Source organism: Blastocatellia bacterium, from assembly GCA_025054955.1.
Lineage (GTDB): Bacteria > Acidobacteriota > Blastocatellia > HR10 > J050 > JANWZE01.
The window spans coordinates 1-57,671 of sequence record JANWZE010000103.1 but is presented as its reverse complement, the minus strand read 5'-3'; the positions used below and the strand labels follow the sequence as shown (position 1 = coordinate 57,671).

General features: G+C 56.1%; 49 protein-coding genes (1 of these 49 running past the window's edge). 7 read left to right on the top strand and 42 right to left on the bottom strand.

Annotation, left to right across the window (positions count from 1 at the left end; translation table 11 throughout):
• The 42 genes from NZ823_13225 to NZ823_13020 all read right to left on the bottom strand — a co-directional run.
• Positions 1 to 24, bottom strand: the 5' portion of a protein-coding gene (locus tag NZ823_13225; GenBank protein ID MCS6806086.1) for a hypothetical protein. Its footprint begins 1,290 nt before the window's first position; the window shows 24 of its 1,314 coding nt (coding positions 1-24); its start codon is at positions 22 to 24; its stop codon lies beyond the left edge, outside the window.
• Between the two features lie 44 nt (positions 25 to 68).
• Positions 69 to 1,100 carry an SLBB domain-containing protein gene (locus NZ823_13220; GenBank protein ID MCS6806085.1) on the bottom strand — a complete coding sequence of 344 codons (1,032 nt, stop codon included), beginning with the start codon at positions 1,098 to 1,100 and terminating at the stop codon, positions 69 to 71.
• A gap of 95 nt (positions 1,101 to 1,195) precedes the next feature.
• On the bottom strand, positions 1,196 to 2,482 hold the full coding sequence (locus NZ823_13215) for a hypothetical protein (protein MCS6806084.1): 1,287 nt from the start codon (positions 2,480 to 2,482) through the stop codon (positions 1,196 to 1,198).
• A 20-nt stretch (positions 2,483 to 2,502) separates the two neighbouring features.
• Positions 2,503 to 3,366, bottom strand: coding sequence for a hypothetical protein (locus NZ823_13210; protein MCS6806083.1), 864 nt, complete (start codon positions 3,364 to 3,366; stop codon positions 2,503 to 2,505).
• Positions 3,367 to 3,574: 208 nt separating this feature from the next.
• Positions 3,575 to 5,860: a polysaccharide biosynthesis tyrosine autokinase gene (locus NZ823_13205; protein ID MCS6806082.1), complete on the bottom strand. Its 2,286-nt coding sequence runs from the start codon at positions 5,858 to 5,860 to the stop codon at positions 3,575 to 3,577.
• A gap of 123 nt (positions 5,861 to 5,983) precedes the next feature.
• Positions 5,984 to 7,225, bottom strand: coding sequence for an O-antigen ligase family protein (locus NZ823_13200; protein MCS6806081.1), 1,242 nt, complete (start codon positions 7,223 to 7,225; stop codon positions 5,984 to 5,986).
• 625 nt (positions 7,226 to 7,850) lie between these two features.
• A complete protein-coding gene (locus NZ823_13195; protein ID MCS6806080.1) occupies positions 7,851 to 8,189 on the bottom strand; it encodes a four helix bundle protein in 339 nt (112 codons plus the stop codon).
• A gap of 257 nt (positions 8,190 to 8,446) precedes the next feature.
• A complete protein-coding gene (locus tag NZ823_13190; GenBank protein ID MCS6806079.1) occupies positions 8,447 to 10,216 on the bottom strand; it encodes a hypothetical protein in 1,770 nt (589 codons plus the stop codon).
• Positions 10,217 to 10,299: 83 nt separating this feature from the next.
• Entirely contained in the window at positions 10,300 to 11,307 is a 1,008-nt protein-coding gene (locus tag NZ823_13185) for a GDP-mannose 4,6-dehydratase (protein MCS6806078.1), read from the bottom strand.
• Positions 11,304 to 12,671, bottom strand: a complete 1,368-nt coding sequence (locus NZ823_13180) for a glycosyltransferase (GenBank protein ID MCS6806077.1) — start codon at positions 12,669 to 12,671, stop codon at positions 11,304 to 11,306. Before NZ823_13180 ends, NZ823_13185 begins: the two co-directional genes overlap by 4 nt.
• A gap of 34 nt (positions 12,672 to 12,705) precedes the next feature.
• On the bottom strand, positions 12,706 to 14,601 hold the full coding sequence (gene asnB / locus NZ823_13175; protein MCS6806076.1) for an asparagine synthase (glutamine-hydrolyzing): 1,896 nt from the start codon (positions 14,599 to 14,601) through the stop codon (positions 12,706 to 12,708).
• A 115-nt stretch (positions 14,602 to 14,716) separates the two neighbouring features.
• Positions 14,717 to 15,292 carry a hypothetical protein gene (locus NZ823_13170; protein ID MCS6806075.1) on the bottom strand — a complete coding sequence of 192 codons (576 nt, stop codon included), beginning with the start codon at positions 15,290 to 15,292 and terminating at the stop codon, positions 14,717 to 14,719.
• Between the two features lie 26 nt (positions 15,293 to 15,318).
• Positions 15,319 to 15,918, bottom strand: coding sequence for a YdcF family protein (locus tag NZ823_13165; protein MCS6806074.1), 600 nt, complete (start codon positions 15,916 to 15,918; stop codon positions 15,319 to 15,321).
• Positions 15,919 to 16,023: 105 nt separating this feature from the next.
• The gene (locus NZ823_13160) at positions 16,024 to 17,376 is read right to left on the bottom strand and encodes a hypothetical protein (GenBank protein ID MCS6806073.1); all 1,353 of its coding nucleotides are present in this window, start codon (positions 17,374 to 17,376) and stop codon (positions 16,024 to 16,026) included.
• 10 nt (positions 17,377 to 17,386) lie between these two features.
• A complete protein-coding gene (locus NZ823_13155) occupies positions 17,387 to 18,382 on the bottom strand; it encodes a hypothetical protein (GenBank protein MCS6806072.1) in 996 nt (331 codons plus the stop codon).
• 195 nt (positions 18,383 to 18,577) lie between these two features.
• A complete protein-coding gene (locus NZ823_13150; GenBank protein MCS6806071.1) occupies positions 18,578 to 19,372 on the bottom strand; it encodes a class I SAM-dependent methyltransferase in 795 nt (264 codons plus the stop codon).
• Between the two features lie 776 nt (positions 19,373 to 20,148).
• Entirely contained in the window at positions 20,149 to 20,991 is an 843-nt protein-coding gene (locus NZ823_13145) for a class I SAM-dependent methyltransferase (GenBank protein MCS6806070.1), read from the bottom strand.
• A 93-nt stretch (positions 20,992 to 21,084) separates the two neighbouring features.
• Entirely contained in the window at positions 21,085 to 22,233 is a 1,149-nt protein-coding gene (locus NZ823_13140) for a glycosyltransferase family 4 protein (GenBank protein ID MCS6806069.1), read from the bottom strand.
• Between the two features lie 10 nt (positions 22,234 to 22,243).
• Entirely contained in the window at positions 22,244 to 23,137 is an 894-nt protein-coding gene (locus NZ823_13135; GenBank protein ID MCS6806068.1) for an FkbM family methyltransferase, read from the bottom strand.
• Complete coding sequence (locus NZ823_13130) at positions 23,134 to 24,084, bottom strand: class I SAM-dependent methyltransferase (GenBank protein MCS6806067.1); 951 nt, start codon at positions 24,082 to 24,084, stop codon at positions 23,134 to 23,136. Before NZ823_13130 ends, NZ823_13135 begins: the two co-directional genes overlap by 4 nt.
• The gene (locus NZ823_13125) at positions 24,084 to 25,457 is read right to left on the bottom strand and encodes a glycosyltransferase family 39 protein (protein ID MCS6806066.1); all 1,374 of its coding nucleotides are present in this window, start codon (positions 25,455 to 25,457) and stop codon (positions 24,084 to 24,086) included. The genes NZ823_13130 and NZ823_13125 overlap by 1 nt, the downstream gene beginning before the upstream one ends.
• A gap of 708 nt (positions 25,458 to 26,165) precedes the next feature.
• Positions 26,166 to 27,311 carry a dTDP-4-amino-4,6-dideoxygalactose transaminase gene (rffA, locus tag NZ823_13120; protein ID MCS6806065.1) on the bottom strand — a complete coding sequence of 382 codons (1,146 nt, stop codon included), beginning with the start codon at positions 27,309 to 27,311 and terminating at the stop codon, positions 26,166 to 26,168.
• On the bottom strand, positions 27,308 to 28,006 hold the full coding sequence (locus NZ823_13115) for a WbqC family protein (protein MCS6806064.1): 699 nt from the start codon (positions 28,004 to 28,006) through the stop codon (positions 27,308 to 27,310). Before NZ823_13115 ends, rffA begins: the two co-directional genes overlap by 4 nt.
• On the bottom strand, positions 28,007 to 28,558 hold the full coding sequence (locus tag NZ823_13110) for a GNAT family N-acetyltransferase (protein MCS6806063.1): 552 nt from the start codon (positions 28,556 to 28,558) through the stop codon (positions 28,007 to 28,009).
• Positions 28,539 to 29,522: a glycosyltransferase family 2 protein gene (locus NZ823_13105; GenBank protein ID MCS6806062.1), complete on the bottom strand. Its 984-nt coding sequence runs from the start codon at positions 29,520 to 29,522 to the stop codon at positions 28,539 to 28,541. Before NZ823_13105 ends, NZ823_13110 begins: the two co-directional genes overlap by 20 nt.
• Positions 29,523 to 29,544: 22 nt before the next feature.
• Positions 29,545 to 31,299 carry a hypothetical protein gene (locus NZ823_13100; GenBank protein MCS6806061.1) on the bottom strand — a complete coding sequence of 585 codons (1,755 nt, stop codon included), beginning with the start codon at positions 31,297 to 31,299 and terminating at the stop codon, positions 29,545 to 29,547.
• Positions 31,300 to 31,399: 100 nt separating this feature from the next.
• Positions 31,400 to 31,759, bottom strand: a complete 360-nt coding sequence (locus tag NZ823_13095) for a DUF2304 domain-containing protein (GenBank protein ID MCS6806060.1) — start codon at positions 31,757 to 31,759, stop codon at positions 31,400 to 31,402.
• Complete coding sequence (locus NZ823_13090) at positions 31,756 to 32,484, bottom strand: glycosyltransferase family 2 protein (GenBank protein MCS6806059.1); 729 nt, start codon at positions 32,482 to 32,484, stop codon at positions 31,756 to 31,758. The genes NZ823_13095 and NZ823_13090 overlap by 4 nt, the downstream gene beginning before the upstream one ends.
• 157 nt (positions 32,485 to 32,641) lie before the next feature.
• Positions 32,642 to 33,919 carry a glycosyltransferase gene (locus tag NZ823_13085; protein MCS6806058.1) on the bottom strand — a complete coding sequence of 426 codons (1,278 nt, stop codon included), beginning with the start codon at positions 33,917 to 33,919 and terminating at the stop codon, positions 32,642 to 32,644.
• A 38-nt stretch (positions 33,920 to 33,957) separates the two neighbouring features.
• Positions 33,958 to 34,872, bottom strand: coding sequence for a glycosyltransferase (locus NZ823_13080; GenBank protein ID MCS6806057.1), 915 nt, complete (start codon positions 34,870 to 34,872; stop codon positions 33,958 to 33,960).
• 64 nt (positions 34,873 to 34,936) lie between these two features.
• The gene (locus NZ823_13075) at positions 34,937 to 36,016 is read right to left on the bottom strand and encodes an NAD-dependent epimerase/dehydratase family protein (GenBank protein MCS6806056.1); all 1,080 of its coding nucleotides are present in this window, start codon (positions 36,014 to 36,016) and stop codon (positions 34,937 to 34,939) included.
• Positions 36,017 to 36,025: 9 nt separating this feature from the next.
• The gene (locus NZ823_13070; protein MCS6806055.1) at positions 36,026 to 36,871 is read right to left on the bottom strand and encodes an FkbM family methyltransferase; all 846 of its coding nucleotides are present in this window, start codon (positions 36,869 to 36,871) and stop codon (positions 36,026 to 36,028) included.
• Between the two features lie 126 nt (positions 36,872 to 36,997).
• Positions 36,998 to 37,825 (bottom strand): hypothetical protein, encoded by an 828-nt coding sequence (locus tag NZ823_13065; GenBank protein MCS6806054.1) that lies wholly within the window; start codon positions 37,823 to 37,825, stop codon positions 36,998 to 37,000.
• Positions 37,818 to 38,981 carry a glycosyltransferase family 4 protein gene (locus NZ823_13060; GenBank protein MCS6806053.1) on the bottom strand — a complete coding sequence of 388 codons (1,164 nt, stop codon included), beginning with the start codon at positions 38,979 to 38,981 and terminating at the stop codon, positions 37,818 to 37,820. The genes NZ823_13065 and NZ823_13060 overlap by 8 nt, the downstream gene beginning before the upstream one ends.
• Positions 38,982 to 39,435: 454 nt before the next feature.
• Positions 39,436 to 40,437, bottom strand: coding sequence for a glycosyltransferase family 2 protein (locus tag NZ823_13055; GenBank protein MCS6806052.1), 1,002 nt, complete (start codon positions 40,435 to 40,437; stop codon positions 39,436 to 39,438).
• A gap of 14 nt (positions 40,438 to 40,451) precedes the next feature.
• Positions 40,452 to 40,592: a hypothetical protein gene (locus NZ823_13050; protein ID MCS6806051.1), complete on the bottom strand. Its 141-nt coding sequence runs from the start codon at positions 40,590 to 40,592 to the stop codon at positions 40,452 to 40,454.
• Between the two features lie 54 nt (positions 40,593 to 40,646).
• Positions 40,647 to 41,639 carry a GDP-L-fucose synthase gene (locus NZ823_13045; GenBank protein ID MCS6806050.1) on the bottom strand — a complete coding sequence of 331 codons (993 nt, stop codon included), beginning with the start codon at positions 41,637 to 41,639 and terminating at the stop codon, positions 40,647 to 40,649.
• A gap of 334 nt (positions 41,640 to 41,973) precedes the next feature.
• Entirely contained in the window at positions 41,974 to 43,281 is a 1,308-nt protein-coding gene (locus NZ823_13040) for a hypothetical protein (protein MCS6806049.1), read from the bottom strand.
• Positions 43,282 to 43,432: 151 nt separating this feature from the next.
• On the bottom strand, positions 43,433 to 44,437 hold the full coding sequence (locus tag NZ823_13035; GenBank protein MCS6806048.1) for a GNAT family N-acetyltransferase: 1,005 nt from the start codon (positions 44,435 to 44,437) through the stop codon (positions 43,433 to 43,435).
• Between the two features lie 28 nt (positions 44,438 to 44,465).
• Complete coding sequence (locus NZ823_13030; GenBank protein MCS6806047.1) at positions 44,466 to 45,584, bottom strand: DegT/DnrJ/EryC1/StrS family aminotransferase; 1,119 nt, start codon at positions 45,582 to 45,584, stop codon at positions 44,466 to 44,468.
• Between the two features lie 74 nt (positions 45,585 to 45,658).
• Positions 45,659 to 46,552, bottom strand: a complete 894-nt coding sequence (locus tag NZ823_13025) for a class I SAM-dependent methyltransferase (protein ID MCS6806046.1) — start codon at positions 46,550 to 46,552, stop codon at positions 45,659 to 45,661.
• Positions 46,553 to 46,561: 9 nt separating this feature from the next.
• On the bottom strand, positions 46,562 to 47,998 hold the full coding sequence (locus NZ823_13020) for an oligosaccharide flippase family protein (protein MCS6806045.1): 1,437 nt from the start codon (positions 47,996 to 47,998) through the stop codon (positions 46,562 to 46,564).
• Between the two features lie 1,320 nt (positions 47,999 to 49,318).
• Between NZ823_13020 and NZ823_13015 the strand changes: the two genes are divergently transcribed.
• The 7 genes from NZ823_13015 to NZ823_12985 all read left to right on the top strand — a co-directional run.
• Positions 49,319 to 50,725, top strand: coding sequence for a hypothetical protein (locus NZ823_13015; protein ID MCS6806044.1), 1,407 nt, complete (start codon positions 49,319 to 49,321; stop codon positions 50,723 to 50,725).
• 346 nt (positions 50,726 to 51,071) lie between these two features.
• Complete coding sequence (locus NZ823_13010; GenBank protein ID MCS6806043.1) at positions 51,072 to 51,476, top strand: pilus assembly protein; 405 nt, start codon at positions 51,072 to 51,074, stop codon at positions 51,474 to 51,476.
• 20 nt (positions 51,477 to 51,496) lie between these two features.
• Positions 51,497 to 51,934, top strand: a complete 438-nt coding sequence (locus tag NZ823_13005; protein ID MCS6806042.1) for a pilus assembly protein — start codon at positions 51,497 to 51,499, stop codon at positions 51,932 to 51,934.
• Positions 51,935 to 51,962: 28 nt separating this feature from the next.
• Positions 51,963 to 53,201, top strand: coding sequence for a pilus assembly protein TadG-related protein (locus NZ823_13000; GenBank protein ID MCS6806041.1), 1,239 nt, complete (start codon positions 51,963 to 51,965; stop codon positions 53,199 to 53,201).
• 192 nt (positions 53,202 to 53,393) lie between these two features.
• Positions 53,394 to 54,029, top strand: a complete 636-nt coding sequence (locus NZ823_12995; GenBank protein MCS6806040.1) for a sigma-70 family RNA polymerase sigma factor — start codon at positions 53,394 to 53,396, stop codon at positions 54,027 to 54,029.
• 76 nt (positions 54,030 to 54,105) lie between these two features.
• On the top strand, positions 54,106 to 54,750 hold the full coding sequence (locus NZ823_12990) for a hypothetical protein (GenBank protein ID MCS6806039.1): 645 nt from the start codon (positions 54,106 to 54,108) through the stop codon (positions 54,748 to 54,750).
• A gap of 81 nt (positions 54,751 to 54,831) precedes the next feature.
• A partial coding sequence (locus NZ823_12985) for a CHAT domain-containing protein (protein MCS6806038.1) occupies positions 54,832 to 57,671 on the top strand: 2,840 nt, incomplete at its 3' end.

Genomic DNA, 57,671 nt, shown 5'->3' with positions numbered 1-57,671 from the left:
CGGCGTCAGCTTAATAGATTGCACGTTGACCCACATCATCGAAACCGGCTGTTAGCCACCGCACCGACTCATCGGCGGAAAATCAGATAGACCGGCACGCCCACAACTGACTGCAAAAGAAATGCGCTCAACATGGTTGAGACAACCGTCTTGGCGCGGGAGACAGGCACAAAGACAATGTCATTGGCTTGTAGACGAATGTCTTTGCTGGCGTCCTTTTCGATAGCGTCCAAGTTGACCAGTTGCTCGGAAACGCTCGCCCCGTCAGGTCCAGGACGCACTAATCGGATTTCCTTCTTCCGCGAATCGGGTTTTGGGCCGCCGGCCAGCATCAGCGCCTGCGTCAGTGTTAAGGCGCCGCGCAGCTCGAAGGCCCCCGGTGTATGCACATTGCCGCCCACAAACACGCGGTCGGCTTCGGGAATGCTGATGACGTCGCCCGGATAAATGGGCCGATTGAATCGCTCCAGCGAAGCCAGCTCCACATGGCCGCGCAATAGGCCGCGTATATCCACAATTTCCAGCACTGATGTCAGCCTCACCTCAGGCTCGGCTGTTTGCTCTGGGTTGCTCTTCTGTTCATCAGGTGGTCGCATTTGGTCGCGAAGAATATAAGCGACGTTTCCGGCATTCTTGGAGAGTCCACCGGCAGCCACCAAGACATTGAGCAACCGGGTACCAACACGCACCGGCACTGGGCCTGCTCGGTTGACTTCGCCCAATACATAGGCGACATCCTGCTGCCCGTGCTTCACCTGTACGTCAACCTGCGGCTCCCAGAGAATCTCCTCAACCTGCTGACGGATGACATCAGCCAGTTGCCAAGCCGTTCGACCAGCCGCCAGAATCGGCTCGCGCAAAAACGGAATCCGAATGTAGCCCTTGGCCGACACTTGCATATCGCCGCTCATATCCGGTTCACGCAACACCCGCACACTGACCACGTCACCCGGTCGAATGATGTAATCATCCGGCGCATAAACCGGCTGCTCGGCAGTCTGTGTCGTCACCGGTTGGGCGCTTTCCTGTGACGTAGCTTGAGCCAAGCTCAGCGTCTGCACGTTCAACACAAGCAGTAAGACGACGCTCAACACACGCATGATAAATCACCTCGCAAAGTGGTCGTGGTCTGTCTTACACTGCGCAAAGCAACGCAAGACAGACCAGCAACAGCCGAGAGAATCCTTGAGAAGCTTCAGTTCACGTCCACCAGCGAGACGCTCTTGACCGGCGCCGGGATGATCGGCAGATTGGTTCGCACCCGCGTAGGTTCCGGCGCGTCGGCGTGTTTGCCGGGCCGCGGATTGATCGTCAACGCGGTTTCGATCACGGCATTCCCGACCAACGGAATCAGCTTGTCAAACGAAATCAAACTGATGTAGCGGTAGGTCCGGCCGCCATCTACGGACACAAAGCTGCGGCCATAGCCGGCCTTATCCAGATCAAACGGCAGATGCAAACCAAGGCCTGTTTCGGGAACTTCAAATCCGGCATAGATGTCGCCCGACTGAACCACGATATTGGCATCTCGCACCGAATAGCTATTGAGCGCGTTGAGCGCTTGGATGCGCACGCGACGCGTCAAGACTGGCCTGGCGGCGGCCGGGTTTCCCGTCCCTTGTGGGTCCACCAGGACGATCAGGTCCAATGACTCGTTGAGCACTTGCTGTCCTTCGATGTCAAACTGAACCAGACCGACCTCATCCAATCGCGCCGGATATTCAGTCGGCGTCAGTCGTTGCACAACGCGCATGCGGTTTGCGCCGACGTCAGCCGGCACCACCGGATTGGCGACCGTCGGCCCACGCACAGCATCCAACACCGTGCGGGTCGTCCCACGACGGGGACTGGTGAGCACCAGCCGATAACTGACCGGTTGCTGACTCCCCGTGCCTGTATTGGAGACAGTCACGTAATAGCGTGACGTCGCAGGAATGGTCAGTCGTCCTCCCTGAACTTCGCTCCGGCGGTCATCATAGGTGTAGTAAATTCGATTCGGCTCAATTTCCGGCCGTCCCGTTGGCGTTGACGCAACGTGAATGCTGACCAGTTGGTCCGAATAAATCTGGGCAGCAATGTCACCCAAGGTCCAATTGCTCAAGTTCGCCGTGCCATCAGGCCACTGAAGTTCAACCGAATACTCAAGCGAACCTCGCACGTCGATGGCAAACCAATCTTCGATCGGGTCGCGTGGCAGAATCTCTGTTGGCGGCGTGAATAGAGGATTGCCAAACGGCGTCTCTAATCGCAGCAACTCGCTCACGAGCGAACCGCCATCATTAGGACCGACACGTCCTTCGACAACGACGGTTTCTCCAGCAGCCAATCGGAGGAGTTGAGCTTGCGCCTTGTTGTTGTTGGGTTCGATCTCCGTCACCGTGGCTTGCGCCGATACCGTATTGACTGAATCAGCCGGTTGGCCAAGCAGCGGCAACAGCGCTAAACACAAACCGACGACTAGGGCAAATGTTCTCGTCTTCATACGTGTCTCCTCCTTCAACGCTAGAACTGGCACGAACCAGCAGCCGTCCCGCAAGCCGGGATATTGGTGACGGCCGAGATGCGGGCTGTGCCGCCTCTTGATAGGGCATCGTTTGTAAATGTCGTCCTAAAGCGGCCAGCCTCGTCTGCGGTTACCGTTTGGCGCAGAATCACTGGAGGTAACCCTTTTGTTGTTACCTGCACCGTGACCGACGCACCGGCAACCGCGATACCGTTACAAGCCACCGCGCCTGATACGATCAGCGTGTTGCCTGTCAACGTACAATTTGCCACAACAAACGGGCCGCGAACCGGCGTGATCGGTTCCGGCTCGCCAACGCCAGCCTGCAACGGCGTAGTCGTCCGCCCACCCGTGACAGGAGCCTTCGGAGCCACGGTCCTCACAACGCCATCGGCAGCCCTTACGGCCACTTCCTTGAGAAAGCTTTCTACCACTGAGCCGGCGCTGGACGTGGAAACAGTATACAGGTTATTTGGCTCTGAACGAACTGTCTGGTCAGGCGCTACTACCACGCTGGCTAACGGACTGCGCATGGTCACAGAGCCTTTACTGACTTCAGCAATGATCGTGTCCTTTTCGCGCACAAGCTTCACCAGAGATTCCGGCGCGATAGAGACAAGGCCACCGCCGCCGGTTAAATGGACGGCCGCCGCCGTTGCTCCCGTGCGAATTTCGCTACCGCTAAAGACTGTCGTCCCGCGCTCAGCAGCAACACCATTGATCAACACCGACTGGCTCTCACCGGCAAGAGCGCCAACCGGTTGCTTCTGCAATTTGGGAGGCGACTCAGCCCACGCGGCCCCCATCAAACACGAGCCTACCACTAACCAAATGAGTATGGTTGTGTTCATCTCTCTCTTCATAGTGTCCTCCTGAAACCTGTTGCAGCCCTCCTTACACTTTACTGAACTGCTGAATGTACATATTGATCCTGATAGATCGCGATGAGTTGTCGCGTATCAGTCAAGATCGCCTAAGCCCAATATTTGCCACCTTACTTTACTGCGCCACCACTATAACCCAACATGAACAAATTAAGCAACCACGAAGACAGCATGATCGAGCATCATGCTAAGCAGCTCGATCATCGCCGCCCGTTATTTCTTCACCAGCAGAACGCCTGTGGTAGTAGTAATAATAGCTGCCATAGTAGCCGTTGTGATGTCGGCGAGTATCCACGGCGTTGAGCACGACACCTAAAATCCTCGCGTTCACGCTATACAATGACTCCTTGATCCGCAACAGCCCGCGCCGTGAATTCCGTTCGGCCTTGGTGACAATGATCACACCGTCAACAATAGCGGCCAGCATCAGCGCATCGGAGACCAGGCCCAACGGCGGCGTGTCAATGATAATTTGATCGTACTTAGCCGTGAATGAATCGAGCAGGACACGCATTTTGCCCGAACTAAGCAGCTCGGAGGGATTTGGTGGTATCGGTCCTGCCGGCAACAAGTCTAAGCGCGAGACGCCACAGTCATGATAGATCGTGACCGGCTTCTCATCCGAAGCCAGCAATGTACTCAACCCATCAGCCGCATGGACGCCCAGCGATTTGGCGCAACTGGGATGGCGCATATCGGCATCCACCAGCAGCACGCGCTTGCCCGCCTGTGCCATCGCCAAGGCGACGTTGATAGCTGTGGTTGTCTTGCCTGCTTGGGCTTCATGACTGGTAACGACAATGGTACGGGGCGGGTGCGTCGCCGAGGAGAGCAACACACCTGTCCGCAATGTACGATAGGCCTCTGCAAACGCCGGGTTCTCTGCTTCGCCAGCTCTCAGGATCAATGGCCTGGCCTCACTGGGCGACTTACGCGGCAGCAGGGACCGCCCATTACTACTGATTGCTAACGGAATTAAACCCAAACTGGGCAACTTCAACATTGTTTCGACATCCTCTACGGTCTTCAAGCTGTCATCCAGCAAGTCCAACAACAGGGCTAATCCAACGGCCAGTACCAAGGCAATGATTCCACCCCGGAGGAACATGATGCTGTTAGACCCAGAGGGAGCCAATGGGATTTCGGCTCGATCAACAATGCGGATGTTGGTATTGGGTGTCAGCGATTTCATCAAATCGGTTCCACGCAACCGCTCCGAGAGTACCTGAAAGAGCTTTTCGTCAACTTCAGCTTCGCGTTTGAGCAAACTCAGTTGCAGGGCAGCGCGGTTTTGTTCAATGATCTCGGCTCGTTGTTTTTCAACCGCGTCGCGTAGCGCGCGCCACCGCCGGTCGGCGATTTCAAATTCGTTTCTGAGATTTTCCAGGATCGCTTCTTGCGAGAGCAGGCGATTTTTTTCGATCTGCTCGTTCAGTAGGGCCAGGCGACTTTTCAATCGCCGGATGGCCGGCGCGCCGTCTTTGTATGTGGCGCCCAGTTGCGCTAGTTCTGCTTCGACTCGCTTGCGCTCGTCTTCCAAGGCGGCCAGGCTATCGCCTTTAACTGACGAGGGCAACGCCTCAGCGCCCTCTTTGAGCGCCCGTTGGTAGAGAATCTCAGCGTTGAGTCGGGCCAGCTCTGCTTCGGCCAGTTGCTGTTTGACTTGACTGAATTGCTCCAACACAGGATTGGCTTCCGTGTCGCTGCCCATATAGAGCAGCTCAGTGCCCTGCTGGAATTTGAGCAGCTCTTCTCTGGATTTTTTCAGCTTGCTTTCGATTTGCGCCAATTGCTCTGTCAGCCATTCTTGGGCAAATTCCAACGCCTCGGTATTGGATTCACGGTTATAAGCAATGAATTCCTCAAACAGGGTATTCAGGATTTGAGCGGCCAAGCGGGGATTGGTCGAGCGGTAATGCAAGCGAATCACGCCCTGATTCCACGCCTGTTCGGCGTCAACACTCAGTTGAGCCAAAAACGTATTGATCAACAAGGACCGCTGCCGTTCACGCTCCTCGTGGGTCGAGCCCGGCGCAATGGCGAATTCCGGTTGTTCCCAAAGTTTTAATTTGTCAATCACACGGCTGGCCAGCATTCGGCTTTGCAAAATGTCTATTTGTAACTGCACAATGCCTTGCGTTTGATTGGTCGGGGTAAACTCGCCAAGCACCTGTTGCTGGACTGCTTCGACAGCAATGGTTCCGGTCGCCGTGTAAACCGGTGGCGTGCGGTATGCCTCAACAGCAAACCCGGCAAACACGAGAGCGAACACGCTCAACATTAACCAGCGCCGATTCCATAGCACGCGCCAATAGCGCCACCAAATGTCCCTCAAGCGTTGCTCACCAGGACCTGAAAATGGACTTAACGGCGAGAATTGACCGGCAGGGATATTGCTCTGATTGCCCAGACGCGCGATTTCGTTTCCCCCGATTGGAGCAAGTCCGCCAGCCTGATTTGAATGTTCGCTCACAGCATCCTCCTGACGCGCCCCCCTAGGAAAAGCGCTTACGTTTTAATCCACCATGCGAGGAAAGTCAAGGGAAGTTCAACCTCGACAGCTTTCACATCGCCCCTCTCTGTTCGCTCGCTGAACTCAATTTGGCATCCCATCACCGGACGCGTTCGCCCCATGAGCTTGTAGCCGATACACGCCGATCAGCACGGCGATCAACAGCAAAAACAGCAACCCTGCGCCCGGCGCCTGCAAATGAAAATCGCCCAGACTGTGCGCTAGTATCCCTAAGCATCCCACCGTCGCTCCGACCGCGACTGCTGAACCAAACGGGTTCTCATCATTCATTGCCCGCTGACAGAGCCTCACCAAAGACCAGAGAAATAGCATCAGGATGAGTGCGCCGATCAGTCCGGTTTCACAAACGAGTTGTAGATAGTCGTTGTGAGCCGCGTTAACCAGAAACAAGCCGGAGGCCGGATCATAGCGGGTGTAGGCAGTGGGATAACTGCCCAGGCCCACGCCCATCACGGGATAATCGGCGATCATCGGCAATGAAGCCTTCCAGATGCCTGCCCGCCCATAATAACGAGAGAAATAATCAGCCTGTGACGCATCTTGCCGCGCCCGGTCTAGCTCAGGGAAATTGATCTGCACATCGGACAGGATAGCTCTCGGCACCGACCGCGTGCCAAACCAGACAGCACCGCCGATTATCATCCCGACGATCAGCGTTGCGCCGACGCCGATCCACACGACGTGCCTCTTTCGGGCTGACGCTTCGGTCAAACGAATATGCCGTTTCCTGAGCAACAGCACGAGCGCCACCAGTTGAATAACCAACACAAATACACCACCGGTCGCATCTGCTAAAACAATTCCAACGCCCAGTGTGATCGCTGCCAGTCCATACCACGCCCATTCATCCCGCTGCGCCACTGCTGTGAGCATCATCGCCAACGGCAGAGGCATGATCATCTCCATATAGCCCACCAGTCGGCCCATCGAATAATAATACAGGCCAAACGCGCCGCTGCCGCGCAGCAGTGGATCACTTGGGTCCGACAAACGATCCAACACGGCCACCAACGCCATGGCAAATCCGATGATCGTGAGCCCCTTCACCAGTTGCCGAATCTGCCGAGCCGATTGTAGCAGGTTCGTGGCGACGAAAAACAAAACACTCAATGCAGCCAACACAGCTGCAGCCGCAGCCGTTGCGTGCCGATCCTGGCTGATCGCCGTCCAGCGATCCAACTGCACCGGTAAGCCTTCAAATGAATATCCAAACGAAACCGGATGCAACTCTACGGGCAGAGGCAACCATTGCACCAACGCCACGCCGAGCAATCCAAGCAACGTCCAATGGATGGGTGTCCACACAATCACTGCTCTTTTACAGACGGCCGCGTGCAGAAGCCACAACGAAAGTATCACGCTTGCTATCGCCACAGTCGCTGGCCCGCTGAACGTTTGCAAGGCCAACAACGGCACCCCCACGATGAGGCCGCCAAGGATCAGATGATTTAGTAGCCTCGCCAGCGTGGGAGCAGAAGATGGTGCGCCAGCGGCAGACGGCGTACCGGGCGCCGGAGATGAGGAACTGGGGTTTAAGGTTTTCATTGGTCGTTGCTCGCTCAAACGAGTGCGCTCTCAGAAAGTTGAAAAAATCCAAGGCCCTCCTTGAGGGAAATTCCAAATCCCAAGCACGAAATCCGAAACAAATTCAAAATCCAAAGCCCCCTTCGAGGGAAATTCCAAATCCCAAGCCCTCTCCGAGGGAAACTCCAAATCCCAAGCCCTCTTCGAGGGAAATTCCAAATCCGAAACTCGAAACCCGAAACAAATTCAAAATCCAAAGCCCTCTTCGAGGGAAATTCCAAATCCCAAGCCCTCTTCGAGGGAAATTCCAAATCCCAAGCCCTCTTCGAGGGAAACTCCAAATCCCAAGCTCGAAATCCGAAACAGGTTCAAATTCCAAAATTCAAAATGCGAAAGGCTTCAGAACTTAATCTCCCGCGCTCTTTTGCACAATGGCGCCAAAAATAGCTGTCAATTCTCTTGCCTCCTGTAACAACCCGTTTCTTTCGTCCACCAGCCCGACATCTTCACCGGTATTGATCAGCCGTAGCCAATAGTGGCTCTCTTTCGCCTCCTTCCGACATATTTTGATCCTCATGACAAAATCCTTCCTGCTCAAGGCCTCATTGGCTTCAATATAGTTGGCCCCAACCGAACCAGATGCTCGAACGAGCTGTTTGACATCCTCGATGTTGCTCAATGTTTTGGGAAGCCGTTTGACAAACTCTCGCACTCTTTGAGCAAACTCGTAAGTGCGCTCCTCCAGATCATAGGGTTTGGAATTGGTTTTTCGGTCATTCGGGCTCGTTTCGGATTTCGGACTTCGTGCTCAGGATTTTTTGGAGTTTGGTCACCGGTATCTGTTTCGAATTTCGGATTTCGTGCTTCGCATCTCCCCGTAGCGGCTTCGTGCTTCGCATCTTTCAGGGTTTGGTCATTGGCATTTATTTCGAATTTCGGATTTCGTGCTTCGGATTTCCCCGCAGGGGCTTCGGATTTCCCGCCCCGCAGGCGGCGGTCTCTCTACTCAATCTGAATACGCAGGCGTTTTGGCGACAACCCCATGCGACGCAGCTCATCCAGGCGCGCCTCAGGGATTTTTGAGCTTGAGACCAGGACCTCGCGCACGTCATACTTCTGAACTAATTTTGGCACCTCGCGGCTATCAAAAATCCTCAGTCCGTGAATAAAATGACCGATCTTGCGCGCGTCATCTTCGATGAAGCCGACCGGCGCATAATCATATTCGTCATTGTTGAGAATTTCGCGGATCAACAGATCGCCGCTGTTGCCGGCGCCGTAGATGAGCACAGGTTTTCCACCGTTCAGCTTACTGCTCTCCACGCCTAGCAGGCGCGGCAGTAAACGGAATGACAACCGGCTGGCGCTCACCAACAGTAACAGGACAAGTCCTGTTAAAATCAGCACAGCGCGTGACGGTCCACGAAACTGGTAGAGCGCCAGGATCACCATTGCATTGACAGAGGATCCGACCGCCACCGATTTAGCGATCTGAATCAGATCACCAACGCCGGTGAAGTGCCATAGCCCACCATAAATGCCGAACACGGAGAAGAAGAGAATATGCACACCGATGACCAATGGCAGCGTTCTGACGAAAATTGCCCATTGCTGATCTGGGATCGTTCCTTCCCATCGCAGCAGATAAGCGCCATAATAGGCGAGCGTCACCAGCGCAACATCCAGCAGAATCTCCAACACGCGCCGCTTATGGGCAAAGCCGACCAACTTGGTAATGACGGTTTGATCGGTTGGCTGTGCGCCTTCTTCATAGATGCGTATTTGTCCGAGATAGAATCCGATCAACAGAATGGCAATGGCGAATGCCGGAATCAGCCACAATGCAACTTCCGAGCGCAACAGTCGAAGCAGCACCACCAGCAAGCCTGAAACGGCTCCCAGTGCATAAAGCGTCAGCACGGCCCGACGCTCCGACATGCCAAGCGCAACCAATCGGTGCGAGGCATGATCGCGCCCGCCTTGCGAAATGGGACGCCCCGACAGCCGGCGTGTGATGGTCACCAGCGTGGTATCCAAAATCGGAATTAACGCGACTAACACCGGCGTCAGCAAAACAGATATGACGTTCCGCGTGCGCCCATAATGTGACAACACCGCTGTTCCGCCCAGCACGAAGCCAAGAAACATCGAACCGCAATCGCCCATGAAAATCGAGGCCGGATGAAAATTGAAGAAGAGAAATCCCAGAACGGCGCCAGCCAGCAGAGCAGGCAGATATGCTTCAGCCGTTTGTCCGCCCAGCAGGAACGAGGCCACCAACACGGCGCAGGCAATCACCGTCAAACCGCCGGCCAGGCCGTCCATGTTATCTATCAAATTAACGGCATTGGTGATGGCCACCAACCAGAAAATCGTGATGAACGCATCGAGCGCCTCAGACCCTGTCCACCACAACCAGGGCAAGCGTAATCCTAGATAAACTGCCACGGCAGCGACTACGACTTGAACCGAGAGTTTGGTATACGGCTTCAAGCCGACCAGGTCGTCAATCACGCCAAGCACAAATAACCAGGTCCCTCCCAGGAGAATCGCTGAGACCTGTGGCAACGGCGGCGCAAAGAGCAGATAGCCGATGATGAACGCTGCATAGATGGCCACGCCGCCCAGCAAAGCCGTCGGTTTCGTATGCCAGCGGTCCGGGCGGGGAACTGCAATCAGGTTGAACCGCCGAGCCAGCGCGCGGACACTCCAGGTCAAGCCCCATCCCAAGACCAACGTGCATCCAAACGCGACCGCCAGTTGCTTATCCATAGAGTCCCTTCGATCTCAAGTGCAATGGCCGATCAACAATTGCCCATCGGCGAAAGCTCATTCAAGAGGCAAGAAGCCGCTCATTACTGGTGCGCCGTCGGAGCGGCGTGCATGTATGAGCGCTCGGCCATCCGCATTCGTTGATACTCGATGACGCTGATGAGTATCTCATCCAAAGAGAAGGTCGGCGTGTAACCGATCAGAGCGCGTATCTTGGACAGGTCGGGCACGCGCCGGCGCATATCCTCGAAGCCTTGCTCATAGGCTTGATCATACGGGATCATCACAATGCGCGAGGGGGAGCCAGTCAGAGCCTTGATGCGCTCAGCCAATTCTAAGATGGTAATCTCACGGTCGCTGCCGACGTTGTAAACCTGACCCACAGCATCAGGATGTTCGATCAACCCCATCAACGCGCGCACCGTGTCGTTCACATGGGTGAAACAGCGCGTTTGCCGACCGTCGCCAAACACGGTGATGTCGCGTCCGTGCAATGCTTGTTCGATGAAATTGGGAATGACCATGCCGTAGCGGCCGGTCTGCCGCGGCCCGACTGTATTAAATAGCCGCGCGATCACCGTCGGCACGCGCTTCTCTTTCCAGTAGGCAAGCGCCAGAAATTCATCAATCGCCTTGGAGCAGGCATAGCTCCATCGGCTTTTGCTGGTCGGCCCCATCACCAGATCATCGTCTTCACGAAAGGGCACGTGATCGCGCTTGCCGTAGACTTCTGACGTGGAAGCAATCAGCACGCGCTTGCGTTTTTTGGCGGCTAATGTCAGCACGATCTCCGTGCCACGCACATTGGTCTCAATTGTTTTGACCGGACTTTCCACAATCAACCGCACGCCGACGGCCGCAGCCAGATGAAAGATGACGTCACACAGATCAACCAACTCGGCGGTTAGGTACTGCTGGCTGATTGATTCGATATAATAGTGGAAATTCGGGTGAGACTTCAGGTGTCGGATATTTTCAATGGAACCGGTCGAGAGGTCATCAATGATATAGACCTCATCGCCCTGCTCCAGGTATCGTTCGGCAAGATGTGAGCCAATGAAGCCGGCCCCACCAGTAATCAGCACTCTCATACGTTCTCTCCTCCAACGGTGGATCGAGCCGCCCGTCTGGCTTGGCTTAACGCTTCTGCCGAGAGCCCGACCAGCTCGCTATAAAATGCTTGCATATCGCTTAGCAATCGTTCTTTTGTCAAATGGCTCATGACGTAGGCGCGGCCGCGTTGGCCCATCTGCCGGCGCATCGCCGGTTGCTCGATGAGAAATCGCAACGCGCGCGCCATCCCTTCAGCATCTTGACTGCGCGCGGTGACGCCATGCTCCCACACCGAGAAACGCTCCTGCTCTGTCTGGCGTGCGCCCATCAGATCAATCACCCCACCCACTTCGGTAGCAGCCACGGCGCACCCACTGGCCATCGCTTCGATTAGCGTCAGGGGCGTTCCTTCGTTCAACGAGGTCAGCGCAACGATGTCCAAGTCGGCATAGAGCCGGAGCGCGTCCCGGCGAAAGCCGGCAAACATCACCCGCTCAGCGATGCCCAAACGCTGCGCATGCGCTTGGAGTCGGTCGCGCAAGTGTCCATCGCCCACCAGCACAAAGCGCAAGTTGTTATTGGCCACCGACTGGTCGGCCAACAACCGAGCGGCAGCATCCAAAAACAGCGCATGATTCTTCACCTCGCAGAGCCGGCCAACGATCCCGATCAACACCTCATCGGGCGCTTGGCGGAGCCGATCGGTTGTTGCGCAAGGCGGCTGCAACAGCTCGTCAAGATCAAGTCCCAACGGAATGACGACAAATTGACGAGGCTGACCGATACGAAATTGCTCAAGGATTTCGCGACGCTGCTGCTGGCTGATGACGATGATCCGGTCGGTGCAGAACCGAGCCAGCGCCCGCTCAATCATCTGAAACACCCATTGTCGCGCCGGACCAAAATAGCTGTGGAAGGTGTGACCATGATAGGTATGCACGACCCAACAAGGACGTGGTTGCAACCAAAGCGCCGATGGCGTCAGCCACCGATAGAGCAAAGCGGCCAAACGACCTGTCGCGCCGGCTTTCGATTTATGCGTATGGACGATGTCAGGTCGAATCCTCCACATCTGACGCAGCAGCTTGAGCACCACGAGCGCGTCGCGCCAGCTCAATTCCCGACTCATTTCGGGAATGACAATCGGCTTGACGCCCAGCGCATCGGCAAAATAACTCATATCGCCTTCGCCGTCGGGCACGATGCCGGTGATCAACACGCTTTGAAATCGTTCATTGTTCAACCCAGCGGTCAACCAACTGACGTGTTTCGCCGGACCGCCGATGTTCAACCGGTCAATAATGCGCATCACACGGATGTGTGAGCCGCGCACACGTAACGGATCGCCTGTTGTTGGAAGCCCACGCTGCGCCACGCAGCTCTCGGTGAGTTGATTCCTCATGTTCTGACCGCCGGCTCCCGTCTATGCTCTCCCGTCACTTTATAAACTCGCGATGCCACAACTCCAGCATCAACAGGTTCCATAGCAAAAAACTATGATCGGCGCGTTGCTCCAGATGCTCGCTCACCATGCGGTGCACAGCTTCAGGACGAAAATAGCCGCGCCGACGCGATTGCTCCGACAGCAACGCCTCTTCCAACATGGGACGCAACGCGCCGCGAAACCAGGCGCCGACCGGCACGCCAAAACCCATCTTGCGACGATTCACATTCTCTGGCGGCAGCATCTGACGAAAGGCGCGTTTGAGTAGGTATTTTGATTCTCTTCCCCGCCATTTCAATTCGGCTGGCAATCGCGCGACCAACTCCATCACCTCATGATCGAGGAACGGCGAGCGCGCCTCCAATCCGTTGGCCATCGCCGTGATGTCCACCTTGACCAGCAAATCGTAGGGTAGATATGAGCGCACATCTACCGACATGGCCGCTTCGACCGGCGTCAGATGTCTGGCCTGCTCAAACAATCCTTCGAGCCATTCATCAGCGCCATGACGGCCGTTGAGCGAGGCCTGAAAGGCGGCACTGTACAGGTGCGCTTTCATCTGCTGATCGAAATAGCCGACCCACGAGCCGTAGCGTCGCGCCATCGGCTGCGTGGCTGCTGAGAGGAATCGTTTCAGATACCGCAGGCGATGCTTCGGCGCCAATCCGGCAGGCAAAATCCTATTGACAGCTCGCCCAACCATGGCGCTACCTGGCACAGCTTGCATCCATTCCGCCGCTTGATTGGCGAAATAACGTTCATAGCCGGCGAAATTTTCATCCCCTCCATCGCCGTTGAGCGCAACGGTCACAGACGAACGCGTCAGCTTGCAGACGTAGAACGTCGGGATGGCCGAGGAATCGGCAAACGGTTCCCCGTAGTGGCGCACCAACAATGGCAAAATCTCCAGCGCATCGGGCTGAACGATAAATTCATGGTGATCCGTCTGCCAGCGCTCGGCAATCCGACGCGCGTGATCCAGCTCGTTGTAGGCTGCTTCTTCAAAACCGATCGAGAACGTCTTGACAGGCTGATCCAGCAGGCTGGCCATCACGCCCACGATAATGCTCGAATCAATCCCGCCGGAAAGAAATGCCCCGACCGGCACATCGCTGATCAGGCGCAGCCGCACCGCTTCAGTGAGTTTTTCACGCAGCGCCTCGATGGCTTCCTCTTCTGTCAGGTTGAGCTTGGGAAGATACTCCAGATGCCAGTACTGCTCGATGCGCACCGTTGGCCCGGTCGAGCTCAGTTCCAGCGTCAGCCAATGCGCCGGCGGCAATTTCTGAATATCGCGAAAGGCCGTCTGCGGCGCCGGCACGTAGCCAAGCGACAGATATGCGTCCAGCGCCTGAGGGTCTACTTGACGAGGCACAGCCGGATCGGCCAGCAGCCCTTGCAGTTCCGACGCGAACAAAAAACGTCCACCCACACGCGCGTAAAAGAGCGGTTTCTTGCCCACCCGGTCACGCGCCAGAAACAAGCGACGCCGCTTCTCGTCCCACACGCCAAAGGCAAACATCCCGCGCAATCGCTTGACGCACTCCGTTCCCCATTGCTCATAGGCATGAACGATCACTTCTGTGTCCGTGCGGCTACGAAACTGATGGCCGAGCGCTTCCAGCTCCTGCCGCAGCGATTGAAAGTTATAAATCTCGCCATTGTAGGTGATCCACACCGTGCCGTCTTCATTACTGAGCGGCTGTCGCCCTGCCTCGGACAGATCAATGATAGCCAGTCGCTGATGACCAAGCCGCACGCGCCGATCAGCCGAGACCCACTGGCCCTGATCATCGGGACCGCGATGCCGCAACGCCTGCAGCATCGCCGCGATGTCACCCTCGTGAGGCTCACCTGTTTCAAAAACGATTCCGACAATGCCACACATGGCGTATTCAAAAATGTCGCGGTCCAGACATCTCAGGTCTGGCTACCATCTTGCGAGCGTTTGCCAACGCAACCGCGCGGCTTGGTCGTTGCCATACCAGGAAACTTCGGAGAAGTTAGCGACACTGCGGATAGACCAGATCAAGCGCCACCCGAACAGCGTTGCCGATCATGCGCTGAGCTTTGGCATGTGTGCGCCACCACCCTTGTACGCTTGCCTGACGATCGCCAGGCGAATAGGTTATTGCTAACTGTAACCCAGCTCGATCGAAATGTCGTCGGGCGATCCACCCGTCAAACCGGCTCCCAATCGGATCCATGACCAGCAGAACACGGCTCCAGCGTTGATCGCGGAGATACTCGATGATCTCAGGAAGGCTCTCGGCCCAACACGTTGCGCCGGACAAGCGCAGCGTTATCACATCTTCTTCACGCACGCCCAGCGTCACCAGATGCCGCGCTACGTAATCGGCTGGATAGACATCGCAGCCCACTTGCGAGCTGACGCAAACGATCTTTCTGGCCACCGATTGGTGGTAAAGCTGAGCCACATAAGCATCGGCATCCGAGCCAGCATCCATATACTGGTGAACAATCACGTCCGCCGACACGGTTTCTGCCGGCGCAATCAGGATCACCGGTAAAGCCATCAACGCCCCTACCAACACAGCCAGCCACGCCGTGAGCCACATGACTCGTCGCCGTCGAAGCGTTCCACTCACTCCAATCCTCTGATCAATGTGTTCCCCCAGGCCAACCATTCGCGAATCGTCAACCACGCAGTGTTGCGCCGTGTCCACCATCGTTCCGGCTGCCACTCGGATAAATGCCCCGGAAGTGGACTTGCGTAAAACGTGATGCCGGCCACATCGCGCTCGAACGTATAGGCGGCGCGGCGCGAGTGATAAGCGGCTGTGACCAGGATCGCCGAGCGCCACCCCTGCTCTGCGGCCAACTGGCCAAACTGCATTGCCTCCCGACGTGTGTTCCATGCATCCGGCAACACCACAATATCGTCATCTGGAACGCCGTGACGCACCAAGTACTGCCGCGCTGCTTCACCCGTGTGCAATCCCCACACAATCGGAATGCCGCTGACCACAATCTTGCGTGCAATGCCCTGTTGATACAGTTCCATCGCTCGATGTTCGCGTTGACACCGCTGGCTTCCGCCCAGTGCGATGATGACATCCGCCGGCACATGCCCATCATCGCGGATTAACCACCGAGCCGCCGGCGTCAGTATCAACGGCAGCGCGAACCAAATGCCAATCAGCGCCACGCTGCCGAACAAGAGCGTTTTCCACCACTCCTTCATCTCTAGAGAATCTCACCCGATGCTATGGCACGCTTCGTACGATGAAAATGAAGCACAGGCAGGAATGCCTGTGCCACATTCTCAGATGAGCAAACGTCGGGGTCCTCAACGTCTCAGTTGCGTCGAGTAAACTGTCCCGGGTAAAACCTGGCGGCCGGCGAGGGCCTGCTGCTGCGCGGCTAGCCGACGTCGCGCTCGCTGCTCTAAACCAACCATGGCGAAAATCAACAGCCACGGCAACAGTTGCGCTCGTTGCCGATAAGCCAGCCCAATGTTGCCGAAGGCAATGCTACAGAGCAGACCCAGTCCCGCCACAAAAATCAGCAGCGGCAAGACCTCAGGCCACCGATGGCGCACGACGTACCATAGCCCTGGCAAGACGCCGACAAAAAATAGCCACCACCACACAACCATCTCCGGCGCAGTCAACATCATCCGCACACTGCCTCCGCCGAATTGCCACGGAAACGGAGCAAGCAGCAGATGCACACCGCCAAACGCAGCTCCCATCACGAACCCTGTGGGCGTTTCCAAATCAAAATCGCTCTTGACACCGGAGCCTGTCCCCAGTCTGCCAGCAGAGGCGTGATATCGGAATTTTTCGACATAACGCAGGTCATAGCCGCGCCGTTGCAGCTCTGCTTCTTGCAACGAGAGGATGCCGGTTACACTGACCAGACCGCCCAACAACACAGCCAGTATTAACCCTGTTGAAATCGTGAGCTTCCCCTCGTTGATGCGTGGCAACAGCAGCGTAACGAGGACGGCCACAATCACCACGTAAGCGGCGTAAAAACGAAACGGAATGAGTAAAACGCCTGCCGCAATACATAGCCCGATATATGTCGGCGAAATGTGCTCTCGCTTCAACTGTACGCACGCATAAAGGGCCAATGTCTGAAGAAAAATAATGACCGGTTCTTTGATCGTCTGCGCTGACCAGATAATCAGCGAAGGGAAGAAACAACTCCACCAGCCGACACGCACGGCGACCCAGTCGGATGCGAGCGACCGCGCAATGCGATACACCAACACGACTGTGAGCGCGCCGAAGAAGCCGTTGAGCGCCGCCGCCGCCATGCGGGTGGCGATGCCGGTCAAATAAAAGAAGCCGCCCAGCATATAAAAGTAGCCTCTGTTGCGCCCGACTCCAAAATCAAATGCTTGCGCCATCGCCGCCGGCAAATCGAACAAGCCCAGGCCTTGCGCCGTCCAAGCGCGATACAGGTCATGGCCACGCCACCACCCGCTGGCGTCTTCATCTTTCAAGACTTCGACAAGGCCAAATTGATAAATCATGAGCGACATGGCAAAGCGCAAAACAAAGGCCACGAAAAACAGCCGCAGCTCAAACTCGAATGCCTGATAGCTGAGCTGGCGAGCCGCTAATGCCACACTGCCCAGCAGCAGCAATCCAAGGAAGACCAATAAACCGCCCAACAGACTTGTCTCTTCCATGATGGTTGCCTCACAGGGCCGCGTCAGTTGCGACCGACGTGGACGCCGAATACTCGGCCAGCGCGCGCATGGGCAAGACCTCTAGCTCATGGCGCGACCTGAGCTGATCGGCGTGTTCGAGAATGTGGCGTAACCCTTCAAACATTTTTTCCAACTGGTCAGCCATATTCGTCGGATGAAACCAGAGGTGGAAAACACGACGTTGCCGAGCTGCTGCATTCAGTCCCTTAATGGCGCGTCCAACGCGCAATCGGAGCGGCAGGTAGCGTCGTAGCCCGTGCATCGGGAAATACATCATCGAGGCTGGGATATTCCAAAGCCCCGATGCGGCTCGTTCAGGCAGCACCACCGGCGGTTGCGCTGCTGTCAGAAAAGTCCACAGGTGACCAAGTCGTTTCACCGGCCCCGGTATCCTCTCCCTGTTATACCAGTGCGGTTCCGGACCGCGATAACAGGTGAACCCATGCTTGGCCAGCACGTCCAGATAGCCGACCCGATCGCGCGGGAAGACAAATGAGCGCATCTGAATGCCCAACTGAGCGGCCAGTTGCACACAAGCGGCCACCTCGCTTTCGGCGGTTGCCGGAGAACAGCCGGCATCATCGAAAATGACGTGAGAAAACGAGTGACACCCAATCTCCTGAACGACCGGACAGGCGCGAATCTTCTCCACCAAGCGACGGCCATAGAAAATTGGGTCACGCGCTTCGTCGCTGCACGGGTCATGGGCGAACCAATCACGAGACCAGCGATGCTGCGGTGGAACAATTTCCGGATGCTTGACGCCGTTGTCGGCGCGGCAACGATCCAGAAACAGATGCCCAACGATACACCAGGTGGCAGCAATCTTGTACTGCGCAAACAGCTCGAGCAACCGGTCAATGACAATCTCTCGCTCGATGAGGCAAGCGCGACGGAACCGTTCAGGCCCGAACAAATCCAGCGTGCCCCAGATCAGTTCTAGGTCAAGGCTGATGGTGAAGACGCCGCGCTCAAGTGTGATCATGCGACTCGACTCCATACCTGTTCGCATGCTTCACGTCACCAAATGGACTTCCAACGAATCGCCCTTATGCTCCGCGCTCGCCGCACACAATAAAGAGGACTCACACAGAGACACGGAGGGCACGGAGAGGCTCAGTTGGCCGGTCTTTGTGTTCTTAGTGTCTCCGTGAGGAAATGATTTTCACAGGAATCGCCCTTATGCTCCGCGCTCGCCACGAACTGCGTGTACCAAAAACATGTTGGAGAACTCGCGCCACAGCGCGTGATCAGCCAACGTTGCATCATGTGGCTCCCACGCCCTGAGCAGCCGCGGCAACAACCTCGGCGCCAATCGCTGCACCCAATTGATCGGTCCCAGATAGACGCCATGCACGTTGACCGTTTGGAAGCCGGCCTCAAGGAATTGGCGGCGCAACTGCACGGACGTGGTGAAGAATTGTTTGAGTCGCACCAGGTTCCCTACAGGGATAAGCTGGACAACTCGATTGACCACCCAGTAAGCATTCAAGCTGAAGCGCGGCGCGGCTGTTACCAAGCAGATGCCGCCCGGCTTCAAGACTCGTGCCATTTCCCCAATGCAGCCGGAGGCATCGGGTAGGTAGCGAAGCACCTCAATGCAGAGAATCAGATCAAAGCAGCCATCAGGGAATGGCAGCCGGTCAACGTCAGCCAACCGAAGATCCGCGCCCGGATTGTTCATGCGGGCATATCGCAACATTTCCTCAGAGCCATCTATGCCGGCTATCTCATATCCGCGTTGTCGAAGCCGTGCCAGATGATGCCCTGTGCCACAGCCCACATCGAGCAGGCGCAGTCCATCGCCGCGCTCAGGCAAGTAACGCCGCAGCAGCGCGTCGAGCCGATGACGACTATACAAAAAACAATCTTTGTAGACATCCTGCGCCGCTTCAGCGTATCGCGCGGCAAACATATCAGCCTGCGCTGAGTGTAACTCGATGGCTTGTTGTTTTTGCGATTCGATGTTGCTCATGACAACCTCTCAAGAATCGCCTTTATGCGCCGCGCACGCCACGAAGCATGAAAATGTTTATTTTCAGGGGAATCGCCCTTATGCTCCGCGCACGCCATGAAGGATGAAAACTTGCGAGCGCCCGCATCTTGCCTGCTCCGGCACGCTGGAAGCGTGCGCTCCCAGCGATTTTCAGCGGAGCGATCTTGGGAAACGGCGTCGTTAGACGCCGCCAGAGGGTAGCCAGACGTGAAACGTCTGGGTCCAACATCATCCCCCAATTCCCAGGGCGCCTTGGAGAGGCGCCAGAAGTTCTCCCATTGGCTCATTCATGCAGTTGAACCACTCGCCGTGAAGACCCATGTCTCGGCGCGTCTCCAACGCGCCATCCTTGTTTGAACCGCCGTTCCAGACGTTTCACGTCTGGCTACCTTCTCTTGGCCACTTCCGCGGCCTCCCGTTGTTGCCCCACCATATCCCGACCGGGGACATCACTCCACTACCTTCTCTTTGGCGCGTCTCCAACGCGCCACTCTGGTTTGATCGGCTGTTCCAGACGTTTCACATCTGGCTACCTTCTCTTGGCCGCGTCCGCGGCCTCTCGCTGTTGCCCCACCCTATTACGACCGCGGGCATCGGTCCACTAGCTCCTCTTGGCCGCGTCCGCGGCCTCTCGTTGTTCACCTACCATATATAGGATCGAGCACGGGTGGATTAACTTCGCGTGGGCACTGACCGCGGCCGCAAATGAGAACAGCCATAAATCGGAGAAAAACGACAGGTCGTCTACACGATGTTTAACCCACACTCGATCTAATCCCCACGACATACCAGTAAGGTTGATGCTCAGAGAAGCTCACATCGGTAAAGCCAGCCGATTCCAGCATGGCCTGAATCTGGCGCCGTGTGAACCGTTTCTCAAGCCGGGTACCAAAGCGATCCAAGGCGTCCGTCCGCATCACGTAAAAAGATTTATCCCGATAATAGGCCAGCGGCCAAGCATCCGGTAAGCACTGAACCTTTTCCAGAATTCGTCCGACTCTGGCCAAGGGCCAGTAGATGACGGCAGCGATGAGCTGACTGACATAATACCGCAGGCCGTTCGGAAGCCGGCAAATGCAGCGACGTGCAATGTCGCTTAGCTTCCAGAGCAGGCGAAACCACATTGGACGATTGTCCAAGGCGTAGTAAACATAAGCCAGAAAGGGTGCGCCTGGTTTGAGTTTCCGGGCAATGGCGGCGACCGCTCGTTGCGGGTCCGGCACATGATGTAAAACGCCGAGCGCAAAGGCAAAATCCAATGACTGCTCTGGGAAAGGTAAGTCATCAATGGTCGCGCAGTGGAAGCTGACATTGGGATGATGAGACAGGTTCTGCTTGGCTATTTGCAGCGCGTGAGCGCTGGCTTCCACCATGTGGAGGTGGGACACGCGAGGAGCCACAAGCGTTGACCAGCGTCCATTACCACACCCGATGTCTGCGCCAACTCCGCCATCGCTTGGCAGAAGATGCCAGGGAAATATCCGAAAGTAGTCCATAAAAGCCCGCTGCTTTTCCTCCGGGTCCAATTCAGCATGGGTGAAGCGAGACCATTGGTAGCCGAAGCCCGAAACAGTTTGAAGATCAATGTTCCTTGACATATCAGACGAGCCCGCCGACGCTTGTGCCAGGATGATGCGCTTAGGATTAGATTGCTTGTCCATCCGTTTGTATGCGTCGTTTGAGATGAGGCATCATGAATGATGAGTGGTCCAGTGGCGGCTCACTGCCTCTCTAACCACTCGCGCAAAGAGTGTCGCACACTGCTGCATTGAGTAGCGTTGCTCAACCGTTCGGCGACCAGATGCTCCTAATTTTTTTCTGAGCGCCGGATTGTCTATCAACGCCTCCAGGTAGGCCAGCCATGCTTCCGGCGTGGAGGCAAGAAAGCCGTTTTCACCATGCTGAATGACCTCGCAATTGGCGCCAATGGCTTGAGCAATTGTAGGCACAGCGCACGCCATATACAGCAGCGCTTTCATAGCGCATTTGCCATAGGCCCACAACTCATCGGGCATCGGCATGATGCCAATATCGAACTGAGCGATCTCGTCAGCTTCCGTCTCAGGTGACCAAGGCCGCCAACTCACCGGTACTCCGTCTAAAACTGGCGGCCGATCCGAATGAACCCGAATCTCAACCTGACGACGCACGACCAACTGGCGCAACACTGGAGCAAATTGCTCCAGGTAAGTCTGCGAGGTTGAACTGCCCGTCCACCCAATCACCACATGATGGCTCGTGCTGGCTCTGTCAACCGGTCGAAATCGCTCGGTATCCACGCTGCTCGGAATCACCGTTACCGAAGGATTATGCCGGCGCGCATAGTCAGCCAGAAACGTGTTGCCAACGACAACATGATCACTGAGCCGACAGATGGCGTCCGTTTTTCGTGGAAACTTCAGCCAGCCAAACCACCGGTTGGCCTCTGTTGTGTGCAGCAGGTAGATTGCATCGTCAAAATCAAAAATGATGGGTCGGTTCAACACTGACGCGACACGTTCCAATGCAGCCGGACCAAACAACCAGATTGCTCGGTAAATCAAAATCACGTCATAACGACGTGCAGCGGGCAGTTGCCGGATGCGACGAGCGAACGCTGCCGTTAGCCCTGCAGCCTTCTTCACCCATTGACCCGGCTGGTACAACCACTGCATCAATCGAGCATCGGCAAATGGAAAGAAGTCTACCAAGATGCCTTCCTTTTCCAGATACGGCTGCCATTGCTCAATCCGAAAGCGCTGCCCCGGAACCGTGTTCAACGGATAGGGCACGAGCGCGCAAACTGATATTGAACTGCTATGAACCATCACGCCGAGAATGAATCGTCGTGAACCATTCAATCGAGCAATCTCATCGCAACCCTGCCACCGCCTCAGGCGTCAGCGTCGTGAACAAATAGTTCAACCATTGCGGATGGCCTTCGATGTACTGGTGCCACACCGGCCCGTCCGGCGTCAACAGGTAATACCGATACCCCAATGGTCGCAGGATTTGCTCCAATGGCGCTTCCGTGCCGCATCCTGGTAAGACTTCGCAAAAGATCATCGGATGATGGCGCCGCAGCGCCTCGATTGCGCCGCGCAACACGCTTGGCTCACTGCTTTCTGTATCCACTTTGATCAGATCAACACAGTCAATCCCGTTGGTCTGAACGAAGCTATCCAGTCGAATGATGGGAACGCGACGCGAGCAGACCTGCGGAGCGCCTTGCACGAACTGGGCTGACAGACTGGAGTTCGTCGGCATCGTTGTCGCCGCGTAGAACAGCTCGGCCACGTCATCAACTTCGCCAGCGGCGCTGTTGACGCAGTGTACATTGGACAACCGATTTAACGAGACGTTGCGGCAAAGCCGCTCAAAGGGCTGCGGCAACGGCTCAAATGCGTACACCTGCCCGCATGGATTGGCGTGCGCAGCCAGCAAGGTGTAGAACCCGACGTAAGCGCCGACATCCATCGTCACGCGCGCCCGCGTTGCCGCGCGGAAAAACAGCGGCGCCGTCTCCGGCTCATATCCGGTCCAGCCGCGCCAGTAAACTTGATTCGAGACCCAATCATCAGCGCGCGACCACAAAGTGAGCATGCGACCATTGGGAAGCCGGCATTTGACCGTTCCCGCCCGATGCAGATGCTTAATGATAAACTCAGAGTGCCAGCCCGTCGCTCGCAGCACGCCACGAACGGCTGACGTCGCTACGTAGTTGAACGGTTGCACCAGCCGCAGCTTTTTTAACGCGCGTTTCATCGGTCAGGACTTTCACGTCGCGCCCATACCTTGAGCGCATCTCCGATGTTCATCCAACTAAGACAATGATTGATGCTCGACTTGAGCGCCCGCCGCGCCGCGCTACGGGACAGCGCCTCGTTCAACGCAAAGGCTGCCTGATTGCGATTGACGGCAACGGCTGAGCCCGCTCGGCGTCGCCAGCGAGCCAACCACTCAGCCGGATTGAGACCTTCGCTGCGAAGGCGATACGGCACAAAACCATTGCGGGTCAGCGCCGCAATAAGCCCTCGCGCCGTCCAGATCGTGATGTGTTCGGGCGGAGCAAAGACGCTCCAGTCCAAACCCAACACCCAACGATTCAGACTCCGTGCGTTCGGCGTCGTGATGTATAACAGGCCGCCCGGCCGTAACCAACGCGCGGCAGCTTGTAAGAACCGGTCTGGCGCCGGCACGTGTTCTAACAATTCAATCATGGTGACCACATCAAACCCGCCGGTGGGAAAGCGCGCGTCGCGCTCAGCATCAGCAGCGACGATCCAACCACGCTCTTGGCCATAGGCCAGCGCCGGCGGAGAGATTTCTGTCCCGTAACACTGCCAGCCATGTTGCTGAGCAATGGTCAACAACCCACCTTCACCGTAGCCAACATCGAGCCAACGACCGGTCTGACGCCATGAGTCACACGACATGACCAATCGCTCCAGCGAGCGTGCCACAACTGGCGGAATCTCAAACCGCGCGCCGTCATAGTAGTGCTCATACAGTTCGCTTAAGTCGCGGTGATTCGTCACCGCATTGATAAACACCGTGCCGCAAGCCAGGCAGCGCCAAAGCGCGTGCTGGTTTTTGCAGCCGAAGCGGACGCTCCGATGCGCCTGGCAGGCCGGGCAGCGCATGTTGTGCTCGGCAGCCGCCGAGGTCTCAGGCTCGACATTTTCTCTTGTCGGCGCAGAAACGGGCTTCATCAATGCACCTCGCCACGAGGGAGCGTCGCGCTGTCGAGCGAGGCCGCCTGGCCTGTAACGCTCTTTTGGCGCAGCCGCGAAATCAAATAGCTCAACCCAACGCCGGCATAGATCAGCAGAAACAATCGGGCTTCCAGGCTATAACGCGCCTCCACGTGAAACACCAAGTGAAGGAGCATTTGGTAAACGGCCACCACCCAAAGCAATGTATGCTGAAAGATGACAGACCGGCACAAATAGCATCCCCACAGCACAAGAGCGGCCAACACCACGTGATAGCCTTGAACGAACCGGTGAAATGCCCCCGTTTGCCAGGGTGAAACATCTGATGTGCTCCACAACCAAAAGACGCGGTGAACAAAATCGGGCAGGATATGGCGCCACGTCAGGGTGTTGAATATTTGGAGCGAGTCGTGGATGTAGCTGCGTTCGACCCATAATTCGCGTTGGGCTTGCGCATAAGGATTCTGGAGCTTGCCGTCGGCGCTGAAGCGATCGGGCATCGCCTCTGCTGCTTCTTGGTTGCGGCGGTTAAAATCAGCGATTAACAGGTCCCACTCTGGCTTGAGCATGCGGTAGCTGATGTCGCCTCTATATTGTAAGGCAGATGTATAAAGGCCCCAGCCAGCGACCATCAGCCGCAGTCCAGACTGATGCTCCGAGACCAGGTTGTTCCTGATGATCCACGGTCCTATCATAAGACCGCAGCCGATAATGAGCGCCGTCGCTGAAAAAATCCGTCGCTTGATGGTGGGTTGAGCCTTTCCAAAGAGGATGACCCCGCTAAGTGGCGCCGCCAGCACTTCAAAGCCAGGGCGCACTAACGCCAAGGCTCCAATCGCAAGGCCGACCAATAAGAAATAGAGCAGACGTGGGCTTGCCTGGCTTGTCAGGAGTGCGACAGCCAGGATGATGAGAACAACGAGAAAGAGCAAAAGCGGCGTCGTGGAATAAAGCGTCGCCATGAACACGAAGGGCGGATATGTCGCGCAAAGCAGCGCCGCGACGGTTGCGCTGTGTCGGTCTACAAACCGGGTGCCCAGCATGTAGAGAAGCCAAGCTGTCAACCACAATAACACGAATTGAGCAACCCTGACGGCCATGACGCTTCTGCCAAAGAGCGTGTAGACCAACGCAATAAAAGCCGGATACCCCGGTGGTCGGAAGATTGTTGGCCTCAAGGGCGGCGCGTGGTCCATCGAAAACGTCGAATGTTCCATCATGTTTATAGCGAGTCGCTCATAGACCTGATGATCATGGTGCTCTAACTTCACATATCCAAGGCCCAGCACGTGCAAAAGGACAAAGGCTTCGACGGCGATAATCAGTAGAAGCAGGAGCCCCATGCGCACAGTGATGGATTGATTGAACATTAAAGCAGCCTCCGAGGAACTGAAATGTCCATAATCAGCCTACGAGCCAATTGTCAACTTATGCCAATTGCCAAGGGAAAGACCACGTTCATGGAGCCGAAAAGCAATGCCAAGACACAAACTGACTGAGCAGCGATCCGCAATCTTCACTCGACATTGAGTTGGGCGGCAGCAGCCGCCAGCGGGTAGCCAGACGTGCAACGTCTGGGTGGGCGTCATCCGCAATCCCACGCGCCCTGACGGGGCGCCAGCCGTTCTCTCCTCGGCTTCGTTCATGCTCTCCGATCACCGGCCACAAGCGCGCGGCTCTGGCGCGTCTCCAACGCGCCACGATTCTTCGGTCTGCGGTTCCAGACGTTGCACGTCTGGCTACCTTCGCAGGCGCCGCTTACGCGGCCACATCCCAAACTTCATCTCTCCAAACCTGGCGCGCCTGGCTACCTTCGCAGGCGCCGCTTGCACGGCTCAGCAAAGACGAGCGTAGCGTGCATAATCCCACAGGCGCGCAGAAAATCGGAGACGGCTGCTTGAGGGGTTCTCCTGCTGCGCTCCGCGTCGCTTTGTCAAACACGATCTTTCTCCAGACGGTTGGTATTACGCCCCTGACTCCTGGCTTCTGGCCTCTGACTTCTAGCCCCTGATCCTGGCTTCTGACTTTTGGCTCCTGACCCCTGGTTTCTGGCTCACACATGGCCTTTCTCCAGATGATTAGTATGAGGGCCAATCAAATTCCTTAATCGCGGTCACCACCCTTGTTTGTTCCGATTCCGTCAATGAATTGTAGAACGGCAGCCGGAGCAAGCAATCGCTCACGCGTTCCGTCACCGGACAATCGCCTGGTTGCCCACCAAACGCTCTCCCCATCTGAGATAGATGCAGCGGTAGATAGTGGAACACGCTTTGAATGCCACGAGCTTTCAGATGGTTGATCAGCGCCTGACGTTTCTCTAGTGACGGCATGAGCAAGTAAAACATGTGATAGGGCTGTTCACAATGCACTGGCACAATAGGCAGTCGTACACGGTGATCTTTTGCCCATCCCTGAAGATGCTCGTAGTAAAATTCCCAGATTCGTCGCCGGTTGGCCTGAATCTGATCACGCGCCTCCAACTGGGCGTAAAGGAACGCGGCCAGAATGTCTGAGGGCAGATAGCTGGATCCGATGTCCACCCAGGTATATTTGTCTACTTGGCCGCGAAAGAATCGGCTACGGTTCGTGCCTTTTTCGCGAATGATCTCGGCTCGTTCGATGTACTGTGAGTCATTGATCAGCAGCGCGCCGCCTTCGCCGCACGTGAAATTTTTCGTCTCATGAAAACTTTGTGTCGCCAAACAACCGAACGTGCCCAGGTATCTGCCCTTATACTTGCCGAATAATCCGTGCGCATTATCTTCGACGACGGCGACACCGTGGCGGTTGGCGACTTCCATAATCCTATCCATCTCGCAGCCGACGCCGGCGTAGTGCACGACCACAATAGCCTTGGTGCGGCGTGTGATGAGACGATCGAGCTGCGTCTCGTCCAGGTTGAGCGTATCGGGACGCACGTCAATAAAGACAGGCCGCGCGCCGCGCAACACAAAGGCATTGACCGTGGAGACGAATGTGAATGATGGAACGATGACCTCATCGCCGGGCTGGATGTTCAACAACATCGCCGCCATCTCAAGTGCGTGTGTGCAGGAAGTTGTCAACAACGCCTTTTTCACACCGAGCCAGTGCTCCAGGAGCCGGTGACATTCCTGGGTAAAGTGTCCATCACCGGAGACGTGCCACCGCCTGATGGCGTCCGAGATATAAGCATACTCGGTGCCAACGAGTGTGACGCGATTGAATGGAATATCAATGCTCATGCGCCGACGTCCCAGATGTACTTTGCAGCATCCGGCCCCGTCATAAACAGAAGGTCTACGATAGAGACGTGCGGGTCGAACGGGGGATAAAGTTGCTCATATTCAGGATAATCATAAATCATGTACTCCAGACTGATCCCAGCGGCAGCGAGTTTTTCTTCCTCCAGGTAATTCTTAGCCGATGGACCTGAGATGTAATGAGTCGCGCCGAGCATTGTCAAAATCTCGACCAGCCGTTCTGTCTTGCTTCCTGAGACACGCAGACTGGATGAGCGCAGAAATTGAGTGCGCGTAATTCCCAACTCGCGCGCCAAGGCTATCGTTAGTTCAATGGTGAGGTCGGCGAGCCACACGGTAGGACGAGCGTAGAATTCCTCCAGCAGCGGCGCGTAGCGGTCAAAGTACGGAGCCTTGCCATAGTTTTGTCTGAGACTTCTGAAGTGCTTCTTGCCCCAATTTTCATGTGGGTTAATTCGCACCTGGTTGATCGGAATGCGTTGTTCCATAACGCCCTTGCTCAAGACCGGTATGGTGAGCCACCGAGTGCCGCTGGAGGTCTTGATGCGATTGCGATTTCGCCAGCCGTGCTTATCGTACTGAACGTCGTCGTAAAACACGAACACGTCCGCCTTGTAAATCTGGTGAAAATAGCCACGCCACGGGATATATGATGGTTGCAGAATGACGCAGTTCATTCACCCATTGCCTTTCTCAACTTCGACGACAAGCCGTTTGAAATCGTCATGGAGCAACCCCATGTACCAAGCATTGACGCGCCGGCCATCGAGCCAGAATTCGTCTCGCAGAATCCCTTCTAACGTGAAGCCAAGCTTCACATAAGCATTGATGGCCGCATAGTTCTGGCAATGCACCGTCAACCAGACCTTATGTAAGCAAAGGCTCTCAAAGCCCTCTACCAAAGCGCGATAGATGGCGGTCAAGCCAACGCCTGCGCCCCGAGCGGATGGCTCGCCGATGTAAACAGATAACCGGGCGCTCGCCAGATAAGCATCAATGCGATCCAAAACGACATTGCCGACATGTTGGTCATTGAGCAAAGCTGCCAAAGGATGCACCGTTGGGTCTTGCAGCGCATTCTTGATCCATGTCTCAGTTCTCTCCAGTGACGGTTCGCTCCGCAATCCAAGGTTCTTCCGAATAACCGGATCGCACATCCACCGAAACATATTCGGCGCGTGCTCCAGGCTTACAGGCACGACGGTGACGTCAGATCGAAGTTTCAGCATGCCTCGCTTGCTGGAATGCCAGACTTCTATCCACCTGGCCAGTTGGCTCGACCATCTCGCTTATCACATAGGCCGGACGTTCCATGCTACGGTTGAACATCCGAGCCAGATACTCCCCGATAATGCCAAGAGCAAACAATTGCGCGCCGGAGAAAATCGCAATGATCGAGGCTAGAAAAGGAAACCCCGGTATACTGCCTTGGAGCAGATACCGTGCGATGACATAGATTAAGACACCCACTCCAAAGCATGTAAATGTGAGCCCCACTAAACTGGCTAGTCGCAACGGCGCTGTGCTAAAGCCCGTCAGTATGAGCAATAACTGATTAACAAGCTTGCGTAACGTATAGTTGGATTTGCCGAGCTGTCGCGGGCAATGGTCAACCACAACGACGCCAAACCGCGTTGTCCCCCACGACAGCAGCACATCCAGTAGCAATTGCGGACTCTGGTAATTGGAAAACGCCCGACGTAACTCCGTTCGGATGGCGCGAAAGGCATTGATGTCACGCAGGCTCTTGACGCCCATTGTCCAAGACAATACGCGCTTGGAAAGCTTCGAAAGCAGATTGCGTGCAAATGAATGAGGCAACTTCCTAGGCACACCGTAGACCACGTCATACCCTTCAGCCATCTTCTCCAACAATTTCGGGATTTCCTCCGGCGGATGCTGCAAATCATCATCCATCGTGACGATCACCCCGTACTTCGCTTGCCTGATGCCACAAAGCAGCGCATTATGCTGCCCGTAATTGCGCATCAGATTGATCCCACGAACACACGCATGTTGCACGGCCAACTCGCGGATGACATTCCAGCTCTGATCGTGGCTTCCATCATTGACCAGAATGATTTCGAATGCCCTCGCCTCCCTGGCCAACACCGGTTCCAAACGGGCGACCAGCGGCGCGAGCGTCAACTCGCTGTTGTAAACCGGTATGACGACCGAAATTGAAGAGACCATATCGTGCCTGACCTCCAGCCTATCACGGGGCATCAGGAAGCTTGTATATCCTCACGTGATAATCCCTTTCCTTCATATCGCGGCGTCGAGTCAGAGTGTAGCCCTCAAAACGAGAAGCCGAGAAAACCAGAAAGTGCCGTTTCTTGTAAATCAATTGCGCATCGCTTGGCGGATGATAAGGCGCAAACCCGCCTGCCATATCGAAGTGACCGAAGTTCACAAGCAAGTAACGCCTCTCATGCTTCTCTGTCACATAATTGGCTTGACCGCAAAATCCCTTGGCCGGCAGCGTGTAAGCCCAACCGGGGATGACGCTCGTTTCATACACCTTGTTCTCCTCCACGACATCTTCCCAACGAATGCCGTGATCGTAGAGCACGTTGATCGGGTAGGCCAGCTCGCGATACTCCCGCACGAACCCGATGAAGGAATACACGGAGACGAGGACTGTACCTGCATACGCCAAGCGTCGCCAGCGCGTCATAGGAATTTGTCTCAAGGCAGCAATCGCCGCCCACACCACGAATGGAATGTAGAAGTGAATGTACCGTCCGGTGAACACCATCTTCTGGAGAAAGACCGACTGCGTGGCATAGACCAGATAAACGCCGGTCAGCACCATGCAGCAGAGCGCCAACGCCGCCTGCGACCAAGACAATGGTACGCGCTTGCCCAACCGCCAGAGCAGCGTGACAAAATAGGCGAGCGCCAGCACCAGCAACAGCACGCCAATGGCTCGCTCGACCTCAACGAAGAACCGCGGAAGGAACACATAAGCTTCCTCAAAACTTCCCTGCGTAATCGTCCTGGACAACCGGTACGCGCATCCCAGATACGACTCGCCGCCCAGCCGCGCCACCACTTCATAAAAGAAGACCACGCACAACACAGACCATCCATACAACGCGCCCGCCCGCAGCCGCGCCCACGAAAACCCAATGTAGGGCGGCTCCGTTTTCCCCAACACAATGATCGCCAATAACGCGCCCGGAAACGCATAGTAAGCCGGATAGAGAGCAAGCCCGAAACCGGCCAGCAAACCCGTGATGATCCATCGCCGATTCTCTGATGCAACACCATCACCAGCCATCATCCGCAGCGAACCAATCAGACAGATCAAACAGAAGGTCGCTGCCGCCAACCCCGCAGGACGATACAACAAGAACACCACCGGATACGCGAGCAGACTCACGCCGGATAAAAGCCCAGCCATGACCCACCGCTTCTTGTTCAACGAGGTTTCGCTCATCCGGCTGTTCAACAACCAATATAACGCGAGCAACCCAAATAGCAGCGCCGTGTCGTACGGCACGACGTGCCGAATATAGACATTGCTGCTGACCAGCAACGCATAAACGCTCGTGGCCCATGTAGCCGTCCAGCGCTCGCCCTCGTAAAACAACAACGCAAGCTTGTAAAAGACCAGCCCCAGCAAAAATGAGACGAGGATGTTTGGCGCGGCGGCAATGCGCAACGATTGCGGATTGAACGGCGAGACGCCCCATAACTTGTCGAACAAGGTTTGAATGGCCGCCGGCGCGAGCCGCAACGTCGCTTCTGCCGGTCGCGCGCCGAAACCGGTCAGCGATTTGCAAAATCCGGCCACGTCCAGGTTCAGAGCATGAGCGACAGCGTTCAGCGCATCGGTGTAAAGGTGCTCGTCCGGCCATGACCATGTGCCTCGATCTAACAACGTCAGGTGGTAGATCGCCACCAGTGTCAGCACCGTGATGATCGGATAATCCGCTCGCGGCACACGCCCTCTAGCAAACATCACAGCAAGCTCACACCATCAAGCGCGATGAGCGGATCATCCGCTCGCGGCACGCACCCCAGCTCAAGTACAGGTGTCATTCGTCTGAACCAGTCTCCACAGCTTATTGTGACCGATTCACTGTCTCGGCTTGCTCGTTGGCCTGCCGCAACGCTAATTCCTGCACCACCGTCGCCAACCGATTCGACACAATCGTCAGTTGCGTCAAAATGTAAACAAACATGAAAGCAATGAAGCCAAATGCCAGCAGCGTTAACGCCGAGACGGGATAGACGGCGCCGACCAGCCGCGTCACCAACATGAGCAGCTCAGGCACAGAGACAATTACGGCTGTAGAGACCGACACGACAATGAACAGAACACCGTAACCAACATAGAGCCGTCCGCGTCGCACCAGGTTTAATACCCACAGCACGAGCACAGCGGCCATCAGGTTAATCATCACAATACCATGAAGCGTCATCGTTGTTTCCTCCGCGTCAGGTCAGCTTGAATCGTTCCTAACAAGATCATCGTAGACGTTTTCAACGGATAAGCGACATGACTGACCAGTGAATACATGGATTGACCGTGCTGGCGCTCATCTACGGTGATTGGATACTCGCCAATACGAAATCCAAGCCGCCACAAATAGACAATGGCTTCGGCATGAAAATCCACAAAGTGCCACTCAGTCAGCGGCTCAAACACTGTGCGACGCATGATCTTCAACCCTGACGTCGTATCGTAGATGCGCTGTCCCACAAAGAGTTTGGTGAGCCACGAAAACAACTGCATACCCACGCGGCGTCCCAGCGGCGCGCCCCGGTAATCATGCGCCTGAACATACCGCGAGCCGACCAGATAATCCCAGCCGTCATTGACGAATGCCTCAAACATGCGGCGAATCTGTTCAGGCCGATGCTGCCCGTCGGCATCCAGCGTGATCAACGTGTCATAGCCGTTCCGCAGCGCATGCTTGATAGCCGTTTGAACGGCGCGGCCATAACCGAGATTACACAAATGAGTCGCCGTGTCTACACCAAGACTTCGCACGATCGCCTCAGTCTGATCCTGCGAGCCATCATTCACGACAAGCAGATCAAACTCCGGCAACGCCTCTTGCACACGACGCACCACAGCGCCAATCGTGGCCTGCTCGTTGTACGCCGGAATAGCGACCAGCACGCGATGAACGGATGAGGTCATTGGTTCGCGGTTCGTGTTCGTGATCCGTGATTCGTGATTCGTGAGGCGATCCTCAAACAGCCCTCATGCTTCAATCAAGCCTCAATTAGCCCTCATGCTTCAATCAAGCCTCAACCAGCTCTCAAGTCTCGATCAACTCTCAAGCCTCGATCCTCGATCAATCCTCGATCCTCAATCCGCCATTCTCAATCCGCCATTCTCGCTTATGACTCGTAGCGGATCGAGAAAGGAGGTGGTCATATAGCTCCATCTGGCGTTGACACGCTGGCTCCAGCGCGTAATGCGCTTCAGCCGCTTGACGGCAACGCTCGGGCAACTCAGGATCATTCAACAATGAGAGAAGCGCGTGGCCAGCTCGCCGATAGGCTGCATCCGTATGCTCATGCACAATCACACCCACGCGCCGATGGGCAATGATCTGATCGGTGTCGCTGACATTCGGCGTGGTAATCACCGGCAACCCCATTGCCCAGTATTCTCCGATCTTGGTGGGCGAGCAACCGTGCTCGCTCAGCCCTTGAGCCAGAAAGAACAGCCCGGCGTGCTGCCCGGCCAGTTGTTCAGGCATCGCCGCATGCGGAACGCTCCCGACCGACCATTGCTCAGCCGATAAACCACCGGCTGCAAGCATGGAACGAACTAGCTCCCCGTCGGCCTTGGTCAGAATCCGTAAATGCCCCGGCAACACATCCCGAAACACGACGGCAGCAAAGCGTCCGATTTTGTCCAGGAGGTAGCGTGCGCCAACGCTGCCGATGTAAATCAATCGGAGCGAGTCGCGCGCAACGACCGCTCTTGACCCATTCCATCGGAAGCGTTCCAAATCTACGCAACTGGGCACGACGATCACCGGCGTGCGATTGCGTGCGACCGCGGGCAAACACTCAATGACTTGCTTGCCTCGGCGCGACATAGCGATGATGCCATCGGCGCGGGCATACATTCGCTGCTCCAAGAATTTTGCCAAACGGTGCGGCATGGAATTAGCTCTCCACACGCCGCCGTCCACCTGCTCATCGGGATAAAATCCTTCGTTGTGATATACGAGTTTGGCGCCGATGACCGGCGCAAGAGCCAGTCCAATCAGCCCGCCAATGAACGTGCGCGCATGAATGATCTCAGGCCGATTGCGCATCCGTTCAAGAATGGCGCGCATCCATCCGTGAGTTACGTCAACGGCTGTGGCCGGCCACTTCGGACGCTTATGATACCGGAGCGGCACCCAGCGCACGCCGCTTTGCTGAAGCAGCCGGCGAATGCGGGTCATTTCGTCACGATTGGCGGCATCGGCCGGTTTCTCGAATGTCACCAGCGTCAGCTCTGCGCCCAACGCTGCCAATCGCCTCACTGCCGGCAGCACAAGCGACTGACCGAGCGGTTCGGCAGCGCCCCAGTAGACAATGTAGAGAACCTTAGGTGCAGCCACACTCTTCACAAGCTTGCTCCATTCGACTTCTCTTGTCCGCCAGTCGGCTAACCGATTTCACTGCCGAGGTGACTTCGCCGGCGAGACAGCCATCGGAGCGGAAACGCGGCCAAGTAGCTCGCCTGTTTCACATCCAACGCCACCGCGCGCGCGGCACACCGCAAGAAATCCCCATAGCGTCGCGCGTGAAAATACGTTCCGGCCAGCACCATATAATTGCGAGCAAAGGCCGCGCGGCGCTGCATCCGAAGTGATTCCGGCAGCGCAGCCATGGCAAATCCCTTCTGGAGCACACGCAGACTATCGCGCTCCAGCAATGCCGCGTCTCGACTCATGTTCGCGCCATGCTCCCGATACCAGACCAGCGGCTCATCCACATAGAGAAACTCTGTCAGCGCACCCAGCCGAATCCACATATCCCAATCAGCGCCTAAACTGAGCAACGGATCGAAGCCCCCTGCGGCCAGCGCCAATGAACGTTCACACAGCACGGTGCTGGGCGTGCCGATCAGATTTCCGTAAAGCAGCAGGTCGTGCCACACTGAACCGCGCCGCTGACTGCGCCTGACGCCGAGCGGGCGCCGGTCAGATGTCATGGTGACGAATGCTGAATAGCAGGCTCGATACGCCGGCTGCCCGGCCAGCGCTACCAATTGTCGTTCCAGCTTCTGTGGCATCCAGGTATCGTCGGCATCCAGGAACGCAACATAACGGCCACGACTCTGCTCAATGCCATGATTGCGCGCCAGGGCGACGCCCCGATTCGGTTGGCGAAAATATCGCACCGGCGGCCCATACCGGCGCATCATCGCTTCTGTCTCATCGGTCGAGCCGTCATCAATGACCACCACCTCGAAATCACGGTAGGTCTGAGCTAACACGCTTTCCACTGCCTCGCCGAGATACGCAGCGCAATTATAAGTTGGGATAACAACCGAAACCTGTGGCTCAGGCGTGGGCATCTTTTGACTGACTCAATCGGATCAACGTATTCGCTCTCGTGCGCACGGCGGCCAACGAAACAGATTACAAAGGAACGCCATCGGCGACTCGCTGGCTCACATGGTCAATCAACTCCTGCAGGATGCGCTTCAAATCATACTGATAAGTCCACTGAGGATAATTGCGTTGAAACTTGCGCACGTCGCTGATCCACCAGATATGATCGCCCGCGCGCGCTTGGTCCGAGAGCGTGTAGTGAACTTCCCGTCCGCACATCTGCTGCACCAGCTCAATGGCTTCCAAAACCGAGCAGTGGCTGAAGCGTGAGCCGCCGATGTTATACACGGCTGCCTCTTGTGGATGTTGGAAAAAGTGCCAGAACGCATTGACCAGATCAAATGAATGGATATTGTCGCGCACCTGCTTGCCCTTGTAGCCATAGATCGTATAGGGCGTGCCGGTGACGGCGCATTTGACCAGGTAGGCCAGAAAACCATGCAGCTCAGCGCCGGCATGCAGCGGTCCGGTCAAACATCCGCCGCGAAAGATGCCTGTCTTGAGGCCGAAATAGCGACCGTATTCCTGCGTCAAGACGTCAGCAGCGACTTTGCTGGCGCCAAACAAGCTGTGCATCGAGTGATCTATCGTCATGCTCTCGTCTATGCCGTGCTCGGCATAAGGATGCTCAGGTGAGAGTTCCCAGCGCGTCTCGTGCTCAATCAACGGGAGCCGGTTCGGTGTGTCGCCATAGACTTTATTGGTCGAAGTGAAAATAAACGTGGCGTCCGGGCAAAATCGGCGCGTAGCCTCCAGCAGGTTGAGCGTGCCGTTGGCGTTGATGGTGAAGTCGGTGAACGGCTCGCGGGCTGCCCAATCGTGGCTTGGCTGCGCCGCCGTATGGACGACCAACGTCACATCGTGACCATATTGAGTGAACAAACGGAAGACGCCGTCCTGATCGCGGACATCCAGGTCTGTGTGGATGAAGCGTCGGTACAATCGCTTCAACCGCTCGGTATTCCAACTGGTCGAAGCCTCAGGGCCGAAAAAATAAGCGCGCATGTCATTGTCCAGTCCGACGACGGTCATTCCCTGGTCGTGCAAGAAGCCGACCGTCTCGCTGCCGATCAACCCTGATGAGCCTGTGACGATGGCGACAGACATTCACGCTCCCTAGCGGTTTGGAAGAAAAAGAAAATTATGCGTGTGCAAGCTATCACGTCCGCTCTCGGCGATGGCCACAATATCTTCTTCTCGAACTTCAACGAACTCTCTCGTGGCCGTTCGAGCCTTGTAGCCGTTTTGCCAAAACATCCGGAATGTGGCCAGCAGATGCGGATTGATGCTCAAGCCCGCCGGTTGATGCTCGTTGATCGAGATTTCGACCATCCAAATTGCCGGTGGCTTCATCCGCAGATGATTCACTGCGCCTTCCAGCATGAATTTCTCTGCGCCTTCGATGTCAACCAGGAAGAAACATCGCTGTCCGGCGAGCCTATTTCCTAACACACAATCGAGCGTGGAAACCGGCACGACGCGCCGCACGCGATTCGTTGTGCCGGCCCACCCGGCAATGAGCGACGCGCCAGTGCCACCCCCATAGCAGTAGGTCAAGCCTGTCTTATTACTCAGCGCCAGAGGAAACACCTCGATATTATCCTCCCAGCCATTCGCCTGAACGTTGGCGTACAGATACCGCAAATTCATCTCAATCGGCTCGAACGCAATCGTGTGCTTGCCCAGACTCAGAGCCAGGCAGCAGTAGTAGCCGATATTGGCGCCGATGTTCACAAACACATCAGCCTCGCCAAGGTACTCTCTGACCAGTTGCACTTCTTCAGGCTCGTGAAGGCCCTGCTCCATCGCCGGATTGCCGCTAAATTTGAAGCCTAACGGCGTCATCCGCGCCTGTTCAGGCACAAACCGGCTGTCGCGCCACAAACGATACGCGGCAGCCAAACGTGGAAACCGTTCAACGACCGGTTTGGCCAACCGCAACAGACGCAGAGATGCTGTCATCACTGCACCATCGGACAAAGCAAGCTGATCTGACGCTCGCTTTCAACTCAATCTACGGCTACGAGGCAGCCACGCAGGCAAATTGAACAACACAAGCTGAGCAGACGCTCGCTTTCAACAAACCACTCATGTATAGGTAATCGGTGAGATTCGCCGCAGCTTGCAATATTGGCGCCACAACATCCGCATGTACATCTCTCGGCGCGTTTCTTGCGCGCGTCTTGTTAAATCTACATCGAAGCCGTGCCGGCGAATGATCTTGACGGCTTCGCGTCGCCATTTGCCGCGATTGATACCCGTGCAGAAATAAGTGATCGGATAATCGCCTTCTTCCAGTGGGTCGCCTTTTTCATCAATTTCAACGCACAGGAACATGCCGTCTAATTGCTCGGCGCGCTTGACGCCAATCAGTTCAAAATCCCAAACGCTTTCATTCGGGTCAAGGATGGCCAGTAGCGCATCCTTCTTCCAGATGGCGGCTTGCGTACAATTGCGATACGGGCTGCCCGCTCTGATGACGCCGATGCCCGGATACCCCGCCAATGGCTCATCCGGGCCAGGACAAGGAAACAATCGCAGGTAACATGAACGAGTCTTTTTGAGCACGTCGAGGTGATATTCGATCCGCTCAGTGCTGACAGGCTTCAAGAAAATGTAATCTTCAAGCAGAAAAATCAGGTACTCCTCGCTTATCTGCGCTAAGGCCCATTGCAGACGCGCCGACCATTGAAGCTGACGTCCCGGCTTGATTGTTTTTACTCGCGGATGCTCGTAGTCCACCGTCTCGCTGCAAAGATAAATGGTGTAGGGACAATCAGGCCAATAAGTGAAATACATGTTGAAGAATGGAGTCCAAGCGTCGGCGAATGCATCGCACGAAAGCACCAGCACAGCCAGCTCCCGGCTTGAAGTCATGAGAGTGACGCGCTCCCACAAATCCGGCGTGTTACCCATGAAGATGATCGCCGACGTGTTCTAGCTCGACGTCACGACCTGTCGTGATAAGCCGTGCGTAAATGGCTTCGTATGCGCGCACCATCTGGTTGAATTGAAATCGGCTGACGACCTTGTGACGGCCAGCGCCGGCCATCTGCCGCCGACGCGCCGGATCATTGAGCAGCTCCGCGATGGCATCGGCCAGCGCCTCACTGTCCGCCGGCGGCACGAGCACACCATCTACGCCATCGTCCACAATCTCAGGTATGCCGCCAACGCGCGTGGCCACCACCGGCGTGCCCAGATATAGCGCCTCGGCCAACACCAGCCCAAAAGCCTCAGCGACGCTCGGCAACACAAACAGATCAACCGCCGCCATCACATCAGGTAGGTCTTTTCTGAAACCAAGAAAAGTCACTACATCATCGCACTGAAGCGAACAAACCATCCGCTGATAATGCTCCAGCAGCGCGCCTTTGCCGGCCACCAATAGCTTGATCTTCCCGTTGAAGCGATGCTTCAACTTTGCCATTGCCTCGAAGAGGTATTCGTAGCCTTTCTCCGGGTGCAACCGCGCGGCGATCAACAGCAAATGCGTTCCTTCCTCGACAAACTCCTGCCTCCATCTGTCGCGGTCATAATTGTCCGAAAGCCTGACGCGAGCGAAGTCAATGCCGTTCAAAACGACATGCAGCTTTTCAGGCGGCGCTTGTTCTCCAGCCAGCATGTGATCCGCCGTGTGCTGCGAGACGGCAATCACCTTGTGGCTCAGCCGCGTGCACATCTGATCCAATCGCACGTGCCATCGCTTATTGATGCGCGTGTGGTAATCCGAGTAGTGGCGCGTCATGATGCGCAAGTTCGTGCCCGCCAGCGTCCCGGCCAGCAAACCGATCACCGACGGCTCAAACAGATGCGTATGCAAAATATCAATCCGCTCGCGACGCAAGAACCGCGCCAGCCGCAGCAGAGCGAACGGATACTGGACGCGGCGCCGAGCATCGCAACTGAAGCAGTGAACGCCTTGCGACTCCATCTCATCCCGCAACCAAGGCGCCATCGGGTTGAGCGTCCCGAAGTACATGCGATAACGACGGCGGTCATGCCACCGCGCCAGTTGCGGGAAAAACCCGCTGGTGTCGCTATCCTGAGCAAAATGGAGTACCCGTTGCATTGGACTGGCTATCAAACCGTCGCTCGCGTGCAGAGCGCGCTATGCAAGACAACAAGACAAAAATGACGCTGAGATGCTTGGCCTCCCTTGAACATAGCCCACGAAACACACGAACCTCACGAAAGAGTATTTTCATCATTCGTAGCGAGCGTGGAGCTCATGGGCGATTCCTGTGAAAGTCATTTCCTCACCGAGCCACTAAGAACACAAAGACCGGCCAACTGAGAGCCTCTCCATGCCCTCCGTGTCTCCGTGTGAGTCCTCTTCATTGTGTGCGACGAGCGCGCAGCTCATGGGCGATTCCTGTGAAAATCATTTCCTCACCGAGCCACTAAGAACACAAAGACCGGCCAACTGAGAGCCTCTCCGTGCCCTCCGTGTCTGCGTGTGAGTCCTCTTCATTGTGTGCGACGAGCGCGGAGCTCATGGGCGATTCCCTGGTCTCGCGTTGCCTCTATTCGACTGTTTGAGCGAACCGGGGCGGCGGGGCAGGCCCGACGCCATACCGTTTCAGCCCCTTTCGATACCCGCGAAAGAGGTGAACGCCAAGCAACACGCGGTACATCCTATCCAGAAAATGACTTTCAGGCCGCGACCGTTCAAGGAGCCAGGTCACGGCGAAGAGACCTTCGATCATCGGCCAGCGCGAGAGCATGGCTTTGATCAGCTTGCGCGCGCTGTGCCAAACTGGCTCGCGTCCCCAGCGCACCGGACCATTGACGCGCTCGCGCTGAACATTGTCCGGCCAGTTCGGATAGCGGTGGCAAAAGGGCAGCATCTCTTGCATGCCCCACTCGACGCGACGGCAGTAGCGGCGAATATCCAGCGCATCGTCACGATGAACGGCGTCGGCTTCGGGGACATAGACGATCTGACCGCCACCGGCCGTATGGCGCAGCGCAAAGTCCTGGTCTTCGCTACTGTGGAGCGCAGGATTGAATCCGCCCAATGCCTCAAACCGAGAGCGCGAAATGGCCATATTGGCAGCAGTACAAAAATTGGCCTGGGCCGTCAACCCGCGCTGGCGCGGCGCTCCTTGCCGTTCTAGGCGCTGACGAAACCGGCCAAACGGATGCTTCAAGGCTTCATCCGGCAACCGCACGCTGCCGACTAACAGCGCCTCAGGCCACTGCCGGTGCGCTCGCCAATGCGCCGATAGGAAATCGCTTGAAACCCGCATATCATCATCAAGAAAAATGAGCAGCTCGCCTTGAGCTAACATCGCGCCTCGATTGCGCGCTGCTGAGCGCTCAACCCCTTCCAAACGGAGCAAGACACAACGCAAACCATCCAGCTTCTCCGGCAGGACGACGGGAGGCGCCGAGCCATCATCAACAACAATGACCTCATAGTTCGCGGGCGGCATGGTCTGTTGCCTGAGGCCGGCCAGCGTCTCCTGCAGCTTGGCAGGCTGATTATGCGTCGGAATGATCACACTGATCTGTATCACACTCATGCCACCTTCTCAGGTTAACGCGACCCGTCAAGCTCGCCCGCCAAAAACGCTGCCACGCTTCGATACGTCTCCGGCACAGCCATGATCCGTCTGATCTTCTCGGTATTGATATGACCGTGCACACAGAAAATTCGTCTCTCAATTCCTTGATTCATGCGAATGCCAATCCCGCGCATGCCGCAGACCGAGTCATCTCGCGCCGATCACGGTCACTCGCCTACACTCACTTTCAACCGCGCAGTAGCGTAGTTGGCTTCAAACCAATCAATCGTCTTCTTCAATCCTTCGCGCAACGGCGTTCGGCAATGATAGCCAAGCCACTCCTGCATCCGCGTCACGTCGAACTGTTTGACCATCTGGCCATCCGGCTTGGACGAATCCCAGCGAACATGACCCCGATAGCCAATCAGCTCGGCAATCGTTTCTACCAGCTCGCGGATCGTGGTCGGCACGCCGGATGAGAGGTTGATGATCTCACCATCGTTGTAATTTTCCGCTGCGAGCATGATGGCCTCACAGGCATCTCCAACAAAGATGAAATCGCGCACAGGCCGACCGGTGCCCCACGCGATCACTTCCGGCTGACCGCTTCGGCGGGCTTCGTAGAACCGACGGATCAAGCCCGGAACGACGTGAGAACTTTCCATATCGAAATTGTCGTGCGGTCCATAGAGATTGCCGGGAACCAGCACGATGGCGTTAAAGCCGTGCTGCTGGCGATAGGCTTGAGCCTGCAAGACGCTCATGCTCTTAGCGAGCGAATAGGGGGCGCTCTCCGGCTGCGGATAGCCGTTCCACAGCTCGGTCTCGGCAATCGGGCTGGGCGCGCGCGCCGGATAGCTGCAACCGCCGATCAACGTGATGAATTTCTCCACGCCGACTTTCCATGATTCGTGTAACATCATCGTGCTCATCAGCAGGTTTTGATAAAAGAAGTCGGCAGGGTATCGCTTGTTGGCCAGGATGCCGCCGATCAATCCGGCCAGATGAAACACGATGTGCGGTTGCGTATCGGCCAGCAGTCGGCGAACTTGATCCTGCTCCAGCAGGTCATAGTCTTGATGCGTCGGCGCGATGATTTGGCAACCGGTCTGCTCCAGCAACGGCATGAGGTTTCGACCAACAAAGCCGCTGGCGCCGGTCACCAGGACGCGCTTGCCGTGCCAAAAAGAACTTGTTAGGGATGTCTCGGACTGCGTCATCGTTCACTGTCCCAAATTCGTTGAAGTGTGTCTGTCCATCTTCTGCCGCAGAGCGGCTGTCTGATCTTAGCCCAGCGGTTCAGCGCTGTGAATGACGTATCCTCACGCCTTCCTTGTCGCCTCAGCGATGATTGACCAGCCATTTCACCCGTCGCTGACATGACGGCACACCTTTGTGGAGTTGCGCTCCTCCCCTTCCCATCCACTGAAGTGCACGGCTAACCTGAATGGGCCGCTACGCGGCAGCGGCATGGCGACGCTCACGAAACACAACTGCGCTACACAACGCATGCTCTTCAGCCTCATCGCCACTTCAACATCACCACGCTCATGCTCACGAAATACAGCCGTGCCGCCGTTCGTTGGTCGCCGCCTGACTCTCCTGTAACAACAGATCAACTAGCGTGTGTGGATTATGAAACGCTCGCCAAGCGGCGCTGAAGGATTGAGCCTTCGTCGCGTAATGCTCGTATCGGCGAATGACCTGCAAAACTTTTGCCGTTAAATCCACTACATTGCCGCTCTGAAACGTTTCGCCACCGCCGGATTTGGCCAGCTCACGCGCCATCCACGTGCCGGCTGGAACAACCACGGGCTTGGCCAACGCCAGCGCCTCGGCAAAGATACTGGCTGTGCCGTGAGCATAATAATCGGCCAGATAGGGCAACACAACGATATCCAGATGATGAAACAATTGAGCGTAATCGCGCTCGGTTAATCGCTCGGCAATCAATGTGACGCGCGTTGGGGCAGCGTGTGCCACCTGCTGTAATTGCTCTAATTGGACGGTCTCCTCAGCCGGTTGCCCGTTGTTGGCTCCGCTGGCGGAGGGCGGGCATTGAATCACAAATCGGATGCCTTCGTCGGTTTCAGCTAACACTTGCCTGACCAGCCCTGGCATCAGATGAAAACCTTTCGCGCCACGCGCGTCGCCCATGTAGCCGATACACAAGCCGCCGGCTCGATTCACGTTCTCACGCACGTGCAGCGACGCGCTCGAGCGATCGCCCTCGGCATGAGCGTTCAGTAATTGTTCGGAAACGGGGATCGGCACCGTCACGATGCGATGCCGGTACATGCTGGCAAAATCTTCGGTCAACAACTCACTATCGGTTAACAGCGTGAACCGGCCACCAAGCCGAGTATACAGAGCATTCAGGTAGTGCGGCTTGATCCGCCAGTAGGGATGCCAGGAGAGCTTCAGCGGATGACACGACCGAAAGCCGTGCGTGTGACGTAGCAGTATCATCAAATGCCCTGCCAGCGGGTGTCGTGAGACGTAATCGCTCCAGGCAATCAACTCAAAATCGTTCACCGTGTGGCAAAAGATCAGCGAGTAATGATCGGCGCACGCCGGCGCAAGCGCCGATTCTAACTCCTGACGATAGACGCGCGCCTGCTGGTAAAGGCGCAGCAGACGAACCACACGACTGCGCCCTTGTGGAAAATCATACGCGCCATAAGTGAACACCGGACGATACCCGGTCGCGTTGACGACTTCATCGGGCAATTGCTTATTGGTGAACACCGTCACCATGTAGCCGCGCTGCTCAAAGGCGGCTTGCACGGCGCGGGTGTAGGTGAAATTGTGCCCGCCCAGGTTCTTCATCCCGGAGTCAATGAGAAGAACTCGCTCGAACATAACAGGGTCAGAGACTCAGGCTGAAAATATCCTGAAAAAACACGAGCCGGTATTCAACAAACACGGGTCTTTCCACGACGATTATTTTGGCGCGCGCTGGTCTGAATCATGAGCGATGATGAACCTGCCGGCAAAGTCTCACAACATTTCACTAGTAGAGGTCCGTATCTGCCGGCGTGAGAAACCAGCGGCTGGCTTCTTCCAACGCAAGATAATCTTCATTCAAGACTGAACAACACAGGTTGCGATAACGATCGGTCGGCGCAAATCCGAGTGCTTCCCCAACCTGATCAAGAACGGTGTTGGTCTGAAACCACGCTACCGCTCTATCGAGCCGGCGACGATGGAAATAGTTCAAAGCAAATTTAAGGATTTGCGACAAGACGTCGGGATCATCCTCAGCCCATATCAGGTCCACTATATCGCCCAGGCCTTGTCCACTCACAGGATCACGGAACGTCTTGAGCACGAGGAATCCAAACAGATGGCCACGATGCTCACAGCGAAACAGCTCATAAGCATATCGGGGATTCCGTAGGAAACGCCATGTCAACAATACGGCGCTGCGCGAAAAAGCAAAGAGCTGTTTGCTGCGGCGAGATTGCTCAACCTGGTTGATGAATTGCTCGTCGTCCGGTGTCAGCATACGGATGGGGATTACACTGACGCCGTGCCGTTCAGCGTCGGCAACAGTCGCCGTGGAGCATATCCAATCGGCCAAGCGATTAACCCGTCTCCATCCTAATCCATGCACGTGTGCTTGATCTGCGCGTTCATTGGCCATGACGTAAGCCGCCACAGGGTTGTAGCGTTGCATCTGGCTTAAGGCTTCATGGGCCAACGCTCGAAAAACACCCTGCCTCTGAAATTGCGGGGCGACCATGATGTCCAATGCCATAGCCAACGGCTCGCCGGTTGCAGCCAGTGAGCGGAGATGGTAAGCGTAACATCCAGCCAGTTGGTCATCTTCGGTCATGGCCATCATCAATAAACTGGGAAACGGCGTGTCGAAAAATTGCCAGCGGTAGTACGCCTCATCAACTTTCCGCACATAGAGAGCATTGGAAAGCTCACAAAATCGCCGGCTATCGTCTGCGTTGTTTTGAGCCAGACGAAGCCTCACAGGAAGGCGCGGTTTCTGAGCTTTATTGTCCACTGCCGTCCTCCGTCTCACCACAGGGGCACTACCCAGCGACTTCTTTGATCGCTTCGACAATCCACTCAACTTGAGAATCGCTCAAGTTCTCATGCAGTGGGATAGAGATTTGTCGTTGATCGAACTCTGCCTGGCCTGGTAAAGCTCGTGGCCCGCCAAAAACACTGTTTTGGTCAATGCGCAAGTCAACGACGGACGTGGGAATGCCCCGTTCGGCCAAGCGGCGAACGAAATCTTCTCGTCGGTCTACTAGCAACGTGAACAACCAATAGGCATGCTCACGATCCGGTTTCAGTTGCAGGAGCTGCAGACCGGCGCAATGCTCAAGTTCGCTGCGATAAAAGGCGGCAATCTGCCGGCGACGCGCCAATCGGGCCGGAAAGTCTTCCAGATTGCCCAGTCCGATGGCCGCTGCGACGTTGTTCATGTGGTACTTGTAACCAAGGGTCTTGATGTCTATGCCGCGAGCGCCAAGCAAACTGGGTTGACGCGCGGCTCGGTCCATGCCGAACCAACGTCGTGCAACCGCCGCCTTAGCGTCCTCTTCATTCTGACAACAGAGCGCCCCTCCATCGCCGGTCGTCAGATGCTTGATGGCCTGAAACGAAAACGCGGTGAATCGAGAAATCGCGCCGATTGGGCGTCCCTTATAGGTCGCGCCCAACGCGTGGGCTGCATCCTCAATGACGCTCAACTCGTGCGCAGCAGCAATGGCATGAATCTCATCAAGGTCACAGGGGTAGCCACCCCAATGCACCGGTATCACCGCCCGTGTACGCGGCGTGATCTTCTCGGCGATGGATTCAGGCGAGATGACACCCGTCAGCGGATCAATATCAGCAAAAACCGGCGTTGCGCCTTGCATGAGAACAACCAGGCCGGTGGCCACGAACGTCTGAGCCGGCAGGATCACTTCATCGCCCGGACGTACACCCGACAGCGCCAGCGCCAGATGTAAGGCGGAGGTCCCACTGTTGACCGTCACCGGATGACGTAGGCCAAGCACGTCGGTCAGGCTTGCTTCGAACCTCCTGACCATCTCGCCCTCATTGACCCAACCGGAATGCAGCACCTCGGTGACCAACTCGATCGCGCGAGGCGAAATGTGACTATGAAAAAAACTGATTGATGACGACTGCGCTCTCATGCGACTCATGCGTGTTTGCCTGAGCTTGACCGACGCGGAGAAAGATGAATCAGCAACTGACCAAAAAGCTCATGTCACTCATTGACCACGCTCAACGCGAATACGTTGGTATTGCTCGCATCCCAGTTGAACGGGTGATGAGTGGCAAGGAGCTGTTCATACACTCGATGCTTGGGATGGGGCGCCAGCCCAAATCGCCGAAACTGCTCTAACCAAAAAGAGCGAGGGCGAACGGTCACGTGCACATCTAACCCACTTTGCAATGAAGCCGTGCCAAGAAACAGCGAGTGGGACCCCAAATGATTCCGAATCGTTTTGATGAAATGATCGAGCTGCGCTTCCGGGATATGTTCCAACACTTCAAACGAGCAAACCACATCAAACAGCATTCTGAAATCAATTTCTTGCTGAAGATTCAAAAGACGAAAGTGGCGTTCATAACCTTGAACGTGCGGACTGTAGCGCAGCGCCACCGGATTGCCATCCACTCCGATATACTGATTGAACCCAAAGAGGCGAAGGAACCTGAAGAGGTCCCCACCGCCACAGCCCAGTTCTAACAGTGAACCTCGGGAGCGCCTCAACTGATCTCGCGCAATCCAGCCAATGGCTTTCGCCAGCCTAAAATAACTGAAGTGTTTGTATTCGTCGGTGAACACCAAGCCGTCATCCAGCGCCAATCCTTCAAAACCGGCAACGTTGGCACTGCGACAAGCAGGATTTATAACGGACGACAAGATACTCTGTGGGGTGTCAAGCATCGGGTCCACCGGCAGACCACCCGTATTGGGCAAACAATTCTGCACCATCGTGACTGAGTCGGGATTATCATTCTGGCGGCTTAGACCAAACTCACTCAGTCGCATTCGCGCCAGGCTATATTGAAGCTTCCATCCATATAACTGCATCCGTTTTTGCGCCGCCAAGCGGCGAAGGTGCCAGGATTGACGCAGCTCGTTAATCATCATCAAAAGCAGTCAATGCAGCCGAGTTTCAACATCGAAGTTGAACCCGTATTGCTGCACAGTTCTCTCAGAAGGCTGTTGAGATGCCATTGCACGCAATGCCGATCTAACCATGATGAACTGTACAGTGAGATTTACCGCAGCTAAGGAGAGCGCCATCGCAGCCGCTGTGCCGGATAATCCCCACGCCCGCGTGAACCAAATTCCTAGCAGAATTGTGCCCAGCGCGTTGATCAAAGCTGCTACCGCCTGACCACCGACCCGTTCCAGCCCATATAACATCACCGAAGCCGGCGTCGCTACCACCGCGACCAGCACATAGACAGTCAACCACGTGATCAGCCCCGGCTCGGGCACCATCGCGGGACCAGCCCACACCCGAATGATCGGCACGACGAACGCAGCCAGACCAACAGCAAGGACTACTCCCACCAGTGTCGAAATGATCAGCGAACGCCAAAACGTGCGACGAATCCAAGACCAATCCTGCCGCGCGTGCGCTTCGCCGTAGGCCGACAGCAGTGGAAACGCGAAGAGTTGAATCATCAACAACGGCAACGTTAGCAACCGCTGAGCAACATTAAAAATACCCACCTGCACCGGCCCTAATACCTGCGCAATGATCATCGGCTGGCTATGGAACATCCCAATCCCGGCCACCTGCGCGACTAGATACTTACTCCCCAACGACAACAGCCGACGAAACGAACGGCGGGTCGCCGCGCTCGGCAGCGGACGCAACCAAGGATATTGCCAACAAAACAGGTAGCCCAGATTGACCAGCAGAACCAGAATCCGTACACCAAACATTGCAAGAACTAGATGGATAAGACCACCCTGAAAACGCGTGACGCCAACCAACGCCATCAACGAGAGAATGCTGCCGGCCATTGACCATACATTGCCGATGTAGCCAGCTTGATAGCCCTGGTAAATCGTACCGGTGATGTTCAGAGGAAACATCAACACGAAGCCAGCTAGCGACAGAATCACAGCCCAGTGTAACTCACCTAACGACACCGACGATGTGACATTGAACACAGCCGGCCACGAAATCATTGGGAATATCACCGCAAAGACCACGCTCAGCAACACTGCCAGGCCGATCAGGCTCCAGAAAGCCGTTGCCACCAATTCTCGTTCCAATTCACGATCATCTTTGCCATTGGCTTCAGCTAAACTGTTGATCAATGCATTGCCGCTAAACCCCAAGTTGGCGACGGCAAGCCAATTCAGAAGACTGTTGATGGTTAACCAAACACCGTAGCGTTCCTGGCCAAGATAATTGATCGTCAAAGGCACTGAGATGAGTCCTGTGGCGATCACCAAGCCATGAGAGAGCATCGCCGTGATCCCCGTCAAGCCAGCGCGCCGGAGCCGCTCCTGACCGCGATTGTCTGGCTGCGGGATGAAAAGCCCACGACCAAGCAGTCTGATTTGATCAATCATGCTCCTCAGAAAAAGTGGCACAGGCATTCCTGCCTGTGGCGTTTTTCATCGTTTCTGGGCATCGTCCGGACGGCATGTAGAACTCCTACGAAAATCGCCCACGAAACACACGAACCTCACGAAAGCATTCTATTTTCATCGTTCGTGCCGTGCGTTTGCACATGGGCGATTGCTCTGAAAACATTTGAGCGATTCCTCGGAAACACCACTAATGAACACAGATGGACAGTACCAATTGCGGGTTGAAGAATTCGGTCCTATCCGCTCACACGCATTCTACGCGGGGGCCCACAGCGAGGCCCCCATACAGGCCTGCCCGCTTTCCTGGCAAAAACGCGAGCTCACAGCCACCCTGTACGGGCGGCTCGCCGTGGCCGCCCGACTCCTCCGAAAATCGCCCACGAAACACACGAACCTCACGAAAGCATTCTATTTTCATCGTTCGTGCCGTGCGTTTGCACATGGGCGATTGCTCTGAAATAACATTTGAGCGATTCCTCGGAAACAGCACTGATGAACACAGAGGGACAGTACCAATTGCGGGTTGAAGAATTCGGTCCTATCCGCTCAGACGCATTCTACGCGGGGGCCCACAGCGAGGCCCCCATACAGGCCTGCCCGCTTTCCTGGCAAAAACGCGAGCCCACAGCCACCCTGTACGGGCGGCTCGCCGTGGCCGCCCGACTCCTCTGCAAATAACCATTTTCACGCTTCGTGGCGAGCGCGAAGCACATGGGTGGTTCCCTTGAGAATGTAGCGCAGGCGTTCCCGCCCGTGATCCATGCTCATTCTTCCTGGCGCGCAGGCTACCCTCTGGCGGCGTCTAACGACGCCCTGTATTGAGCTCGGTCCTCGGAAAATAGGTGCGGCGCAAGTTCGCAACTTGCGCTACCTCGTTTACCTCCTTCGTGGTGAATGTACGTTCTTGGGGGATTCCTTGGAAAATCACCACGGATGAAGACGGAATCACAAGGATGGGGAAACTTGTTCGTGTCCGTCGGCAGCACGGGAATTACCCTGGCGCTGCACACGACACGACAACGCGTGATGGTTCATGGTTCGTGGTGGGTGTAACCTCTTGGGCGGTTCCTTAGACGATCGTTACGACAACAAACTGGATAGGGGGAGCGACAGGATGGATCAAACAACAATCCTGCGCTGGCTCTCTATCCCTGTTGATTTTTCACAGGGGTGTATTTTCCTTCCACGTTGCTGCACTTGTACGGCGCGCGGCAGTTCCGCGCCAACAACAGACTCGAGACGGACTACAAAGGGGGAGGGTGTGTTGCGACAAATCAACTGAGAAAGGAGGAGTAACAAGTGAGACACAAAATCCTAGTGTTCGGTCTCGGTCTCCTGCTGCTGGGCCTATTGTGGGCTGCTCCGGCGCCGACAAAGATTCAGGCTCAGAGTCAGGGCTGTACCACCATTGATTTTGAAGGTGTCGCTGATACAGCCACAGGGGCATTGATCGGCGATTTTTACGCCCATCTGGGGGTGACGTTTGAAACGTTTGATACCTGGCGGGGCGTGGCCTGGGACGTGCTGGATAAACGTACGCACGCTGATGCCGTGTGCAGTGCGATTCCGTCGGGCAATAAGGTCGGGCATTTATCACTGGGTAATCCGCGGTGCGGCATTACCAGTGATACGGCGCCCGGCGCGGCCATCTGGTTCCAGCAGCCGGTGCAATCGGTTAAATTCAAGTACGCCTCCTGCAACACGGTCTACCTGGAGGCATTCAACAACACGGGCGCCTCGCTGGGTATCGTGTCAGGGTTGAAGACGAATGACAACAAACCGTTTTGTAACTTCCGCGAGTTGTCCATTCAGTTTCAGACCTGCGTCATCAGCAAAGTGGAGATTCGCGGCGTGGCGTTGATTGACGACCTGCAATTTTGCTGCCCGCCGCAGCAGCCGCAGGATTGCTGCCCCGACCGCAAGAAGAAACCGCGTATGCTGACGATGCGCTACACCGGTGAGGATTGCAGCGCGTCCAATCATGCGCAAGCGCCCGGCAAAGTGACCTGTACAGGTAACCCGAATTTTGCTTCACCGGTGCGCATTCGCACCACCAATAAGAGCAATCCCAATGACTCGAAGGCCAAAGTGTGGTTTGACGGCACGGTCAATCTGAACGAGACGTTCGTCATTGATGCCGGCCGTGAAAAACACCTGAAGTCGGATACGTATGTGTTCATCTACAGTACAGTGGGGAATAGACCGTTGTTGCAGACGGTCAAATTCCACACGTCCTGCTCGCAGCCACTGCGCACGGGCGATCAGTTCGGCAGCCTTGTGCTGGAAGCCTGCGGCGTGGATGCCGCCGAGCCCGACCCGTGCGAGGGTGGTGTGAAACCTCAATCCTTGACGTTGGAGTACACCGCCGAAGACTGCTCGGCGACCGATCATTCACAGGACCCGAGCAAAGTTTCATGCACAGATTTCGGTAGGTTGACATCGTCTGTGTTCATTCGCGCCACCGATGAAAAAGACGGACTGGTGTGGTTCCAAGGGACGGTGCTCGAGGGCCAGACGTTTATTATTGACGCGCGCAATGCCGGCAAAACCAGACTCGGCACAAATACACGAGTGGAGATTTTTGCCTCGCAAGGCGGCCCATTGCTTCAGCGCGTCATCTTCCATACGTCGTGCTCGCAGCCGCTGATTAACGGCGACCAGTACGGCAGTCTGGTATTGAGGGGAGGTGTCTACGTTCCGCGGTAGGGCTGACTCCCCATAACAGGCATCGGCTGGGAAGGGAAGGGGGCCGATGCCTCACATCTCAACGTCGTTGCCGGCAGGCGGCCATGCGTGGTTGCCTGCCGTTCTTTCTTTCAACACCCACCGATAGATGCGAACTACGGTGCGCTCCACGAGCACAAAGCAGCGCCGACGCTGCTGGGTAATTCTTGGCGCCCTTCGCAGTTCAATCCGACTCATTCTTTTTTGGCAGCAGGTGTATTTTCGCAGCAGTTCCCTGCACCTGTATGCCGTCTACTGACAGATGCCTTCAACGAGGGCGGGCGTGGTGGGAAACAAAAGATGAGCCAATGATCAGGAGGTGAGTGCAATGAATCAAAAGATACACCAACGAAGACGTGAACGAGGTCAAGGCTTGTTGGAATTTGCGCTCGTGACGCCGTTGTTGATTCTGGTGTTGTCGGGAGTAACACACATCGGTTTGATGATGCACACGCAACAGATCATCACCAATGCGTCACGGGTGGGCGCGCGGCGCGCGTCGCAGCCCAATGGAACTTCCGGCACGGTCCAGGCGGTTGTGACCAATTACTGCCGGCAGGCCGGCTTGGATGGTCCTGTCAACGTTCAGCTCAGTTTGGATCAGAAGGCCGGCAAGGCGACAGTGACCGTTCTCTATCGGTTTCATTCACCCGTGCAACAAGTGTTTCAGTTGCTGGTCGGTCAAGGGGTCGTGCCAAATGAATTGCAGGCCACCACGATCATGAGCTTATGAAGAGACCAGAGGAGGCAGAGATGTTACAGCATATCCCTCAGCAGAACTCAGCGATGATTGACGTCATCTCATGCAGGCGACGCTGCGCGCGCGGGCAGGGCATAGTTGAAATGAGCTTGCTGGCGCCGGCGCTCGTCTTGATCCTGATCGGGATGATTGATTTCGCACGGATTTTAATGGTGCAACATGCGATCACTCATGCAGCGCGTGAAGGCGCGCTCTATGCCAGTTGGAGTGACGCCAGCGAATCGGAGGTTCATCTGCGCGTCCGGTCTTATTTGGAGACGGCAGGCCTGCGCGCGTCGCAGGCTCGCGTGACTGTGTCTGGCGCGCGAGCCAGAACATCTGAGCCAGCGGTCGTGACGATTCAGTATTCGGTGGATTCATTTACGTTGAAGATGATGGGCGGCGAACGCCCCATTCGTTTGAATTCAACCAGCAGCATGCTGCGTGAGTAAGCATGAAGCGATCAACAGGGAGGATAAAATGATGATAACAAAGCAAACCCAACGTAGACGAGATCGTGGATCAGCAGTTACCTTGGTGGCTGTGGCGCTCGTGCCGTTGCTGGCTGCGGCGGCGTTGGCCATTGACGCCGGTTATATTTTTGTCGTTCGCAACCAATTACAAAATGCTGCCGATGCCGCTGCACTGGCCGGGGGACAAGGCGCAATGGATCAACCCGGCAATTATACGGCCGATGGCCAAGCCAAGCAGCGTGCCATGCAGTATGCCGCGATGAATAAAGTGAATGGAAAAGCGGCGACAATCGCTGCCAATGAAATCCGTTTCCCCAATCCCAATGTTGTGCTCGTGGACCTGACGCGGCCGGTGCCGACCTTTTTCGCGCGGATGTTCGGCATTGAGAGCGTCAATGTGCGCGTCCGGTCAGCCAGTATTGTGGCGCCAGTTACAGAATGCGTCGGTGAATGGCGACCGTATGCCACGCTCGATCAGTTTGTGCATGGAGACGTCTGCGTTTATCCAACGCGTGACAACGAATCGCACGGGCCCTTCAATCCGAATGTGCACACCTGGACTGTCAATGGCCGGAAAGTGACGGGCCGCGATTACTACCTGTCGCCGTATGATCCGAGCTTCAGAGGACAAGATATCAGCAATCAAACAGCTTGTGGTCCCGGCGCCATCACCGGTTTTATGGCGCCGCGCGATGTCAACGGTGTGGAGGTTCGGTTGGAGAATTGGGTCGGGCTTGGCATCCCTGGGACCATGTATCAGATCAACCTCGGCGGTGATTACCGCAGCAATATCGTCAATGGGTGGAGAGGCCGGCTGGGCGTCGGCTATACGATGCAGACGATGCCCGATCAACGTTCATTGGCCAACACGAGTAAGGCGGCGATTAACGAGTTGATCGCTAAAGACCCCAATGCGCGGCTCATTCGCGATGCCAACGGCAGATGGGTCGTCTGGAGCGACCGCTATCCAATCAATAAGAGTCCTCGGATCATTCCCATGGCGTTCATCAATCCGACGTTGCCGCCGCCAGGCAACAATCAATCGTTGACCATCAGTAATATCGGCGCCTTTTTCGTGACTCGTCCGACCGGCAGCGGGCACGGCATCTGGGGCTACTTCATTCACAAGCGCATGTACGAATGCGTCATGGACGACGCGCCGACGAATCCCGCGCCAAACTCCAGCGGCGCCGCCGGACGATTGCTGGGATCGGTTCGCTTGGCGGACCCACTGCGATACGAGTGAACGTTGAACGGCCGACAGTAGCGCCGCTACTGCTGGTTGAACCTAAGCAGCTATCAAAGGTCGGTAAAGATGTCGCCCAACATACGTAATTGTACGGATTGAGGTATTGGTCGCGTATGGCGATAATGGTGGAGCACCGGCAGAAGGTCACTCCGCACGATGGTACCACCGGAATTCCATCAAGGAGTAACCATGTCAACGCTGACTCACGATGCTGTCGGTCCCGTGCCGATTTCCGTTTCGCTCGATTCACGTCTCCACTACAAGCTACCGGATGCGGAATTGATCGAGTTATGTTTGAACAAAGATGAAGAGGCTTGGCGCGTGTTGCTGGAGCGACACGGCGGATTGATCTATTCGATTGCCTGGGCAGAAGCGCCGCCCGAGGACGTGCCGGACATCTTTCAATCGGTTTGCCTGGCGCTGGTGCAGGGCTTGCAACGGCTGCATGATCCATCCAAGCTCGTCGCGTGGATCGCAACGACCACGCGACGCCATTGCCAACGGCTGCGGCAGCGTCGCCGGCGTTATTGGTCGGCGCCCGACGAAGCGGAGCAACGCGCCAACGATCCGGTGGATACGGCCGCTCTGCCCGATGAGAAGCTCCAGCAGTTGCAGCAGGCCCATCTGGTGCATCAGGCTGTGACGATGCTGGACGAGCCGTGTCGTGGTTTGTTGACCCGGCTGTTTTACGAAGATGAGCCGCCGTCGTATGAGGCAATTGCCGGGGCATTGAACTGGCCCGTCTCCTCTGTTGGCCCAAAGCGCGGCCGATGCCTGCAACGATTGCGGCGTACCCTAGAACAGATCGGTTTTTCACCAAGCTGAGGTGTATTTTTCTCAATGGTCAAGACACTTCTTCTGCCGGAATGGAGATAATCATCGAAACTCTGAGGAGCATACAATGACCTGTCCAACATTTGAACAACTCTTCGCCACAGCGATGCAGCACGTGCCAGCCGATGAAGCGCTGCGCATCCACCAACATTTGGACACTGGGTGTGATGTGTGCTGCCGCGAATTCTGCTACGCGCAACACATCGTAGCGGCTGCCACCTGTCCCCAGTACCAGCAGCCACCGGCATGGTTGATTGACCAGACGATGGAGCGCATCCTTACAGAGATCACTGACGCTGACGAATTTCTGACGGAAGGCATCCCGGTCCGTTTGGTATTCGATAGTTTCATGGGGGCCACTTTGGCCGGCGTTCGCCAAGGCGGTCACGCCGCTCGGCAGGTGGTGTATCAAGCAGGAGATTACAACATCAATTTGATTATCCGCCCCGCTGCGCTGCCGGAAACAATCAGTATTATGGGTCAGGCAATTCCGCTGCACCGAGATTTCAGCGCAGTCGCTCAAGCGCAAGTCGAGTTATGGCAGGAGGCCCGTTTGGTGCAAGCGGTCAGCGTCAATCATCATGGGTTGTTCGTGTTCGACGGCCTCAGTGAGGGAACCTACGACCTGTGCCTGAGGTTGGAAGAGACCTTCATTAAGATCGTCGGGCTGTGCGCGACCACTGGCGCGAACCGGACTGACGCCGTCAACTAACGGCAGTGGCCGATTCATCGAGTTGGCGTTGACAAGCAGCTCAGCTTCGGCATTGGTGGTTTTGAAGTTCAGGAGCTCGTCATGACGGAACCGAGTTCACCAGCAACATGGAGTGAGGAAGAACTCGCCCAAACGTTGATTGGACTTTCCGATGGCGATCAAGTCAGTCAGGTCCTTGGCGATCCGCTGAGGCCAATCCCGACCTCTGTCATTCGACGGCTCAAAGATCACGTCTCTCAGCTCGTCTGCGCCGATATTCCCCGTGCCATCAAGCTCGCTGAAATTACTCAAGCTGCCGCCGCCGCTTGCCACGAACCGGTAGGCGCTGCCTTGGCGCATCACGCTCATGCGCAGGCATTGCATTGCGCCGGACGTTACACAGAAGCCCGACGGGCTTACGAGCAAGCGGAGATGATTTACGCCCAATCGGGTCAGGTTGTCGAAGCCGCACGCGTGACGCGAGCAAAACTCGATGTGTTGATGTACCTGGGCGAGTATGACGCTGCGTTGACGTCAGCCGAACAAGCGCGAGCCGTTTTTCAAGCGTTCGACCAACCGATCCTGTTAGCCCAATTAGAAACGAACGTCGGTAATATCTACCATCGCTTGGATCGTTACCACGAGGCGTTGACGTTCTACGATCGCGCCCGCGCTCTCTTCGCAGCTCATCAGGACCGGAAGGGAGAGGCGATCAACAATTTTAATGCCGCCAATCAGTACAGCGCCTTGAATGAGTTTGACCGGGCTTGCGCTCTGTATGAGGAAGCTCGGCGCGGCTTTGAGCAATTGAGCATGCCCGTCGGGGTCAATAACGTCGAGTACAGCTTGGCATGGCTCTATTTCCAGCGCGGCAAATTTCAGGAGAGCCTCAAACTGTTTGACCGAGCTCGCGCGCGTGGACGCCAGTTGGGTGACGTGGTGATGGAGGCCCTCTGCACGCTGGATGTGGCCGAAGTCTACTTGCAGCTCAACCAATACCAGGAAGCCCATCAATCGGCGCAAACGGCCGTGGAGCAATTCACTCGCCTGGGCATGGCGTATGAGACAGCGAAGGCGAGAATGTACCTGGGACTGTGCGACATGCACCTGAAGGATTTGGCCGGCGCTGAGCAACAGTTGCAGCAGGCGCGCGAGGGTTTTATCGCCGAAAAGAACCAGGTATTGGCAGCGCTCACCGCTCTTTACCTGGGTGGCGTTTGCGCGGCGCGAGGCCAACAGGAGCGCGCTATAGAACTTTGCTTGGAGGCTCGAGAGCTTTTCATTGAACAACATCTGCCGGTCAAAGCGGCTGCCGCTGAACTGCAATTGGCCCGACTGAAGCTATCGCAGAACGAGACGCAAACGGCTGATGCATGGTGCCGCTCGGCGTTGCACCGAATCGGTGAAACAGAAGCCCCGTGGCTCCAATTTCAGTGCTTGCACCTGCTGGGCAATCTGATGGAGCAAACCGGGCAAACGCAACAGGCGTCGCAGTATTACGTCAAGGCCATTGAGTATCTGGAAGCTATGCGCAGTAGCATCTGCGTGGATGAGTTCAAGTCCACCTTCCTCAGAGATAAGCTGCGTGTATACGAAGACCTCATTCAGTTGTGCTTGAGGGCAGGGACGCCGGAAAAAATTGATGAAGCGTTTGCCTATGCGCAGGCCGCCAAATCGCGCTCGCTGGTCGAGCTGCTGAGCGGTGAGCGAAACATTGCCAGCAAAACCCATGAGCCTTCGACCGAGCAGCTCTATCAGGAATGGAATCGGCTGCGTGAGGAACTCGACTACTACTATAGCCGCGTCAATCAGTTTGACAACCGGACGCGTGAACGTCCCAGTTGGCTAGGAGCGCAGTTGCAGAACGAAGTGCATCAACGCGAGCAGCAATTGGCTCGGCTGGCGCGGCAATTGAGCCTCGCCGATGCTGAGTATGCCTCATTGCACGCTGCTCCCCGAATCAACATAGATCAGATACAACGCGACCTCGCCGATGATGAAGTGTTCGTCGAGTATTTGGTAATCAATGATCATGTGCAGGCGTTCGTCGTCAGCCCGGCGTCGGCCTGCGTGTTTCACGATCTGGCGACAGCGTCGGGCACAGCGTCTGTGGTTCAATGGTTGAGGTTTAACTGGGACCAGTTTCGCTTGAGTGAACAATGTCCTCAGGCTTATCCGCCCAGTTTGCATGCGCTTTCTAACCAGTATTTGCAGAGCCTCTATCGCTCGTTGGTTCAGCCGCTCGAATCGGCGCTGGATGGCAAAAGGTTGATCATCGCGCCGCATGGGTTATTGCATTACGTGCCGTTTCATGCGTTGCATGATGGGGCGCAGTATCTGGTGGATCGGTATGAAATGTCCTATGTGCCCAGCGCCAGCGTCTACAAGTTGTGTGTGGAGAAGGCGGGGCGATTGCGGGGCGGGCGTGAGTGGGATGTGGGGGTGAGCCGTGAAGGGATGAGGGAGGGAAGATGGCAACATGGTGATGGGGATGATGGGGGTTGGTTGGTGGGGGATGGGCTGTTGATCATCGGGGTTGCGGATGAAGCGGCGCCGATGATTGCCGAGGAAGTGGCGAGGCTGAAGCAGTTGTGGCCGGAGGCGATGGTGGTGATGGGGGAAGAGGCGACGTTGTCGCGTGTGCGGCAGCAGGGTGAGCGGGCGCGGTGGATCCACCTGGCCACGCACGGTGTGTTTCGGCGTGACAATCCGATGTTTTCGGCGTTGAAGTTGAGCGACACGTGGTTGAACTTGTATGACATTTTCAATTTGGATGTGCGGGCGGAGTTGGTGACGTTGAGTGCGTGTGAGACGGGGATGAACGAGGTATTTCCTGGGGATGAGTTGTTTGGGTTGATGCGAGGGTTTTTGTATGCGGGGGCGCCGTCGTTGGTGGTGAGTTTATGGATGGTGCATGATGGTTCGACGGCGCGGTTGATGGA

Excerpts from the sequence above, each read along its gene's own strand:
- NZ823_13220 (MCS6806085.1), bottom strand. The coding sequence starts at position 1,100 with ATGCGTGTGTTGAGCGTCGTCTTACTGCTTGTGTTGAACGTGCAGACG.
- NZ823_13215 (MCS6806084.1), bottom strand. The coding sequence starts at position 2,482 with ATGAAGACGAGAACATTTGCCCTAGTCGTCGGTTTGTGTTTAGCGCTG.
- NZ823_13210 (MCS6806083.1), bottom strand. The coding sequence starts at position 3,366 with ATGAAGAGAGAGATGAACACAACCATACTCATTTGGTTAGTGGTAGGC.
- NZ823_13190 (MCS6806079.1), bottom strand. The coding sequence starts at position 10,216 with ATGGATAAGCAACTGGCGGTCGCGTTTGGATGCACGTTGGTCTTGGGA.
- NZ823_13185 (MCS6806078.1), bottom strand. The coding sequence starts at position 11,307 with ATGAGAGTGCTGATTACTGGTGGGGCCGGCTTCATTGGCTCACATCTT.
- NZ823_13180 (MCS6806077.1), bottom strand. The coding sequence starts at position 12,671 with ATGAGGAATCAACTCACCGAGAGCTGCGTGGCGCAGCGTGGGCTTCCA.
- asnB (MCS6806076.1), bottom strand. The coding sequence starts at position 14,601 with ATGTGTGGCATTGTCGGAATCGTTTTTGAAACAGGTGAGCCTCACGAG.
- NZ823_13170 (MCS6806075.1), bottom strand. The coding sequence starts at position 15,292 with ATGTGGCTCACGGCGTGGCTGGCTGTGTTGGTAGGGGCGTTGATGGCT.
- NZ823_13165 (MCS6806074.1), bottom strand. The coding sequence starts at position 15,918 with ATGAAGGAGTGGTGGAAAACGCTCTTGTTCGGCAGCGTGGCGCTGATT.
- NZ823_13160 (MCS6806073.1), bottom strand. The coding sequence starts at position 17,376 with ATGGAAGAGACAAGTCTGTTGGGCGGTTTATTGGTCTTCCTTGGATTG.
- NZ823_13155 (MCS6806072.1), bottom strand. The coding sequence starts at position 18,382 with ATGATCACACTTGAGCGCGGCGTCTTCACCATCAGCCTTGACCTAGAA.
- NZ823_13150 (MCS6806071.1), bottom strand. The coding sequence starts at position 19,372 with ATGAGCAACATCGAATCGCAAAAACAACAAGCCATCGAGTTACACTCA.
- NZ823_13145 (MCS6806070.1), bottom strand. The coding sequence starts at position 20,991 with ATGTCAAGGAACATTGATCTTCAAACTGTTTCGGGCTTCGGCTACCAA.
- NZ823_13135 (MCS6806068.1), bottom strand. The coding sequence starts at position 23,137 with ATGAAACGCGCGTTAAAAAAGCTGCGGCTGGTGCAACCGTTCAACTAC.
- NZ823_13130 (MCS6806067.1), bottom strand. The coding sequence starts at position 24,084 with ATGAAGCCCGTTTCTGCGCCGACAAGAGAAAATGTCGAGCCTGAGACC.
- NZ823_13125 (MCS6806066.1), bottom strand. The coding sequence starts at position 25,457 with ATGTTCAATCAATCCATCACTGTGCGCATGGGGCTCCTGCTTCTACTG.
- rffA (MCS6806065.1), bottom strand. The coding sequence starts at position 27,311 with ATGAGCATTGATATTCCATTCAATCGCGTCACACTCGTTGGCACCGAG.
- NZ823_13115 (MCS6806064.1), bottom strand. The coding sequence starts at position 28,006 with ATGAACTGCGTCATTCTGCAACCATCATATATCCCGTGGCGTGGCTAT.
- NZ823_13110 (MCS6806063.1), bottom strand. The coding sequence starts at position 28,558 with ATGCTGAAACTTCGATCTGACGTCACCGTCGTGCCTGTAAGCCTGGAG.
- NZ823_13105 (MCS6806062.1), bottom strand. The coding sequence starts at position 29,522 with ATGGTCTCTTCAATTTCGGTCGTCATACCGGTTTACAACAGCGAGTTG.
- NZ823_13095 (MCS6806060.1), bottom strand. The coding sequence starts at position 31,759 with ATGACGCTTCATGGTATTGTGATGATTAACCTGATGGCCGCTGTGCTC.
- NZ823_13090 (MCS6806059.1), bottom strand. The coding sequence starts at position 32,484 with ATGACCTCATCCGTTCATCGCGTGCTGGTCGCTATTCCGGCGTACAAC.
- NZ823_13080 (MCS6806057.1), bottom strand. The coding sequence starts at position 34,872 with ATGCCCACGCCTGAGCCACAGGTTTCGGTTGTTATCCCAACTTATAAT.
- NZ823_13075 (MCS6806056.1), bottom strand. The coding sequence starts at position 36,016 with ATGTCTGTCGCCATCGTCACAGGCTCATCAGGGTTGATCGGCAGCGAG.
- NZ823_13070 (MCS6806055.1), bottom strand. The coding sequence starts at position 36,871 with ATGACAGCATCTCTGCGTCTGTTGCGGTTGGCCAAACCGGTCGTTGAA.
- NZ823_13065 (MCS6806054.1), bottom strand. The coding sequence starts at position 37,825 with ATGGGTAACACGCCGGATTTGTGGGAGCGCGTCACTCTCATGACTTCA.
- NZ823_13060 (MCS6806053.1), bottom strand. The coding sequence starts at position 38,981 with ATGCAACGGGTACTCCATTTTGCTCAGGATAGCGACACCAGCGGGTTT.
- NZ823_13055 (MCS6806052.1), bottom strand. The coding sequence starts at position 40,437 with ATGAGTGTGATACAGATCAGTGTGATCATTCCGACGCATAATCAGCCT.
- NZ823_13050 (MCS6806051.1), bottom strand. The coding sequence starts at position 40,592 with ATGAATCAAGGAATTGAGAGACGAATTTTCTGTGTGCACGGTCATATC.
- NZ823_13045 (MCS6806050.1), bottom strand. The coding sequence starts at position 41,639 with ATGACGCAGTCCGAGACATCCCTAACAAGTTCTTTTTGGCACGGCAAG.
- NZ823_13040 (MCS6806049.1), bottom strand. The coding sequence starts at position 43,281 with ATGTTCGAGCGAGTTCTTCTCATTGACTCCGGGATGAAGAACCTGGGC.
- NZ823_13030 (MCS6806047.1), bottom strand. The coding sequence starts at position 45,584 with ATGAGAGCGCAGTCGTCATCAATCAGTTTTTTTCATAGTCACATTTCG.
- NZ823_13025 (MCS6806046.1), bottom strand. The coding sequence starts at position 46,552 with ATGATGATTAACGAGCTGCGTCAATCCTGGCACCTTCGCCGCTTGGCG.
- NZ823_13020 (MCS6806045.1), bottom strand. The coding sequence starts at position 47,998 with ATGATTGATCAAATCAGACTGCTTGGTCGTGGGCTTTTCATCCCGCAG.
- NZ823_13010 (MCS6806043.1), top strand. The coding sequence starts at position 51,072 with ATGAATCAAAAGATACACCAACGAAGACGTGAACGAGGTCAAGGCTTG.
- NZ823_13005 (MCS6806042.1), top strand. The coding sequence starts at position 51,497 with ATGTTACAGCATATCCCTCAGCAGAACTCAGCGATGATTGACGTCATC.
- NZ823_13000 (MCS6806041.1), top strand. The coding sequence starts at position 51,963 with ATGATGATAACAAAGCAAACCCAACGTAGACGAGATCGTGGATCAGCA.
- NZ823_12995 (MCS6806040.1), top strand. The coding sequence starts at position 53,394 with ATGTCAACGCTGACTCACGATGCTGTCGGTCCCGTGCCGATTTCCGTT.
- NZ823_12990 (MCS6806039.1), top strand. The coding sequence starts at position 54,106 with ATGACCTGTCCAACATTTGAACAACTCTTCGCCACAGCGATGCAGCAC.